Raw genomic sequence first — 54709 nt, 5'->3', positions numbered from 1 at the left:
GGCTCTACGGCCTCACCGTGCTGATCTGGACGCTCGGCGAGATGCTCAACTCGCCCTCCAACGCCACCCTGATCGCCGAGCTGTCGCCGGCCGCGCTGCGCGGTCGCTACCAGGGCGTGTTCTCGCTGTCCTGGCAGCTCGCCGGGGCGTCCGCGCCGATCCTCGGCGGCCTGCTGCGTGAGCAGGCCGGCAACACCGCGCTGTGGTTGGCCTGCGCCGGAATCGGCGCGGTGACGGCGGTCGCGCACCTGGTCTCCGGCCCGGCTCGGGAGCGGCGCGCCGTCCAGCTCCGCGCCGCCGGCGTCCCGGCCGCGCCGGTCACCCTGGCCCGCACCCCGGCGCCCGAGGCGGCCGAGGCCGCGGCCACCGCACCCGCCGAGCCGGCCCGGACCGGTTCCTGAGTACGCCGACCGGCTGGGTACGGTACCGGGGGCGGATCGGTAAAGAAACCTTCCTGGAGGACGGGTGCGCGGCCTGCGGCGCTGGTGGGACGACACGGCCGGCGGACTGCCCGGCACCTTCTGGTACCTCTGGGCCGGTCTGCTGATCAACCGGGCCGGTGCGTTCGCGCTGCTGTTCCTGTCGCTCTACCTGACCGCCGCCCGGGGCGCCTCACCGTCGCTGGCCGGGCTCGTCGTCGGCGCGTACGGGATCGGCGGCGCGGCCGGCACGCTGCTCGGCGGCGTACTGGCCGACCGGTGGGGCCGGCGGTCCACCCTGCTCGCCGCCCACCTCGCCGCCGCCGGGCTGATGGCGACGCTGGCGTTCAGCCAGCACCTCGCGGCGATCGCCGTCCTGGCCGCGCTGGTCGGGGTGGCGCACTCGATGCCCGGCCCGGCGTTCGTGGCGGCCATCGTGGACGTGGTGCCGGAGGCCCGCCGGTCCCGCGCGTTCAACCTCCAGTTCTGGGCGTTCAACCTGGGCATGGCGGTCGCCTCGCTGCTGGCCGGGGTGCTCGCCGAGGCGAGCTTCCTCGCGCTGTTCCTGGTCGACGCCGGGGCCACCCTGGCCGCGGCGCTGGTCATCGCGCTCAAGGTGCCGGAGACGCTCGGCCGCCGGCAGGTGACGCCGCGCGCGGTGCTGGGCCGGCGGCCCGGGCTGCACACCGCGCTGACCGACCGCACCTTCCTCGCCTTCGTCGGGCTGACCTTCCTGCTCGCCGTGCTGACCATGCAGACGTCCACGATCATGCCGCTGGCGATGCGCGCGGACGGCCTGCGTCCCACCGCGTACGGGCTGGTGGTGGCGCTCGGCGGGGCGCTGATCGTGGCCGGGCAACTCTTCGTGCCACGGCTGATCGAGCCGTACCGGCGCTCGACCGTGCTGGCCGTGTCCACCGGGCTGATGGCGCTGGGCTTCGGCACGCTGACCGTCGCCGACGGGTTGCCGCTCTACCTCGGCGCCTCGGTGGTCTGGACGGTCGGGCAGATGCTCGCCGCGCCGCCGAACGCGCAGATCAACGCGGATCTCGCCCCGCCCGAACTGCGGGCCCGCTACCAGTCGGTGTTCTACCTGACGTTCCCGGCGGCCTCGTTCGTGGCGCCGGCGCTGGGCGGGCTCAGCCTGGAGCACCTCGGCGAGCGGCACTGGCTGGTGGTCGGCGCGCTGGGCCTGTGCGCCGCGGCCGGGCACCTGCTCGCCGGCGGGCCACGGGAACGCCGGGTCGCCGCGTTGCGGGCCGCCGATCGGCAGCCGGTGGAGAGCCGGCGGTGAGAACGGCAGAGCGCCCACCTCGACCCCCGTCGAGATGGGCGCTCGTACCGTACGCCCGGCGGCGGCGGGCGACCCTCACCCCCGTAAGCGTCGCCCGCTCGCGCCGCCGGTTCCACGGGCGGCACCGTCCCCCAACGGTGTGCTCCACCCGATCCTCGCGTCTCGCTTGCGCGGATCTGATCGATCCGCCGCTCCCCCGAACGTAAACAAGCGTGACGCGGTGCAATAAAGTTAGTTCGCCCGGATTCCGGATTCAACCCAGATCGCTGTCTTACCCGTCACAGCCATCGTGTCGGGAATCCGGCTGTCCCTGCTGTGGTCTCCGCCGTGGCCAACGTCGGGTTCCCGTCGACCATTCCCGTAAACCTCAGCCGTCCTCGCGATTCGGGTTCTCGGTCCGGAAGAAGTTGCTCTGCCGGCCGTCGCGCAACTGCTCCTGGTAGATCAGGTTCAGCCGCCGCGAGTCGAACGTGCGGAACCAGTCGTCCCAGGTGACCTCCCGGATCCGGCTGCTCTCCCGGTAACCCGGCATGTTGAAGGTCAGCACCCCGGGCCGGTCCCCCCGCTCGGTGCCGGCGATGGTGGCCGGCTTCGCGCCCCGGGCCCGCGCCCAGCGCTGGATCACCTCGTGGTTACGGGTCACCAGGCTGCGGCCGGGACGCTCCGGCCGATCCGCGAGCGACGTGATGAGCTGGGACGATCCGATCGACCGGCTGGACGCCTTCCCCCGAGCCGGCGCGGCCTTCGCGCGGGTCGACGTGGCCTTCGCGCGAGCCGGGGCCGCCTTCGCGCGAGCCGGGGCCGCCTTCGCGCGAGCCGGAGCCGCCTTGGCGCGCGACGACGTGGCCGTGGCCCGGGTCGACGTGGCCTTCGCGCGAGCCGGTGCCGCCTTCGCCCGGGAGCCGGTGGCCGTGGCGCGAGCCGGGATCGCCCTGGCCCGCGACGACGCGGTCCTCGCCCGGGCGGGCGCCGCCTTGCGCGTACCCATCGCCGTGGCCCGGGCGCCGGTGGCGCGCGCGGCCGGCGCGGACTTGGCCGGCCTCCGCCGCGCCGCCGTGGTCTTCTTCGCGGCGGACCCGCGGCTGGCCGACGGCCGGCCGGCCGGGCCGGTGCTGCGCCGCGCGGCGCCACCGCGCCCCTCCGCGCGCATCGTGCGCGCGAGCGTCTTCACCAGCTCCGGCTTACGCAGCGCGGAGATCCCGGCGACGCCGCGCCGGCGCAGTTGGCCCCGGATGTCGTCGACCTTCATCCGGGAGATCTGGGACTCCGACACCGTTGGGGTGTTCGGGGTCTGGTTACCGGTTTGCCGCTTCGTCCGGGTCGCAGTCGTGCCGCGACCTGAGCTGTTGCGCTGAGCCATGGGACACGCTCCTCGACAGTCCGTCCTCGGCCCGCGGTGGGTCCCAGTGCTCCGCACCGCGCGGTGCGGCATACCCGTCAGGCGGGCTCCGAACCTCCGGCGGTCGAGCCGGCCGGCGCCGAAGGCTCGAAGAGGTGCGCGAACGCGGCCAGGTTGGCGGTCGACTCGCCCCGCTTCACCCGCCACTCCCACTCCCGGCGGATGGCGGTGCCGAAGCCGATCTCCAACATGCTGTCGAACGACTCGTCGGCGTAGGTCAGCACGGAGCCGAACAGGCGGTCCAACTCGTCGGCGTCGAGCCCGGCCAGGTTGACCCGGCCGGTCAGGTAGACGTCGCCGGTGGCGTCGATGGAGAACGAGACGCCGTACATCCGGGCGTTGCGTTGCAGCAGCCAGGCCCACAGCTCCTCGCGGCGCTCGTCGGGCTGGCGCATCACGAACGCCTCGATCCGCAACGCGTGCTCGCCGACGATCAGGTTGCAGATCGTCTTGAGCTTGTGCGTGCCCGGCAGGGTCACCGCGTACGACGCCTCGCCGGTGGACTCCCACTCCAGCTCGCGCTCCGCGCAGACGGCCTCGATCAGCGCGGCGACCTCACTCGTGCGGCTCATCGGACCCACTCTACGGTCGCCCGCCGACGACCGCCGGGCGGCGGCGCGTCACCAGGAGCAGGCGAGCGCCGGGTCGCCGAGCCGGCCGGCCAGCCGGGCCCGGTGCTCGGTGATCGCGTTCCCGTAGACCGCGAGCAGCCCAGAGACCGTACGGTGCCAGGAGAAGTCGCGGGCGTGCCGCTCGGCCCCGACGGCCAGCGCCGCCCGGCGCATCCGCTCCGGAAGCAGGCCGGCCAGCGCCCGCGCCCAGTCGACCGGGTCGTGCCCGTCGATGAGCACCCCGCTGATCCCGTCGCGTACGGCGGTCACCAGCCCGCCCACCGCGGCGGCGAGCACCGGCGTGCCGCAGGCCTGCGCCTCGAGCGCGACCAACCCGAACGACTCGTTGTGCGAGGGCACCGCGACCAGGTCGGCGGCGCGGTAGAGGGCGGGCAGGTCCTCCCCGGTCTGCGGCGGGAGGAACCGGACCCGGTCGGCCACGCCGAGCGAGCGGGCCAGCTCGATCAACGCGCTGGGCCGGTCCAGCCCGCTGCCGCTCGGACCGCCGCAGATCACCACGGTCAGCTCGTCGGCCAGCACCGGGTCCCGCTCCCGCAGCGCGGCGACCGCGCGGACCAGCACGTCCGGGGCCTTGAGCGGCTGGATGCGGCCGACGAACGCGACCACGTAGCCGTGCGCCGGCAGGCCGAGGCGGCGACGGGCGGCCCGGGCCGCGGACTCCCGGTCACCGGGGGCGGGACGGAACCGGTCCAGGTCCACGCCGGGCTCCACCACGGCCACCCGACCGGGGTCGGCGGCGTACCGGTCGAGCAGGTCCCGGGCCTCCACCCGGGTGTTGGCGACCAGCCGGTCGGCCTCGGCGACCACCTGCTCCTCGCCGATCACCCGGGCCTTCGGCTCCGGCCGGTCCCCGACGGCGAGCCGGGCGTTCTTGACCTTGGCCAGGGTGTGCGCGGTGTGCACCAGCGGCACCCCCCAGCGCTCCTTGGCCAGCCAGCCGACCTGCCCGGAGAGCCAGTAGTGCGAGTGGATCAGGTCGTAGTGGCCGGGCGGGCGGGCCGCCTCGGCGCGCAGCACGCCGGCGGTGAAGGCGCAGAGCTGACCGGGCAGCTCCTCCTTCGTCAGCCCCTCCAGCGGACCGGCGGTGACGTGCCGGACGGTGACCCCGGGCGCCATCTCGACCACCGGGGGCAGGTCGCCGGAGGTGGCCCGGGTGAAGATCTCCACCTCGACGTCGGCCTCGGCGAGCCGCCGGGCGACCTCCAGGATGTAGACGTTCATGCCGCCCGCGTCGCCCGTGCCGGGCTGGTGCAGCGGCGAGGTGTGCACCGACAGGGTGGCGATGCGGCGTGGCCGGGGCCACGGCAGGCTACCTCGCTGACGACCGACACCGGTGTGCACATCCGCCACGTCCGCTCCCTCTGTCACGGTTGATGCCGTCCCGCACGACCGGCGCCTCTCGGGTCAACCCGAACGCCGGATGTCATCTTCCCCATCGGGGTTCGGAAATGCCTGCGGCGGGTTCCCGGGCGTGACGGACCTCATCGCCGCGGGGTGCGGGGTGGCGGGAGACAATGGCGGGATGACCTCAGTCGCCATCGTCACCGGAGCGTCCAGCGGGATCGGCGCGGCCACCGCCCGCCGGCTGGCCGCCGAGGGGTTCCACGTGCTCGCCGCGGCCCGGCGTACCGACCGGTTGGCCGCGCTGGTCGCCGAGATCGAGGCGGCCGGCGGCGCCGCCACCGCGGTCGCCTGCGACGTGACCTCGGACGAGTCGGTCGCCGGCCTGGCCGCCACGGCGGACACCGCGCCCGGCCCGGTCACCCTGCTGGTCAACAACGCCGGCGGCGCCCGCGGCCTGGACCCGGTGGAGACCGCCGACGTCGGCGACTGGCAGTGGATGTACGACGTCAACGTGCTCGGCACGCTGCGGGTCACCAAGGCGCTGCTCCCCGCGCTGGAGCGCTCCGGCGCCGGCACCGTCGTGATCGTCAGCTCGACCGCCGGGCACGTGGTCTACGAGGGCGGCGGCGGCTACACGGCGGCCAAGCACGCGCAGACCGCGATCGCCGGCACGCTCCGGCTGGAGCTGTCCGGCCGGCCGATCCGGGTGATCGAGATCGACCCCGGCATGGTGAAGACCGAGGAGTTCGGGCTGGTCCGCTTCGACGGCGACGCGGACCGGGCCGCCGCCGTCTACGCCGGGGTCGCCGAACCGCTCGTCGCCGACGACGTGGCCGACTGCGTGGCCTGGTGCGCCACCCGCCCGCACCACGTCAACGTCGACCAGCTCGTGGTCCGCCCGCTGGCCCAGGCCGCCCAGCACAAGGTGCACCGGAACTAGCGTGAAGCGCGAGGAGTGAGCCGGTCTTGCGAGCCCGGCAGTCGCGAACCGGGAGGTTCTGATGGAACGCCCGCTCGGGGTCGTCACCCGGGGCACCACCAATCCCAACCGGCTCCGGCGGGTGGACAACTGGATCGTCGGGGCCTGCGGCGACGCGCTCCGCGCCGCCGCCGACCCGCTCGTGGTGGACCTGGGGTACGGCGCCACCCCGGTCACCCCGGTCGAGCTGCGGGCCCGCCTCGCGGCCGGGGTCCGCGCCGACGTCCGTGTGGTCGGGCTGGAGATCGATCCGGTACGCGTGGCCGCCGCCCGGCCCGCCGCCGACCCACCCGGGCTCACGTTCGCCCGGGGCGGCTTCGAACTGGCCGGGCTGCGTCCCGCCCTGGTCCGGGCGTTCAACGTGCTGCGCCAGTACGACGAGAGCGAGGTCGCCGACGCCTGGCGCACGATCACCGGCCGGCTCGCGCCCGGCGGGCTGCTGGTCGAAGGCACCTGCGACGAGCTGGGCCGACTGGGCGCCTGGGTGCTGCTGGACGCCACCGGCCCGCGCACGCTCACCCTGGCCGCGAAGCTGACCACCCTGGCGAGCCCGGCCACGCTCGCCGAACGGCTGCCGAAGGCGCTGATCCACCGCAACGTCCCCGGTGAACGCGTACACGACCTGCTCGACGCGCTGGAGCACGCCTGGCGCTCGGCCGCCGGCTACGCCCCGTTCGGGCCCCGCCAGCGCTGGGTGCGCGCGGTGGCGGCGCTGAGGGAGTCGGGCTGGCCCGTCCAGGACCGCCCGGCCGCCTGGCGGCACGGCTACCTGACCCTCCCTGGCCCGCCGTAGCCCCCACCTGACCCGTCTTTCCCGGCCCTACCCTCCCCGGTCCCGCCCGACCTCGCCCAGCCCTGGTCCCGGCCCGCCTCGCCCCCGCCTCACCCAGCCCTGGTCCCGGCCCGCCCCGACCCGCCCAGCCCTGGTCCCGGCCCGCCCCGCCTCGCCCTGGTCCCGGCCCGCCCCGCCTCGCCCTGGTCCCGGCCCGCCCCGCCCTGCCTTGCCCCGGCCCGCCTCGCCCCCGCCTCGCCTCGATCAGCCCTGCCCTGGTCCTGCCCCGCCTTCTCTCCGCCTCGCCCTGCCCCGTCCCGCTCCACCCGCCCCTCGCTCCTGCCCTGCCCTGACCTGCCCTGACCTGCCCTGCCCTGCTCCACCTCGCCGTGCCGTGCCTCGCCGTGCCTCCCGCCAAGTTCCTCGACTCCGCCATCACCGCCCGTGCCGCGCCGTGCCGCGCCTCGCCGTACCGCACCTCGCCGTGCCGCACCGCGCCGTGCCGTGCCGCACCTCGCCGTGCCGTGCCTCGCCTCGCCCCGCCTCGCCGATCATGGAGTTGTGGCGCCCAGGATGCGGCCTTTGGAAGTTTTGGGAGGTGCCATAACTCCATGATCGCTGCGGGTTGCGACGCCAGGGTCGAGATCTTGGTACCGGGCGGCCCCCATGAGGGCCTTTTCGTTCCAAGATCTCCATGCTTCCCACAATTCGGAAGGTCGATCTCAAATTTCGGCAAGCCCGGGTTGGTGGCTAGCTTTCAGAGCGCCGCGCGGGGGCGGGTCCCCGGCAACCTGTGGCGCGGGCAGGAGCCGTCGGCGCCGGGTGGAGGCGAAACACCCCGTTCGGCGTTTGAATGACGAGATCGTGCAGGATCGGCAGGCGGCCAGGCCGGCCGGCACGCAGCCAGGCCGGTCAACACGTGGCCAGGCCGGTCAGCACGTGGCCGGGCCGGTCAGCACGTGGCCGGGCCGGTCAGCACGTGGCCGGGCTCGGCCGACACGGACCAGAGCATGAGCGGCGCGAAGCGGAGCATGATCGGCGCACGGGCAGCACCAAGCGGAGCGACAAGCGCCCGACACCCTAGGCCGACCAGGAGAGGCGGCCGGGGCGGAACCGGTCAGATGGTGCAGTTGACCAGGACCGGCTCGGGGTGCAGGGGGACGCCGAACCGGGCGTGCACCCCATCGCGGATCTCCCGGGCCAGGGCCACCAGGGCGGCGGTGCTGGCCGTGCCGGACCGGTTGGTGAGCGCCAGCGTGTGCTTGGTCGAGATGGCCACGCCCTCCGGGCCGGCGTAGCCCTTGCCGAAGCCGGCCTTGTCGATCAGCCAGGCCGCGCTGACCTTCACCACGTCGCCCGCGCCCGGCCAGTGCGGCGGCTCGCCCAGGTCGGCGGCGCGCTCCCGGAGCAGCTCGTACGCCTCGCGGTCGAGCACCGGGTTGGTGAAGAAGGAGCCCACCGACCAGGTGTCCGGGTCGGCCGCGTCGAGCACCATGCCCTTGCCGGCGCGCAGCCGGCGCACGGTGGCCCGGGCGTCGGCCAGCGGCACCCGGTCGCCGACCTCGACGCCGAGCGCGCGGGCCAGTTCGGCGTAGCGGACCGGGCCGGAGAGCGGCGAGCGGGTGAGCCGGAAGTCGACCGAGAGCACCACCCAGCGGTCGCTGTACTTGAAGATGCTGCCCCGGTAGGCGAAACCGCAGTCCGCCGCCGGGATCCGGACCACCTCGCCGTGGGTGCGGTCGTACGCCTCGACGGCGACGATCGTCTCGGCCACCTCCTGGCCGTACGCGCCGACGTTCTGGATCGGCGTGGCACCGGCCGAGCCGGGGATGCCGGAGAGGCACTCCAGTCCCGCCCAGCCGCGCTCGACGGTGGCGGCGACGAGGTCGTCCCAGGGCTCGCCGGCGGCCACCCGTACGGTGACGGTGAGGTCGTCGGAGTCGACGACCTCGAAGCCCCGGGAGCGGACGAGCACGACGGTGCCCGGGAAGCCCTGGTCGCCGATCACCACGTTGCTGCCGCCGGCCAGCACCAGCACGGCCTGCTCGCGGGCCTCCGCCTCCCGCACGGTGCGGACGATCGCGGCGGCGTCCTCGGCGATCTCGAGCCGGCCGGCGGGGCCGCCGAGGCGTAGGGTGGTGTAGCGCGCCAGGGTGCCCGGATCGGTCGGTCCGGCGGCGGTCGTCGGTTCGGCGTAGACGTCTGACACGCCTTTCACCCTAGGCTGAGGGCCAGCCGCGGCACCCACTGGTGGCCCGGTCACCCCCGGGAGGATGGCGATGAGCAGACTGCACCACACGAAGGACTTCTGGATCGGCGCGCTGCGGACGGAAGGCCCTGCCTTCGCCGCGGCCGTCACGGAGGCGCCTCCCGAGACACCGGTGCTGTCCTGTCCCGGCTGGACGGTCACCGACCTCGCCCACCACCTGACCCGGACCTACGCCTGGGTGGGCACCGTGCTGACCGCCGGTGCCACCGCCCGGCCCGAGCGGCGCGACCCGGAGCCGCCGGCGGGGCTCACCCCGGCCCAGTGGTTCGCCCAGGAGTACGAGCGGCTCACCGTGCTGCTGGAGGGTCTGGACCCGGAGGCCCCGGCGTGGAACTTCGCCCCGCAGCCGAAGAAGGCCGGCTTCTGGCCGCGCCGGGTGGCGCACGAGACCGCGGTGCACCGCTGGGACGCCCAGCTCGCCATCGGCGCGGGTGACCCGATCGAGTCCAAGCTCGCGGCCGACGGGGTGGGCGAGGTGTTGGACACCTGGCTGCCGGCGGGGCGGCGGATCAACTCCGGCCCGTGGCACGGGGTGGTCCAGTTGACCGCGACCGACGCGGCCCAGGAGTGGTATCTGCGGTTGCGTGGCGAGGGGGTGGCGTTGCTGGACACCGCGACGATCCTCGACCACGACGACCACCGGGCCCGGGCGCAGGTGACCGGCACGGCCAGCGACCTGCTGCTGGCGTTGATGGGCCGGATCAGCTTCGACACGCTCGGCGTGGCCGGGGACCGGGGCCTGCTGGAGGGGCTGCGGGTGGGCTGACACAGCATCCGATATCGGCGGAGAGGGGCGGCGATCGCCCCTCTCCGCTTTTTTCGGACGCTCTGAGAGCGCTCTCTTGACAGCGTCCCGGACTACCCACCAGGCTGTCGAGAGAGCGCTCTCTTAGTACCGGAACCGCCTTCCACCACCCGTTACGACCCCGAGAGGTCAGGACAGCATGCTCACCTTCACGCGCCGTCGACTCGCGGCGGTGGCCCTGGTCGCCGCCACCGCACTGCTCGGCACCACCGGCTGCGGCGGCGGCGACGACGAGGCCGCCGCCGACGGGCCGGTCACGCTCACCGTCGACGTCTTCGGCCAGTTCGGCTACGCGGACCTCTACCAGGAGTACATGGCCAGCCACCCCAACGTGAAGATCGTCGAGCGGGGCACCGGCAGCAACCTCGACGAGTACTCGCCGAAGCTCACCCAGTGGCTCGCCGCCGGCAAGGGCGCAGGCGACGTCGTCGCCATCGAGGAGGGCCTGCTGGTCGAGTACAAGGCCAACCCGCAGAACTTCGTCAACCTGCTCGACCACGGCGCGGCCGACCTGAAGGGCAACTTCCTGGACTGGAAGTGGAACCAGGGGCTCACCGCCGACGGCAAGCAGCTCATCGGCCTCGGCACCGACGTCGGCGGCATGGCCATGTGCTACCGCAAGGACCTGTTCGCCAAGGCCGGCCTGCCCACCGACCGGGAGGCCGTGTCCAAGCTCTGGCCCACCTGGACCGACTACGTCAAGGTCGGCGAGCAGTTCACCGCCAAGAAGACCGGCGCCTCGTTCCTGGACGCCGCGACCAACACGTTCAACACCATCCTGCTCCAGACCGCCGGCAACACCAGCGGCTACAGCTACTACGACACCAACAACAACCTGGTCGTGGGCAGCAACCCGGCGGTACGGCAGGCGTACGACACCACGATGGACATCATCGACTCCGGCCTCTCCGGCAAGTACGGCTCCTGGTCGGAGGAGTGGGTCTCTGCGTTCAAGCAGTCGAAGTTCGCCACCATCGCCTGCCCGGCCTGGATGACCGGCGTGATCGAGGGCAACGCCGGCCCCGGCGCCAAGGGCAAGTGGGACATCGCCCAGATCCCCGGCAACGGCGGCAACTGGGGCGGCTCCTTCCTCGCCGTGCCGAAGCAGAGCAAGCACCAGGCCGAGGCGATCGAGCTGGCCAAGTTCCTGACCAGCGCCAAGGGCCAGATCGGCGCGTTCAAGCTCAAGGGCCCGCTGCCCTCGTCCCCGCAGGCGCTGGCCGACCCGGCGGTCGTCGACTCGAAGAACGCCTACTTCTCCGAGGCCCCGGTCGGCAAGATCTTCGCCGAGGGCGCCAAGAACCTGAAGCCGGTCTACATGGGCCCGAAGAACCAGGCCGTCCGCACCGAGGTGGAGAACGCCGTACGCACCGTGGAGCTGGGCAAGCGCTCCCCGCAGCAGGGCTGGACCGACGCGGTGTCCAACGCCGAGAAGGCCGCCGCCAAGTAACCCGAGCAGCGCGCGCGTGCGGGCGGGCCCGGCGACGGGTGCCGCCCGCACGGCGGAGAGGAGTTCTCAGGTCATGGCCGTCCAGCTCGACGCCCGCCCGCCGGTCGCACCGGCCCCCCGTCACACCCGCCCCACCCGGGGCGTCCGGCTCAGCCGGTTCGACACCAAGTACTCGCCCTACCTCTACATCGCCCCGTTCTTCCTGCTCTTCGGCGTCTTCGGGGCGTACCCGCTGGCGTACACGTTCTGGGTCTCGCTGCACGACTGGGACCTGCTCGGCGCGGAGCACCCGTTCATCGGTCTCGACAACTACAGCCAGCTTCTCGCCGACCCGGACTTCTGGCACTCGGTGGTCAACACGCTGGGCATCTTCGTCATCTCGACGGTTCCGCAGCTCCTGGCCGCGCTCTGGCTGGCCAACCTGCTCAACCGCCAGCTCCGCGCCCGCACCACCTGGCGGATGGCGGTGCTGGTCCCGAACGTCACCTCGACCGCCGCGGTGGCGATCGTGTTCGCGGTGCTGTTCGGCCGCGAGTTCGGCATGATCAACTGGCTGCTCGACCACGTCGGAATCAGCGCGATCGACTGGAAGGCGAACAGGTTCGCCGCCTGGGTCGCCATCTCCACCATGGTCGACTGGCGGTGGACCGGCTACAACGCGCTGATCTTCCTGGCCGCCATGCAGGCCATCCCCCGCGACCTCTACGAGTCGGCGTCGATCGACGGCGCCGGCCGGGCCCGGCAGTTCTGGTCCATCACCGTGCCGCTGCTCAAGCCGACCATCGTCTTCGCGGTCATCATCTCCACCATCGGCGGGCTTCAGCTCTTCACCGAGCCCCGGATGTTCAACTCCGGCACCAACGCGATCCGCGGCGGACCGCTGCGCGAGTCGCAGACCGTGACCATGTACATGTTCGAGAACGCGTTCGCGCCGCACTACAACTTCGGCTACGGCTCGGCCATCGCCTGGCTGCTCTTCGCGCTGATCGCGGTGGTCGCGGCGATCAACGTCCTGCTCCTGCGCCGGCTCGGCGGCGGCGCCCGCAAGGAGGTCTCCCGATGACCCGCCTCTGGTCGGCCAGCCGGCTCACCTACCTGGCGCTGATCCTCTCGGCCGCGCTGTCGATCTTCCCGATCTACTGGATGTTCGTGGTCGCCAGCCGCACCAGCGACGCGATGGGCCAGGTCCCGCCGCCGCTCACCCCCGGCGGCAACCTCGGCGCCAACATCGCCCGGCTGTTCGACAACACCGACGCCTACTTCCTCACCGGCCTGATCAACTCGACGATCGTGGCCGTCACGGTGACCGTGTCGGTGGTCTTCTTCTCCACCCTCGCCGGGTTCGCGTTCGCCAAGCTGCGCTTCGGGGGACGCAACGCGCTGCTGCTGGCGATCGTCGCCACCATGATGGTCCCCACCCAGCTCGGCGTCATCCCGCTCTACCTGCTGATGACCAAGCTCAACTGGAACGACCGGCTGCCCGCCGTGATCGTGCCGGCGCTGGTCACCGGCTTCGGCGTGTTCATGATGCGCCAGTACGCCGGCCAGGCGGTCAGCACCGAGCTGATCGAGGCGGCCCGGATGGACGGCTGCAACACCGCGCGGATCTACTGGAACGTGGTGCTGCCCGCGCTGCGCCCGGCCGCCGCCGTGCTCGGCCTGCTCACGTTCATGACCACCTGGAACGACTTCCTCTGGCCGTACGCGGTGCTCAACGACCCGGAGAACCCGACCGTGCAGCTCTCGCTGCGGGCCCTCTCCGACGGGTACTACCAGGACATGTCCCAGGTGTTCACCGGGACGGCCATCGCCACGCTGCCGCTGCTGCTGGTGTTCGTCGTGTTCGGCCGCCAGATCATCGGCGGGATCATGGAAGGTGCGGTGAAGGCATGAGCGAGCTGCGATTCCCCGAGGGCTTCGTCTGGGGGGCGGCCACCGCGGCGTACCAGATCGAGGGCGCCGCCCGCGAGGACGGTCGCGGGCCGTCGATCTGGGACACCTTCAGCCGTACGCCGGGGGCGGTGTTCCAGGGCCAGAGCGGCGACGTCGCCTGCGACCACTACCACCGGCTCACCGAGGACGTCGCGTTGATGGCCGACCTGGGGTTGCGGGCGTACCGGTTCTCGGTGGCCTGGCCCCGGATCCGGCCGGACGGCACCGGCCCGGTCGAGCCGCGCGGGCTGGACTTCTACGACCGGTTGACGGACGCGCTGCTGGAGCGGGGCATCGACCCGATCGTCACGCTCTACCACTGGGACCTGCCGCAGGCGCTGGAGGACCGGGGCGGCTGGACGGTCCGGGAGACCGCCGAGCACTTCGCCGACTACGCGATCGCGGTGCACGGCCGTCTCGGCGACCGGGTCGGCACTTGGACCACGCTGAACGAGCCGTGGTGCTCGGCGTACCTCGGCTACGGCAACGGGGTGCACGCGCCCGGCCGGCGCGACGCCGGGGACGCGTTCCGGGCCGTACACCATCTGCTGCTCGGGCACGGCCTGGCCGCGCGGGCGCTGCGCGCGGCCGGCGCGCGGACGCTCGGGATCACGCTCAACCTGGCCGACGTGCAGCCGGCGGACGCCGACAGCGCGGCGGACGCCGAGGCGGTCCGGCTGGTCGACGGCCTGCACAACCGGATCTTCCTCGACCCGCTCACCGGCGGCGGCTACCCGGCGGACGTGTTGGCGCACGTCGAGCGGATGGTGGCGACGGACTTCGTCCGCGACGGCGACGAGAAGATCATCGCCGCGCCGCTGGACCTGCTCGGCCTGAACTACTACTCGCCCACCTACGTGGCCGGGCGGGCGGGCGGAGAGGGCGGCAGCGCGTACCCGGGCACCGCCGGCGTGGTCGAGTTCATGCCGGCCACCGAACCGGTCACCGACATGGGCTGGTCGATCGAGCCGGCCGGGCTGACCCGGCTGCTGGAACGGGTGGCCGCCGACCACCCCGGCCTGCCGCTGATGATCACCGAGAACGGCGGCGCGTTCCCGGACGCCACCCGGGACTCCACCGGCCGGGTGGCCGACGCCGACCGGACCGCCTACCTCGACGGCCACCTGCGCGCCGCGCACGAGGCCATCGCCCGCGGGGTGGACCTGCGTGGTTATCTCGTATGGTCGTTGCTGGACAACTTCGAATGGGCCGAGGGATACCGGAAGCGGTTCGGGATCGTCCACGTCGACTACCTGACCCAGCGGCGCACACCCAAGCAGAGCGCCCGCTGGTACCAGGAGGTGATCGCCCGGAACGGGCTGTGACGAGGTGGTGGTTACGGGGATGACGACGGCACAGCGGCCGACCCTGGAGGCGGTGGCCCGGCGGGCCGGCGTCTCCCGGGCCACGGTCTCCCGGGTGGTCAACGGCTCGACCACGGTCGCCGAGTCGATCCAGCAGGCGGTCCGCCGGGCGGTCGAGGAACTCGGGTACGTCCCGAACCTCGCCGCCCGCAGCCTGGTCACCCAGCGCACCGACTCGGTCGCGCTGGTCATGCCGGAGGCGGCCACCCGGGTCTTCTCCGACGACCAGGTGTTCCCCGGCATCATCCGGGGCGCCGCCCAGGAACTGGAGGCGGCGGACAAGCAGCTCGTGCTGATGCTGGCCGGGTCGCCGGCCGGGCACGAGCGGGTCGAGCGGTACACCACCGGGCGGCACGTCGACGGCGTGCTCTTCGCCTCGCTGCACGGGGAGGACCCGCTGCCCGGCCGGCTGGCCCGGCTCGGCATCCCGGTGGTGTGCAGCGGCCGGCCGCTCGACGGCGCCGACGTACCGTACGTCGACGTCGACCACACCGGCGGCGTGACCGCGGCGGTGCAGCACCTGATCGCGTCCGGGCGGCGGCGCGTCGCCACCATCGCCGGGCCGCAGGACATGGTGGCCGGCATCGAACGGCTGATCGGCTACCGCACCGCGCTCACCGGCGCCGGGCTGCCGGAACTGGTCGCGTACGGCGACTTCACCCGGGAGTCCGGCACCGCCGCGATGCGCGAGCTGCTCGCCGCCGACCCGGAGCTGGACGCGGTGTTCGCGGCCTCCGACCTGATGGCGCACGCGGCCCTGCGGGCCCTGCGCGAGGCCGGGCGGCGGGTGCCCGAGGACGTCGCGGTGATCGGGTTCGACGACATCGAGACGGCCGCCTACACCGAGCCGCCGCTGACCACGGTGCGGCAGCCGATAGTGGAGCTGGGCCGGGCGATGACCCGCCAACTGCTGCGCATCGCCGCCGGCGAGCACGTCGAGCAGGCGCTGATGCTGCCCACCGAGCTCATCCTCCGCGACTCGGCGTAAGGCGGGGCCCCCGCTTAACGCATTCTGCATAGGCGGGGGCCCCGCTTAACCGCTCGCGCGGCCGGCAACGAAGTGGCTAGGGTCGCGCCGATGAGTGAAGCTGAGATCCGTCGCGCCCTACCCGACGACGCGGCCGCCGTGGTGGCGCTGCGCGCGGTGGTCTTTCCCTACCTGGTGCGCGGAGTCGAGTCGACCCGGCGGATGATCGCCGAGCCGCCGCCCGGCGAGGGCTGGGCCGCCTGGGTCGCCGAGGCCGACGGCGAGGTGGTCGGCTGGGTGTCGGCGTACCGGAACACGCAGACCTCGACGCCCGGGGTGGGCGAGATCTCCACCCTGCACGTCCATCCCGACCACCGGGGCCGGGGCGCCGGCACCGCGCTGCTCGACGTCGCGCTCGACCACCTGCGCACGCTCGGGTCGACGCGGGTGCTCACCCACGCCCGCACCGAGTCGCTGCCGTTCGCGCAGCGCCACGGCTTCACGCCCAGCCGCGAGCTGCGCTACTCCGCGCTCGACCTGGACCCGGCCCCGCCGATGCCGGAGCCGCCGCCCGGCGTACGGCTGCTGCCGATCGCCGGGCTCGACCCGCGCCGGGTCCACCGGGTGGACTCCGAGTCGGCCCGGGACGAGCCGGGCGACGTGCCGACCGACGCGCTCGACTACGACCTCTGGCTCCACGAGTGCTGGGAGAACCTGGGGCTGGACCGGGAGGCCAGCACGGTCGCCGAGGTGGACGGCGAACTGGTCTCGCTCAGCCTGGTGAAGCGGGACGGCGACCGGATGTGGTCGGACTTCACCGGCACGCTGTCCGCCCACCGGGGGCGAGGGCTGGGCCGGCTCACCAAGCAGGCCGCGCTGCACCTCGCCGCGGGGCGCGGGGTACGCACCGCGTACACCTCGAACGACGAGGCGAACGCGCCGATGCTGGCGATCAACGAGGCCCTCGGCTACCGGCCGGTGGACAGCCAGTGGTCGTGCCGGCGCACGCTCAGTTGAGCCGGCCGGCGGCGATCCGCACCGCGGTCGCGTACGTGTCGGCGCCGAACAGCACCAGCCGGGCCTCGACCACGTGCACCGGTGTGGCCGCGTGCAGCACGCGCAACGCCTGCGCCACCGCGTCCTCGACCGGCCAGCCGTAGATCCCGGCCGAGATCAGCGGGAATGCGACCCGGAGCGCGCCCAGCTCGTCGGCGACCCGGAGGCTGTTGGCGTAGCAGTCGCGCAGCGCCGCGGACCGGTCCTCGCGCGGCGAGAAGACCGGCCCGACGGTGTGCACCACCCAACGCGCCGGCAGGTCACCCGCCGTGGTGGCGACCGCCTGCCCGGTCGGCAGGCCCCGCCCGTAGCGGGAGGCGCGCAGCGCCCGGCACTCCGCCAGGATCGCCGGCCCGCCCCGGGCGTGGATCGCGCCGTCCACTCCCCCGCCGCCGAGCAGCGACGAGTTCGCCGCGTTGACGATCGCGTCGACCTGCTGGGCGGTGATGTCGCCCTCGATCAGCACGGTGTCCATCTCAACGCTCCTCGACGTGCTGGCCCAGCGACCGGCGGGCCAGCAGGGCGGCCCCGGCGACGGCGGCCGGCATGACCAGCACCGCGCCGAGCGGGATCAGGAAGCACAGGAAGACCGCCACCCCGAAGCCGAGCGCGGTCGGCCGGTCGGCCTTCAGCCGCGACCGCCGGTCCGGCAGCCGCATCCCGCGCCGCTGGAACGGCGCGCCGACCAGCTCCAGGGCCAGGAACCAGCCACCCACCAGGGCGCCGACCACCGGCACCACCGTCTGGCCCACCAGCGGGATGAAACCGGCCGCGAAGAGGGGTACGCCGACCAGCGCGGAGATCGCCACCAGGCGCAACGAGTCGGCAATGCTGCGCCGCATTGAGGCCCAGAACGGCACCTCCACCATGCCCGGGGTGCCGCCGAGCCGGTCCTCGACCCGCTCGGAGATGGCCTCGTAGAACGGGTCGCCGACGGCCAGCGTGACCGCGGTGAAGGTGAGCACCCCGACCAGCGCGGCCACCCCGACGACGGCCAGCCCGGCGGCGACCCGCAGCAGCCCGCGCGGGGTCGACGACCAGTCGTCGGCGAACGGGGTCAGCCAGGCGGCCAGGTCGTCCACGAAATAGATCAGGGTGGCGAAGAGTGCCAGGTAGAGCACGCCGGAGATGAGCGCCGGCACGACGCCGAGCAGCATCAGTTTCGGGCTGCGGACGTACATGCCGAAGCCGCGCAGCAGCAGCCCGGCGCCGCCGAGGAAGCGGGTGACCACGCCGGTCACGGGCGCGACGGTACGGGAGGCGTTCACGACGGCACAGCCTAGTGGGCCCGCGCACCCCGCCCGGATGTTAGGCGGGGGCCCTTCCTATACCGAATGCGTTAAGCGGGGGCCCCTCCTTACACAATGGGGGGGTGCGTGCGTCTCGGCTGATCTCGTTGGTGCTGCTGCTCCAGTCCCGGGAGACGATGACGGCGACCGAGCTGGCCCGCGAGCTGGAGGTCTCCGAACGCACCGTCTACCGGGACGTGCTGGCGCTCTCCGCCGCCGGCGTGCCGGTCTACGCCGACCGGGGCCGGGCCGGCGGCTACCGGCTGCTCGGCGGCTACCGGACCCGGCTGACCGGGCTGAGCCGCGACGAGGCCGAGGCGCTGTTCCTGGCCGGGTTGCCGGGCCCGGCCGGCGACATGGGACTGGCCGACGCGGTGGCCGCCGCCGAGCTGAAGGTGCTGGCCGCGCTGCCGCCGAGCCTGCGGGACGCGCCGGCGCGTACCGGCCAGCGGTTCCACCTGGACGTGCCGGGCTGGTTCCGGGAGTCCGCGCCCCCGCCCCGGCTGGCCGAGCTGGCCCGGGCGGTGTGGCGGGACCGGATGGTGGAGCTGCGCTACCGGCGCGGCGACCGGGAGGTGACCCGGACCGTCGCGCCGTACGGGCTGGTGCTGAAGAACGGGGTCTGGTATCTCGTCGGACGGGTCGGCGAGGCGTGGCGGACGTACCGGGTGGACCGGGTGGTCACCGTCGAGGACGGCGCGGCGGGCTTCGACCGGGATGAGCGCTTCGACCTCGGGGCGTACTGGCGGGAGCAGGGCGGTGCGTTCCTGCGGGAGCTGCTGCGGGAACGGGTCACCGTGCGGCTCGGCCCGACCGGCCTGCGGCTGCTCCGGTACGCGGTGGACGCGCCGTTCGTCTACTCCGAGGCGGTCGCCGCCGCCGGCCGGCCCGACGGGCAGGGCCGGCTGGTGCTCCGGCTGCCCGTCGAGTCGGTCGACGTGGCGTACGCCCAACTGCTGGCGCTCGGCCCCGAGGCGGAGGTGCTGGCCCCGCCGGAGCTGCGGGCGCGGCTGGCCGAGGCGGCCCGGCGCGCGGCGGCGCTGTACGCCGAGCCGCCGGAGGACGCCGAGCCGCCGGAGAACACCGGTCAGCGGTAGCCGCTGTCGTCGGCCGGCTTGCCCGGCGCCACCACCTCGTCGTGGTAGCGGGCCCAGTGCGGGCGGGTGCCGTCGAGGTCGGTGAAGCCGTACTCCTGGGCCAGCCCGCCGCTGTCCAGCGACTGCCCGTTCCAGCGGTGCCGGTCCGGGTCGGCGGCCAGCGCGGCCACCGCCCGCCCGACGAACGCCGGCGTCTCGGACATGACGAAGTGCGGGTCGGTCTTCGCGCCGTCGCGCCAGGTCGCCTCGGTGACGCCGAAGTGCTCCAGCATCGCCTCGGAGCGCAGCCAGCCGGGGGTGAGCGCGAGCGCGGTGCAGCCGTGCGGGGCCAGCTCGTGCGCCTGGGTGAAGCCGAGCCGGTTCACCGACACCTTGGCCAGGTCGTAGAAGACGGACAGGCGGTAGGTCGCGTCGTTGTACGCCTTCGTGCCGTCGCCGATCTCGACGACCAGCCCGCCCGGCCTGCGGATCAGCAGCGGCAACGCGAAGTGGCTGGTGATGATGTGGGTGTCGACGGCCAGCCGGAGCGTGCGGAAGCCGGCGTCGAGCGGCTGTTCCCAGACCGGCTTCTCCCAGGTGATCAGCGGGTCGGCGCCCCAGATGTCGTTGACCAGCACGTCGAGGCGGCCCTGCTCGGCGTCGATCCGTTCGACGAGCTTGCGTACCTGCTCGGGGTCGAGGTGGTCGACGGCGACCGCGACGCCGGTGCCGCCGGCGGCGGTGACCAGCTCGGCGGTCTCCTCGATGGTCTCCGGCCGGTCCATCTCGGAGCGGCGGTCCCGGGTGGTGCGGCCGGTGGCGTAGACGGTGGCCCCGGCGGCGCCGAGCTGGACGGCGATCTGCCGGCCGGCGCCGCGGGTCGCGCCCGCGACCAGCGCGACCTTTCCGGTCAGTGGTGGGTTCATGGGTTCACCGTGTCACCGATACCTGACAACCGAAGTCCGGTTTCCCGAGCGGGTCGGATCGGCGATCATGACGGCATGCACCTGCTGCTCTCCGGCGTCGTCGGCTCGGTCGCGTACGGGCTGGCCGGGCCCGGTTCGGACACCGACCGGCTCGGTGTCTTCGCCGCGCCGACCGTCGCGTTCCACGGCCTGCGCCCGCCCCGGGAGTCGGTGGTCACCACCGACCCGGACGTCACCCTGCACGAGGCGCGAAAATTCGCGCTGCTGGCGCTCAGCGGCAACCCGACCGCGACCGAGCTGATGTGGCTGCCGGACGACTGCTACGAGACGCGTACCGAGTTCGGCGAGCGGCTGATCGACATCCGGTCGGCGTTCCTCAGCGCGCCCCGGGTCCGCGACGCCTACCTCGGGTACGCCTCGCAGCAGTTCCGCAAGCTCGCCGCCGCGCCGCCCGACACCGGTGGCCGGCGGCGTTCGGCCAAGCACGCCCGGCACCTGGCCCGGCTGCTGCACCAGGGCCGGGTGCTGTACGCGACCGGGGTGCTGGAGATCCGGCTGGCCGACCCGGGCTGGTTCCGCGCGTTCGGTGAGCGGGTGGCCGCCGGCGCGCTGGCCGAGGCGGAGACGTTGGTGGCGGACGCCGAGGCGGAGTTCGCCCGGACCCGCTCCCCGCTGCCGGAGCGCCCGGACGAGGAGCCCGTGGAACGGTGGCTGCTCGACGTCCGGGCGGCGTACCTGCCGCGCTGACTCAGTCCGCGAGCCGGACCCGGACCCGGCGGTTGGCCCGCCCCTTGCTCTCCACCTTGACCACCTGGACCTTGCCGATCTGGGCGGTGGACGCGACGTGGGTGCCGCCGTCGGCCTGCACGTCCAACCCGACGATGTCGACGATCCGCACCTCCTGCTCGGTCGGCGGGATCAGGTTGGACTGGGTGCGGATGATGTCCGGCAGGGCCAGCGCGTCGGCGCGCGGCAGCACCCGGACGGCGACCGAGCGGTCGGTGGCCACCTCGGCGTTGACCAGCTCCTCGATGCGCGCCTTGAAGTCGGGCGGCACCTCGGGGAGGTTGAAGTCCATCCGGGCCTCGCCGGGTTCCATGTTGCCGCCGGTAACCAGCGCGCCGAAGTCCCGGAAGACCACGCCGCAGAGCACGTGCAGCCCGGAGTGGGTGCGCATCAGCATGGTCCGCCGGGCGTCCTCGACCGCGCCGGTGACCTCGGTGCCGACCGGCGGCAGCGGGTCGCCGTCGACCGGGATCAACCAGAGGTCGTCGGCCTTGCGGGTGCCCGCGATCCGGGTCTGCACGCCCTGCCAGAGCAGCACGCCGTGGTCCGGCGGCTGCCCGCCGCCGCCCGGGTAGAACGCGGACCGGTCCAGCACGATGCCCTGCTCGGGGTCGGCCGCCAGCACCCGGCACGTCCACTCACGCAGCGTGGGGTCGGCGAGGTCGAGGCGGTGCGTACGGCCGTGGTGTGTGACGCCCATGTCGGGCGACGTTACCCGTTCAGGAACGTCGAGATGCGCCCCCGCAGGTCGGCGCGTTCGGTCCAGAGGACGCCGGGTCGGTCGTACACGTGCAGGGTGGCCGCCGGAAGCGCGGCGGCCAGCCGCTCGGCGACGGCGACCGGATGCAGGTCGTCGTCGGCGCAGGCGATCACCAGGGCCGGCGCGGTGACCGCGGCGAGCGCGGCCACGTCGTCCAGCGCGGCCTGCTCGGGCAGGCCGGCCAGGCCGGGCGCGAGCCCGTCGCGCAGCAGTTGGTCGAGCCGTTGCCGCAGGTAGGCCCAGCCGGCCGGGGTGTTGCGGACCGACGGCGGCAGTTCCAGCGACACCGCCTCGGCGAGCGCGTGCGCGTCGCCGTCGGCCACCGCGTCGAGCAGGCCGGTGAGGCGGGCCCGGGCCACCTCGCCGCGCGGCGTGTCCAGCACGGCGGGCAGGAAGAAGACCAGTTTCTCGAAGCGTTCCGGGCTCTCGGCCAGCAGCCGGCACAGCGCGCCCGCGCCGAGGCTGGCGCCGAACGCCCGGGTGGCGCCGCCGAGGTCGGCGACCGCGCGCAGGTCACGGGCGAGGTCGAGGTAGGTCCACGGCCCGGCTGGGGAGTCGGACCGGCCGTGCCCGCGGAACTGGAAGAAGATGCGCCGCCCGGCGACGCCGCTGCCGAACGGCCGGGTGGTGGCGATGCCGTTGCCCAGCCCGTGCGCGAACACGGTGACCGGGTCGCCGACGCCGGTGACCAGGCGTTCCAGGCTCACCCCGTGCGGGGTGGCGACCAGCTCCGTCTCCGGCTCGGGCAGCGCCGGCCGCCCGGTCCGCGGCCCGCCGGGACCGGGCCCCCAGGTGCGGGGGCCGCCGTCCGGCGGCGGTGGCCAGCGGAAACCTCTCACCAGGACCCTCGACCGTCGTGCAGGTCCCGCAGGCCGGGCCGCACGTCGAGCAGGTAGATGAGGCCGGCGGCGATGCCGACCAGTCCGAACAGGCTGATCGGGCCGAAGCCGAGCAGGGTCAGCAGCATGCAGACCGCCAGGATGGCGACCCAGCCGCCCTTGGGCAGCGTGCCGATCGCGGCGAATCCGTCGCCGCGCTGGGTGATCGCGTGCACCAGGGCCACACCCTGGATGACCAGGGCGAAGACGAGCAGGATGAGCTGAATCACGGAGCGAACTTCGAACGCGAAGATCGGCGCGGCGTAGGCCATGTCGACAAGCTTATGCCGAGACCCCGGAAACGTCCGACAGGACGCTGTCCGGGGTCTCGGTGGAGCGTCGGGTCACTCGGCGGCCGGGCGGGTCCGCTTCGTGGTCTTCGGCAGCTTCGCCGACGGCGTGGCCGTCGTGCCGGCGGCGGCCTTGGTGGCGGTCGCCTTGGTGGCCCGGGTCCGCTTCACGGCGGCCGGCTTGGCGGCCACCGCCTCGGCCACCTCGGCCGGGCTGGGCACCTCGGTCTTCGGGGCCACCGTCTTCGGGGTGGTCTCCTCGGTCGCCTCGATGTCGGCGTTCACCGTGTCGGCGGCCTCCAGCACGCCGGCGCCGACGACCCGCTCACCACGGGCGACCAGCTCGGCGTACGTGGCCAGGGCGCGCTCCTGCGCGGCGTAGGCGCCGGCCACCACAGCGGCGGCGTTGCGGGTGGCGGCCTCGCGGAGCTTGTCCAGGTTGGCGGCCTGACGGAGCTGGTCGAGGTCGGTCGAGCGCAGGCCGGTGGCGGTCTCGGTGGCCTTCTGGCGCAGCTCGTAGCCGGTGCCGACGGCCTTGCCGCCGAGGTCGGTGACGACCCGGGTGCTGAGACCGCTGACCACGGTGGGCAGCTTGCGGAGCTGCTCCAGGGCCAGCTCGCCGGCGCCGGCGGCGGCGTAGAGGGGGGCGGGGATGCGGTTGGTCTTCGGCTGGGTCATGACTGCTCCTCTTCGGCCGCTCCGGCGGCCTTCCGGGCCGCCCGGCGGGCGGTCGTGCGTTCTGGGGCGGCGGTGGTCGGTGCGGGCGCGGTGCCCGCCTCGGTGACGGCGACCGACTCGAGGACCGCCTCGGTCGGGGTGCCGTCGGGCGTCACCGGGCCGGTCGCGGCCGGCGCGACGGTGGCCGGGGCCTCGGGTGCGGCGACGGGCTCGGTGGGCTCCGCCGGCGTCGCGGCGGCACCGGTGGCCTCGGCGAGGCGCGCGTTCTCGCGGCGGAACGTCTCGTAGATCTGGGTGAGCGACTGCTTCTGGGCCATGGTCAGCTCGGCGTCGACCGCGATGGCCGCGAGCACGCCCTGGCCCTCCTTGTCGTCGAGGAGCCCGGCCCGCAGGTACATGGCCGGGGTGGAGACCCGGAGCGCGCTGGCGAGCTGCTGGAGCACCTCGGCGCTCGGCTTGCGCAACCCGCGCTCGATCTGGCTCAGGTAGGGATTGCTGACGCCCGCCTGCTCGGCGAGCTGACGCAGCGAGATCTTCGCGTTGCGCCGCAGGTCGCGAATGAACCCGCCGACATCGGGAAGGTCCTTGCTGGTGGCCATGGTTCCACCGTAACGCGGCCTGCTAGCTGCTGCAAGCAAAGTGCTAGCCAGAGTTAGCGAGGTCACCCGAAGCCGGTTGCGGGCCGGATTTCCGGTCCGTACCGTGCCATTCGTGACCAAGATCGAGATCAACGGCGCCCGGCTGGAGTACGACGAGGCCGGCGACGGCAGCGTCGTGGTGCTGCTGCACGCCGGCATCGCGGACCGGCGGATGTGGCGCGCGCAGGTGCCGGCGCTCGCGCAGCGGCACCGGGTGATCGTCCCGGACCTGCGCGGCTACGGCGAGTCGGAGCTGCCGACCACCCCGTTCGCCCACCACGACGACGTGGTCGGGCTGCTGGACGCGCTCGGCGTGGAGCGGGCCGCGCTGGTCGGCTGCTCGTTCGGCGGCCGGGTCGCGGTGGACACCGCGCTGGCCCACCCGGAACGGGTGAGCGCGCTGGCGCTGTTCGGCGCCCCGGTCTCCGGCCACGAGTGGACCGAGGAGACCGAGCAGCTCTGGGAGAATCTGGTCGGCGACGTCGACCCGGAGGACTTCGCGGCCACCGCCGCCGGCGAGGTGCGGTTCTGGGTGGTCGGCCCGAACCGGCAGCCGGCGGACGTCGACCCGGAGCTGATCCGGTTCGCCGAGGAGATGGACCGCCGCGCGCTCGCCGCCGAGCAGGCGCTCAGCGCGATCGAGGTGGGCGAACTGGACCCGCCGGCCGTCGACCGGCTGTCCGAGCTGCGGATGCCGGTGCTCGCCGCCGCCGGTGCCGACGACCTCCCCGACATCCGTCGCCTCGCCGACCGCATCGCCGCCGAGGCCCCGGCGGGCGTACGCCTCCCCGACATCGCCGACGCCGCCCACCTGGTCCCGCTGGAGCGCCCCGACCCGGTGAACGCCGCCCTGCTCGACTTCCTCCCCTGACCTCCGCCTCGGGCGGTCACCAGAGGGGGCGGAGGGCGCCCACCGGGAGGCCACCGCCCAGGAGGGGGAGTTCGGCGTACTCGGTGAGGATCGGGGCGCGCACGTCGAGACGGGACAGGGCCGAGGTCAGGACCGGCATCCGCGCGCGGGCCGCGCCGTCGTCGATCTTCAGGGCGACCGCGCCGACGCCCGGGACCGCCGCCGCCATCACCCCCTCCGCGCCGATCTTGGCCAGGAGCCCGGGTACGCCGCGCATCAGCCGGGTGTCGTCGGCCTGGGTGCCGCCGACCATCTCCGGGTACGCCCGCATCGCGTCCGCCACGGTCCGCTCGGCGGTGCCCGGCTCGGCGGTGACCAGCCGCAGGAAGGCACGCGCCAGGCCGGTCAGCGACACGGCGTGCACCGGCGCGCCGCAGCCGTCCACCCCGATCGCCGCCGCCCGCTCCCCGGTGAACTCCTCCACGGTGGCGGTCAGCCGCTGCTGGAGCGGGTGCTCCGGCCGCCAGTAGCCGTCCAGCGACCAGCCGGCGGCCAGGCAGGTGCGCAGCATCCCGGCGTGCTTGCCCGAGCAGTTCATCAGCACCCGCGACGGTCCCCCGCCGGCCCGCAGCACCGCCTCCCGGGCGGCCTCGCCGAACGGCAGGTCCGCCGGGCAGTGCAACGCGTCCTCGCCCAGCCCGGCGTCCCGCAGCAACGCGTGCACCCGCTCGACGTGGAACTCCTCGCCCGCGTGGCTCGCGGCGACCAGCGCCACGTCGGCCGGGTCGGTCAGCGGCAACCCGGCCCGGAGCATGCCGATCGCCTGCATCGGCTTGTTCGACGAGCGGGGGAAGATCGGCGAGGCGACGTCACCCGCCCCGGCGACCGGCGAGCCGGCGGCGTCGAGCACCACCACGGAACCACGGTGGACGCCCTCCACGAACCCGGACCGGACCACCTCGGCGAGCGGCACGCCGCCCTCGTACGTCTTTCCCACGAGATGGACGGTACCGACGGGACGCGACCGGCCCGCAGCGGGGTGACCTGCGACGTCGGCCTCGGCCGTACAGGGGCGGGCGCTGGTGTGCCGCTTACACGCCGAGCAGCGTGCGGGCCTCGGCGGTGGTCAGCGGCGGGCGCTGGGCGAGCTGGGCGAAGCCGACCGCCCGCGCGACGAGCTGCATGTTGGACTCCACCGGGCGACCTTTGGCGTAGGTGACCGTGTCCTCCATGCCGACCCGCAGGTGACCACCGGTGGAGAGCGAGGCCAGCATCACCGGGATGGTGCTGCGCCCGATGCCGGTGGCCGAGAACGTGGTGCCCTCCGGCAGGTCGCGCAGCATCTGCTGAGCGGCGACCAGGGTGGCGGTGGTGCCCGGCATGCCGCCCGGCACGCCCATCACGAAGTCGACGTGGACGTGCCCGCCGTGCGGCAGGCCGTGCTTGCCGAGCAGCCGCTGCAACGCGGTGAGGTGGCCCAGCTCGAAGATCTCGTACTCGGGTACGACGCCCCGCTCCTGCATCCGGGTGTGCAGGTCGACGATGAACTCCCAGCGGTTGAGGAACACGTCGTCACCGAAGTTGACCGTGCCCATGGTGCAGGAGGCCATGTCCGGCGCGGCGTCGAGCACCGCGAGCCGGTGCGCCTCCGGGTCGGTCACCGCGCCGCCGGAGGAGAGCTGCACGATCAGGTCGGTGCTCTCCCGCAGCGCCGTCACGGTCTCCCGCAGCCGCCCCTGGTCGAGCGTGGGCCGCGCCTCGTCGTCGCGGATGTGGACGTGGATCACGGCCGCGCCGAGCGCCTCGCACTCCTTGGCGGTCAGCAGCAACTCGTCGAGCGTCACCGGCAGCGCCGGCACCTCCGCCTTGGCCGACTCCGCGCCGGTGGGGGCAACCGTGATCAACGTCCCTGTCGTCATGCCCCGGATCCTAGACCGCCCGCTGGCGCCGCCTCGAAAGGTGTTAAGCGGGGGCCCTTCCTCTACCAAAGGCGTTAAGAAGGGGCCCTTCCTTAACTGTCGATGGCGGCGGCGCTGTCGCCCACCATCAGGCGGGCGTCGTCGGGGACGTTGCGCTTCAGCACGGCGAGCGCGATCTGACCCAGCTCGTAGTGGTGCACCGCGGTGCCGACGAACCCGACCGTCCGGCCGTCCAGCGTCACCGGCGTACCGGCGGCCGGCGGCTGGTCGCTGGCGATGCCGTCCAGGTGCAGCAGCGCGAGCCGGCGCGGCGGCCGGCCCAGGTTGTGCACCCGGGCCACCGTCTCCTGCCCCCGGTAACACCCCTTGTCCAGGTGCACGGCCGGGGCGATCAGGTCCACCTCGGCGGGAATGGTCCGGTGGTCGGTGTCCACCCCGGCCCGGGCCCGGCGGGCGGCCACCCGCATCGCCTCGTACGCCCACAGCCCGGCCACCGGCACGCCCGCGTCGCGCAGCCGCTCCACCACCTCGGCCATGGTCGGGCGGGGCACCAGCAGGTCGACGCCGAGCGCCACCCGTCGGGCCCAGCCGCCGGACGGCAGCGGCGCGACGTCGTACACCACGGAGGGCCGCGCGGGCAGCTCGCCGGAGCGGAACTTCGGGCCCGGCACCCCGACCAGGTCGGGTGCGGCAAGCTCGGCGACGCCGAGCGTGGCGAGCGCGCCGGCGGCCTCCGGCCCGACCAGCGACAGCAGCGCGTGCCCGGCGGTGGCGTCGCGCGTGTCGACCTTGCTGAAGAAGCGCATCTTCTCCAGGTATGACAGAAGGCCGGCGGTCATCCCCGGCTCGGTGTCCAGCCAGGTGGTCTCGCCGTCCTCGGCGACCAGCGCGTGCTGCTCCACGTGCCCGTTCGGCGAGAGCACCAGCAGCTCGGTGCCCTGCCACGGGGCCAGGCCGGCCAGGTGCTGGCTGGTCAGCGTGTGCAGCCAGCCGATCCGCTCCTCGCCGGGCACCGCGACCACGCCCCGGTGCGACCGGTCGACCAGGCCCACACCGGTGGCCAGGACGCGCTGTTCGCGCATCGGGTCGCCGTAGTGCGCGGCCACCGGGGCGACCCCGGCCGCCCGGTGGGCCGGCTCGGGCTGGTCCCGGGTCTGCTCGTCGATGGCGTCGGTGGTCACCGCGCCGGCGATGTCGATCATGTGGGTTCCCCGTTCTGTGCGCACCGGCCGCAGACCCCGAAGAGCGCCACGTGCCCGATGTCGACCTGGAAGCCACGCTGCTCGGCGAGCTGGTCGGCGAGCGGCCGGAGCATCTCCGGAGAGATCTCGTCGATCGCCCCGCACTCCCGGCACACCAGGTGCACGTGCTGGTGCTCGCCGGCCGCGTGGTAGGTCGGCGAGCCGTGCGACAGGTGGGTGTGGGTGACCAGGCCGAGCCGTTCCAGCAGCTCCAGCGTGCGGTAGATGGTGGTGATGTTGACCCCGGCCGCGACCTCACGGACCGCCGTGTGCACCTGCTCCGGGGTGGCGTGCCCCAGCTCCAGGACGGCCCGCAGGACGAGCTGCCGCTGCGCCGTCAGCCGCAGCCCGCGCGAGCGGAGCAGTTCCGCGAGGGAGGATTCGGACACCCTCCGATCATAGTTCGGCCGCCGCGCCGCTCCGAATCAGCCGGCCACCCGGACCAGGCGGGCGGAGAGGTGCGGGCTGAGCGGGTGACCCATGGCGGCCATCTCCTGCGCGTAGAGCAGGGCGCCCTCGACGATGCCGAACAGGCGGGCGCCGGCCGTGACCTCCTTGGCCGTGGCGGTGCGGACGACCGCGTCGGTGGAGAACTCGATCTGGGTGCCCTTGCGCTTGCCGATGTGCAGCTCCATCACGCCGGTCGGCACGCTCATCAGCGCCTCGATCTCGTCGGTGACCCGCTCGCCGTCCAGCACCGGACGCCACCAGCCCACCTCGCGGCCGGCCGGGCGGACCGGGCGGCTCTGCTCGTCGAGGATCCAGGCCCGCGACTCGTAGAGCAGGAACGGGCGGCCGTCGTGGCTGATCCGGATCTCCTGCGCGAAGTCGAAGTCCTCGATCGTGGGGAAGCCGCCCCGGCCCCGGCCGCGCCACACCCCGACGTACGGCAGCAGCCCGTCCAGGCTGGGGTGCAGCTTCGGGCCGACGCGCAGGTCGTGGCTCTCCTCGTACGGGTACTCCTCGACCGGGGGCGCGTTCAGCCACGGCGGCTGGAGCGGATTCTCACTCACGGGTTCACCACTTACCTCTTGCGATTCGCACGGCGACATAGACCAGGCCACCGGCGAGCGCGCCCAGGCCGGCGACCAGCAGGCTGACGAACCCGATCTCGGTAACCATCCGGGCCATCCTATGCTGGCGGCATGACGCGCACTCTCGTCGTCAAGGCCACCGCCGGGGCGGACGCCCCGGAACGCTGCGCCCAGGCGTTCACCGTCGCCGCTACCGCGGCCGCCGCCGGGGTGGACGTGTCGCTCTGGCTGACCGGGGAGTCCACCTGGTTCGCGCTGCCCGGCCGGGCGGAGTCGTTCGAGCTGCCGCACTCGGCGCCGCTGGGCGAGCTGCTGCACGTGATCCTGACCACCGGCCGGGTGACCGCCTGCACCCAGTGCGCGGCCCGGCGGGACATCGGCCCGGACGACGTGATTCCGGGCGTCCGGATCGCCGGGGCGGCGGTCTTCGTCGAGGAGGCGATGGCCGAGGGCGCCCAGGCCCTGGTCTACTGACCCCGCCAAGCGGGATGTCCATTCTGACCGGTGCGCCGTTCCTGACCCGATATGCCGGGTCTGCGCCTACCATTCGGATGTGAGTGAGGCGATCGAACGGTTCTTCGCATCCCTGCCGGCCCGCGCTCCCGCCCTGTTGCGCAGCCCGATCAGCGGCACCCTCCAGATCGACCTGACCGACGGCAACCACACCGAACACTGGTACGTGGCGTTGGCGCCCGGGTCGGCCCGGGTGAGCCGGCAGGAGGAGCGTCCGGCGGACGCCGTGCTGACCATCGGCACCCCGCTCTTCGAAGGGCTGGTCACCGGCCGCGAGGCCGCGCTGTCGGCGGTGCTGCGCAACGAGGCCACCTTCGGCGGGCACGTGGTGCTGTTCCTGGCGCTGCGCCGCTTCCTGCCCGACCCGCCCGGAGCCCGGGACCCGAGGGAGACCGCCCGCGAACACGTCCGGCGGTCGGCGTGAAGGAACGGGTCAGCATCCTCGACGGCAACACCTTCCTGGTCAGCGACCGGCGCGGCAACATCGAGCCGTCGTACGACTTCCCCACCGGGCTGTTCTCCTTCGACACCCGGTTCCTCTCCACCTGGATCCTCTCCCTCGGCGGGCAACTGCTGCACGCGCTCTCCATCGACGACGCGCTCTCCTACAAGACCCGGTTCTTCATGGTCCCCGGCGAACCGACGCACTACCTGGACGCGGACGTCTCGGTGATCCGCAGCCGCTCGATCGGCGGCAGCTTCGACGAGGAACTGACCCTGCTCAACCACGCCGAGCAGGAGAAGGAGTTCCACCTCCGGCTCGACATCGGCTCCGACTTCGCCGACCTCTTCGAGATCAAGCACCGGCGGGAGAAGAAGGGCAGCACCACGCCCACGGTGGAGGAGAACGGCCTCCGGCTCACCTACCGCCGGCAGGGCTTCCACCGGGAGGCGCGGATCAGCAGCACCGCCCCGGCCGAGGTCGACGAGAACGGGATGACGTTCCGGATCCGTATCCCGGCGCACGGCGAATGGACCACCCGGCTGCACGTCGCCACCGTGATCTACGGGGCGCGCGGCGAGGACATCCGGGCCACCCTGCCGCTGGGCGGGCACCGCTCGGTGGCGGCCATCGAGGCGGAGCAGAACGCGCTGGTCGAGCACGCGCCCAAGCTGGGCTGCGACTGCGAGCCGCTCGCCGGGGCGTACCGGCGCAGCCTCACCGACCTGGCCGCCCTCCGGTACGAGTCGATCACGCTCGGCGTACGCCTGGTCGCCGCCGGCCTGCCCTGGTTCATGACGCTGTTCGGCCGGGACAGCATCTTCACCTCGCTGCAGATCCTGCCGTTCCTGCCCGAGATGATCCAGCCGACCATCCTCATGCTGGCCGGGTTGCAGGGCGGACGGATCGACGACTTCCGGGACGAGGAACCCGGCAAGATCCTGCACGAGCTGCGGTACGGCGAGACCGCCGGCTTCGAGGAACAGCCGCACTCGCCGTACTACGGCGCGGCCGACACCACCGCGCTCTTCGTGATCCTGCTCGACGAGTACGAGCGGTGGACCGGGGACTCGACGCTGGTCCGCCAACTCGAACAGGAGACCCGGGCGGCGCTGGCCTGGCTCGACACCTACGGCGACCTGCTCGGCACCGGCTACGTCTGGTACATGACCCGCAACCCGGAGACCGGGCTGCCGAACCAGTGCTGGAAGGACTCCCCGGACGCCATCTCCTACCGCGACGGCCGGCTGCCGCCGTTCCCCCGGGCCACCTGCGAACTACAGGGGTACGCGTACGACGCCAAGCGGCGCGGCGCCCGGATGGCCCGCGAGCTGTGGGGCGACCCGGCGTACGCGGACAAGCTGGAACGCGAGGCGGCGGCGCTGAAGGAGCGGTTCAACCGCGACTTCTGGATCCCGGAACGGGAGTACTACGCGCTGGCCCTGGACCCGCAGGGGCGGCACGTGGACGCGCTCACCTCCAACATCGGCCACCTGCTGTGGAGCGGCATCGTCGACGAGTCCCGCGCGCCGGCCGTCGCCGCGCACCTGCTCGGGCCGCGCCTCTTCTCCGGCTGGGGCGTCCGGACCCTCGCCGACGACCAGGGCCGCTACAACCCGATCGGCTACCACGTCGGCACGGTCTGGCCGTTCGACAACTCGATCATCGCGTGGGGCCTGTGGCGGTACGGCTTCCGGGAGGAGGCCGGCCAGATCTGCGACGCGATGCTCAGCGCCTCCCGCTACTTCGACGGGCGGCTTCCGGAGGCGTTCGCCGGCTACGAACGCGGCCTCACCGACTACCCGGTGCAGTATCCGACCGCGTGCAGCCCGCAGGCCTGGTCCGCCGGCACGCCACTGCTGCTGCTGCGGGTGATGCTGGGGCTGGAGCCGCAGGGCGAGCACCTGATCATCGACCCGGCGGTGCCGCCCGGGATGGGCCGGGTGGAGCTGCTCGACATCCCGGGCCGGTGGGGCCGGGTGGACGCGCTGGGCCGCAGCCGCACCCCCGACGACGAGAACCGCCGGGCCTGAGACCTGCGCCGGATCAGGACCGGCAGCCGGTGGTCACCGCGACCCGGACCCGCTCGCCGGCCCGCTCCGCCAGCACCGCCGGGTCACCCTCCCGGGCGTACCGGTCGACGGAGTCCACCACCGGCGCGGCGCCCGCGCCGAACGCCGGGCCCAGCCGCTCGTCGGCCGGCGCGGCGGCCTCGCCCCGGGCGGTCCGGGCGGTCCCCCCGCCGGGGCAGGGCGCGGTCAGCACCTGCACCGCCCCGGTCGCGCCGCCCCAGCGGTCCAACACGCGCGCCAGCGCGGCGGACTCCGCCGCGGCGTCGGCGGCCGGCGGCCGGTAGCCCGCACCGAGCGGACGGCAGCCGGTGGCGGCGGTCAGCAACACCCGCCCGGGCCCGCCGGGCCGGCCCTCGACCGCCACGAAATCGCCGGCGTCCGCGCGCAGCAGCGGCTCGCCGTCGTACGTCGAGACGCCCGCCCGCCACCGGGCCGGCAGCCGGTCGGCCACCTGGCGCAGCACGGCGCGGGCGTCGTCACCGGCGATCGCCACCTCGATGCCACGTTCCAGGTCCGCACCCCGTTCCAGCGGGGTCACCCGGCAGTCCCGCGCCAACCGGTCGGGCAGCAGCGCCGGCACCCCGGCCGCCCCGATCGCGGCGCTCAGCTCACCGATCGCGCGGTCCACCACCGGGCCGGCCCGGTCCAGCGAGCGCTGCTCCTTGACGGTGGGCGGATCGTGGCGCACCGACCACCAGGTCAACCCGGCGAGTAGCACGGCCCACACCACCGTGACGACCACCAGCCAACGCTGCCGGTGCCGGCCGGTCGCCTGCTGGTCGGGACGGGACGGCGGGGCGTACCCCGGCTGGACGGCACTCACCGCGTCATGGTGTCACGCTCCGGCGACCCGCCCGGCACGACCCGGCACGCGGGCCGCCGTGTCGAGCGGGCGGACCATCCGGGCGGCTGCACGTCCGGAAACGGCTCGGGCCGGCCACCCCTGGGCGGGGCGACCGGCCCGAGCCGATGCGCGTTGTTAAGCGGGGCCCCCTCCTATGCAGAAGGCGTTAACCGGGGGCCCTTCCTTACGCCTTCACGGTGACGGTGACCTCGTTGATGCCACGGGCGGCGGTCACCGCGGTGTCGCCGTTGCCGTGCCGGGAGAGCGCCCGCAGCGTCCACGAGCCCGGCGCGGCGAAGAACCGGAACTGGCCGGTCGGGGACGTCACCACCTCGGCGGTGAACTCACCGGTCGAGTCGAGCAGCCGGACGTACGCGCCGGGCACGGCCTCGCCGGACTCGGCGAGCACCTGGCCGGTGATGACGGTTTCCTTCTCCAGGTCCAGGCTGGCCGGGAGCGGGGCGGACTGGTCCGGCGCGGCGCAGCCGGCAGCGGTCGAAGCGGTCGGAGCGGTCATGGTCACGCCTCCCCGGGCTCGTCGCCGAGGGCCACCGGCACACCGACCAGCGAGCCGTACTCGGTCCAGGATCCGTCGTAGTTCTTCACGTTCCGGTGCCCGAGCAGCTCCTGGAGCACGAACCAGGTGTGCGACGAGCGCTCGCCGATCCGGCAGTAGGCGATGGTTTCCTTGCCGTCGTCCAGCCCGGCGGCGGCGTAGATCTTGCGCAGCTCGTCGTCGGACTTGAACGTGCCGTCCTCGTTGGCCGCCTTGGACCACGGCACGCTGATCGCGGTCGGCACGTGCCCGGCCCGCTGCGCCTGCTCCTGCGGGAGGTGGGCCGGGGCGAGCAGCCGGCCCGCGTACTCGTCGGGGCTGCGCACGTCGACCAGGTTCCTGGTGCCGATGGCGTCGACCACCTCGTCGCGGAACGCGCGGATCGAGGTGTCCGGCGCCTGCGCGACGTACTGCGTCGCCGGGCGGGTCACCGCGTCCTTGACCAGCGGACGGGCGTCCAGCTCCCACTTCTTGCGGCCACCGTCGAGCAGCTTCACGTCGCGGTGGCCGTAGAGCTTGAAGTACCAGTACGCGTACGCGGCGAACCAGTTGTTGTTGCCGCCGTAGAGGACGACGGTGTCGTCGTTGGCGATGCCCCGCTCGGAGAGCAGCGCGGCGAACTGCTGCTGGTTGACGAAGTCCCGGCGGACCTGGTCCTGGAGGTCGGTCTTCCAGTCGAGCTTGATCGCGCCGGCCAGGTGGCCGGTGTCGTAGGCCGAGGTGTCCTCGTCGACCTCGACGAAGACGACGCCCGGGGCGTCGAGGTTCTTCTCGGCCCACTCGGCCGAGACGAGTGCGGTGTCGCGACTCATCAGATCACTCCCTGGTGAGGATGGGTGGTGAGCCTGCGCGCGGAGATCGAAGTCGGTGGCTGTCGCACCACGCGCGGGACCCAGAGCTAGGAACGGATCACGGGTACGTGCGACGGCGCCGCTGCCGGGCGTTGAGGGGGGTTACGGACCCTTGGTGCCGTGGCCGCTCAGGCGGCCGGAGACAGCCCCGCCGTCAGATGACGGGGCGACACAGGCAGGTGGCCACGCGGCACAGGTCGACCGCGCGCCGTTTGGTGAGGAGGGTCCCCATGGGGTGGGACACTACCAGCCGGACCGGCATGTGGGCACCGGCCCGACCAGCATGCGAGATGCGAGATCAGCCGGCGGAGTTGATCGGGACGTCCTTGGCGTCCGCGGTGACCACCAGGCCCTCCGGCTTCGGCTCCACCGTGCGCAGGTTGAGCTGGAACGGCAGCTCCGGCAGCGGCACGTCGATCGAGATGCTCTTGGCGTAGTTGGCCAGCAGCGTGCGCGCCAGCGCCACGTTGGGCAGGCCCTCGGCGGTGAGGTCGTTGAACCGCAGCGCCACCTTGCCGCCGGCCACCGTCAGGTCGGCGGTGCCGTTGACGGTGAGCTTGACGCCGAGGATGTCCACCGGCGCGGTCACCGCCAGCTTGCCGTTGCGCTCGCCGAGCTTCAGGCCGGGCCGCTCGATCAGCTTCGCCAGGCTGTCGTAGGTGACGGTGCCCCGCCCGTCGACGGTCTGGGCCACCACGTCGCCCCGGCCGGAGCGGAGCGTGTCCAGCGACGCGGTCACGTTGCGGGCGTCCACGTCCAGCCTGGGCACGTCGACCGCGCCGCCCTGCACGTTGCCCTTCACGTCGGTGAGCTGGATCGAGATGCGCTCGTACCGGCCGGCCAGCACCTGGTTGAGGAACGGGAAACCGCCCACCTCGACCTTGGGCGCGGCGGACTGCGCGTCCTGCTTGGCCAACTCCTGCCGCACCTGGTCGGCGATGGCCCGCTCGGCGACGCCGGCGGCCACCCGGTCGGCGACGACCAGCAGCCCGCCGAGCACCAGCAGCAGGACGACGAAACCGATCAGCACCTTCCGACCCCGGCGACGGGGCCGGCCCTCCGCCGGGTACGCCTCTGCCACGCCGCCTCCAGTCCTCGCCACCGTCACCGCGTCTCGCGGCGCCACCGTACTTACCCGGGGCGAGACTTCGCCAACCGGGCGTTCAGAGGAAGAGCACGCACATCGCGTACGCGGCGGGCGCGGCGAGCGCGAAGCCGCCGAGCGGCCCCTGCATGTGCCGGGCCACCCACATGGTCGGCGCCTCACCGGCCATCAGCCGGCCCGCCTCGGCGTACCCGACGGCGAGGTCGGCCAGCACGGCGGTGGCCGCGGTGACCACGCCGACCAGCGCGGCGCTGGTCGGGGTGAAGCCGACCAGGTAGCTGCCGAGCACGGCGCTGGTCAGCGTGCCGAGCATGGCGCCCACTACCACGCCGGCCGCGCCGCGGGGCACCTGCGGGGCGAGCCGGGGCCACGGCGCCACCGCGTCGGTCAGCCGCGCCACCAGCAGGGCCACCCCGGCGGCGGTGAGGCAGACCGTGATCGCCTGGGTGCCCTTGGGGATCCGGCTGAGCACGATCAGCGAGGCGAACGCGACCACCCCCACCACGATGAGCAGGGTCCCGCCCAGCGAGTCGGTCACCCGGACCCGGTCCACCCGGCGGACGAGCTGCCCGAGCACGCCGAGCACGAGCCCGGCGACCGCGGCGTATCCGAGCGGGGCGAGGCCGGCGACGTCCGACTGCACGGCGGCGACGTCCGCGAGCGCCGCGGCGCCGGCGCTGACCAGCGCGACCACGAGCAGTGCGGGCGGGCGCATGGCCATCGTCCAGGCGAGCACGTAGAGCATCTGGACGCCGAAGATGATGACGGCGAACGGCAGCCGGTGCCCCGGGCCGGCGGTCTGCGCCCCGAGCACCAGGCCGGTGCCGAGCAGCGCGGCGAAACCGGCCACGGTCAGCGCCAGCGGCCGGCGGAACTCCACCGGCGGGGTCTCCTCCTCGGGCGACTCGTCGGCGTCGTCGTCGGAGCGCCGCCCGGGGCCGCCCTTGCGGAGCCGGCGGGGGCCCTTGCGCTCACGCCGCTCCGCCGGCTCCTCCTCGGCCGGCCCGGTGCGGGGGCGGGCGGGTAGCCACGGGCGGGGCCGGACGGCCCGGTGGACGGGTCGTCGGCCCACGGTTCACGACCGGAGTCGCGCGAGGTGGAGGGAAACACGCCCCGATCGTGCCAGACCCGGGCGGCTCGGCGGAGGTCACGGTTTCGGCAACGTTAAAACCTGCGCCGCGTTCGAGGGCAGAAAGGGCAAACGGGAAAAGGCGCGAAGGTGACGGCCGGACCATCCGTTACGCTCAACCCGTTACCCCGCCCGTCAGCGACGCCGGGACCCACGCAAGTTCACAGCGCCGCCCTCACCGGGTGTGCCGCTGGTCGCGCGCGGCCGAAGGGCCGCCGGGACGGAGGTGATCGTGGAGCTCCTGCTGCTCGTGACCGCACGGGCGGGTGAGCCGTCGGCGGTGCTGCCGGCACTCGACCTGCTGCCACACTCGGTGCGCACCGCGCCTCGCGACGTGCGCACCCTGGTTTCCGGCCCGACCCCGGACGCCGTCCTGGTGGACGCCCGCTCCGAGTTGAGCGAGGCGCGGGCCACCTGCCGGATGCTGCACGCCACCGGGCTCGGCGTGCCGCTGGTCGCGGTGGTGACCGAGGCCGGCCTGATCGCGCTGAACGCCGACTGGGGCGTGGACGACGTCATCCTCGCCGCGGCCGGTCCGGCCGAGGTGGAGGCCCGCCTGCGCCTGGCGGTCGGCCGGCTGAGCAACTCCGTGGCCGGCGCCGGCGGCTCGATCCGGGCCGGTGAGCTGAACATCGACCCGGACACCTACGCCGCGAAGCTCAAGGGCCGGCCGCTCGACCTGACCTACAAGGAGTTCGAGCTGTTGAAGTTCCTCGCCCAGCACCCGGGCCGGGTCTTCACCCGGGACCAGTTGCTGCGCGAGGTCTGGGGCTACGACTACTTCGGCGGCACCCGCACGGTGGACGTGCACGTCCGGCGGCTGCGCGCCAAGCTCGGCTCGGAGTACGAGTCGATGATCGGCACGGTCCGCCAGGTCGGCTACAAGTTCGTCGTGCCGCCGTCGCGCTCGCTGCCGGAGTCGGAGCCCGCCCCGCTGCCGGTCTGACCCCACCCCCACTCGGGGGCACTTTTCCTATATGCCCCATTTGCCACTCTCGCCGCCCATATCCTGACTGCCGGATTCGTCAGGGCTGAGGGGGGCCAACGGTGCGCATGCTGACCACGGGGGCGGCGAACGGCCGGTACCACTGATGTCCGGCTCGACGCTGAAGGCGGTGACGGTCGTGACCGCGGTGCTCGCCGGGCTGCTGGCCTCCGCGTACGCGCTGGGCCACAGCCTGGTGCCCGAACGCCAACCGTCCACCGCCGGCGCGACCACCTCGGCCTACGGCCCGCGCTACGGCGACCAGCCGCCGAGCGACGAGCCCGGCACGCCGAGCGCGGACGCGGCCCCGGACGCCGCGCCGTACCCGGCCGACGGCGACGGCCCGTACGGCGCGCACGTGAGCACCGGGTCCGCCCGGGTCGCGCTGACCTTCGACGACGGCCCCGACCCCCGGTGGACGCCGCAGGTGCTCGCCCTGCTGAGCCAGTACGGCGTGAAGGCCACGTTCTGCGTCGTCGGCGAGAACGCCGAGAGCTACCCGGACCTGGTGCGATCCATCGCGGCCGAGGGGCACACCCTGTGCAACCACTCCTGGAAGCACGACGTCAACCTCGGCAAGCGCACCCCGGACACGATCCGGGCCGACCTGACACGCACCAACGACGCGATCCTGGCCGCCGCGCCGACCGCCCGGATCGCCTACTACCGGCAGCCGGGCGGCGCCTGGACACCTCAGGTGATGTCCACCTGCACGGCGCTGGGCCTCACCCCGCTGCACTGGAGCGTCGACCCGTCGGACTGGAAGACGCCGGGCGCCACCGCCATCGAGACGACCGTCCGTACCCAGACCGGGCCGGGCGCGATCGTGCTGATGCACGACGCGGGCGGGGACCGCTCCGGCACGGTCGCCGCGTTGCAGCGGCTGCTGCCCGAACTGCTGGCCCGCTTCGAGCTGGAGCCGCTGCCCACCGGCGCCGCGTGACGAGCGCCACCGCCCACCGCGCCGCTCCGCCGCGAACCACGGCCCACCGGCCACTACCGTGACGGGCATGAGCAGCACCGAGCCGACGAGTGGCGGACCCGACGCATCCGTTCCCGGCGACCGGGTGACACCCGCCGACCGGCTGGCCGCGCCCGAGGTGGCGGAGGTGCTGGCGCTGGCCCGGACGGCCGGCGACGCCGACGGCGCCGACCCGCTGGACGAGCACGTGCTGCTGCGGCTGCGCGACCCCGAGGCCCCGGCCGTGCACCTCACCGCCCGCGGCGCCGACGGCACCCTGACCGGATACGCGCACCTGGACACCACCGCGCCGACCGAGGGCGTCGGCGTGGAGCTGGTGGTGCACCCGGCGTACCGGCGGCGGGGCACCGGCCGGGCGCTGGCCCGGGGCGTACTGGCGGCCACGCCGGGACCGCTGCGCGCCTGGGCGCACGGCGACCACCCGTCCGCCGCCGCGCTCGCGGTCGACCTCGGCTTCACCCGGGCCCGGGTGCTCTGGCAGCTCCGCCGGCCGCTGACCGGGGCGGTGCCCGCGCCGGCCCTGCCGGAGGGTGTGGAGCTGCGCGCGTTCCGCCCGGGGGAGGACGACGAGGCCTGGCTGGCGGTCAACAACGCGGCGTTCGCCCAGCACCCCGAGCAGGGCCGGTGGACGCTCGACGACCTGCGCGTACGGTTCGCCGAGCCGTGGTTCGACCCGGCCGGCTTCCTGCTCGCGACGGACTCCGCCACCGGCCGGCTGCTCGGCTTCCACTGGACCAAGGTGCACGAGCGGCAGGGGTCGGCCCGGATCGGCGAGGTCTACGTGCTCGGCGTCGACCCGTCCGCGCACCGCGGCGGGCTCGGCCGGGCGCTCACCGCCGCCGGCCTGGCCCACCTGCGCGACCGGCGCGGGCTGGACCGGGTGATGCTCTACGTCGACGAGAGCAACACCGGCGCGGTCGCGCTCTACGAGCGGCTCGGCTTCGCCCGCTGGTCCGCGCACGTCAACTACCAGCGCGGCTGAGCGGCGGCGCGGAGAAAACGCCCTCGGGGGCGCGGACGGGTCGCCAGTTCACGAAATGGACAGGCCCTCCTCAGCCCACGGCCATCCCGCCGGCCGGACGTGTTCATCCCCCGTTCACTTCCGACCGGCGAACCGTCCACCTGGCCCTCCTAACTTTCACGTCAAGCCGGTCAGCGCCGGCCCCCGGCAACCCCGGGCGACCTGACCAAAGACGTGAAGGGAAACCCCTGAAGTGAAGCTCCAGCGGCACGGCGCCATCGCCTGTCTCGCTCTTACCGCGGTTCTCGGTCTCAGCGCCTGCGGCTCGGACAACAACGAGCCGGCCGGCGGGTCCGCCTCCGGTTCCGCCGCCGCCGTCGACTGCGGCAAGGGCACGCTGAACGCGCAGGGCTCCTCCGCGCAGAAGAACGCCATGGCCGAGTGGATCAAGGCCTACCAGCAGAAGTGCGCGGGCACCACGATCAACTACGAGCCGAGCGGCTCCGGCGCCGGCATCCAGGCGTTCATCGCCGGCACCGCCGACTTCGCCGGCTCCGACTCCGCGCTCAAGCCGGAGGAGCAGCCGCAGGCCGACGCCAAGTGCGCCGGCGGCCAGGCCCTCAACCTGCCGATGGTGATCGGCCCGGTCGCGGTCGTCTACAACGTCGGCGGCGCGGACAACCTCCAGTTCAGCCCGGCCACCCTGGCGAAGATCTTCGCCGGCAAGGTGACCAAGTGGGACGACGCGGCGATCAAGGCCGACAACCCGGACGCCAAGCTGCCGTCGGCCGCGATCCAGGCGGTGCACCGCTCCGACGAGTCGGGCACCACCGACAACTTCACCAAGTACCTCTCCAAGACCGCCGAGGCGGACTGGACCTTCGGCAACGCCAAGGCGTGGAAGGCTCCGGGCGGCGTCGGCGCGGCCAAGTCCGACGGCGTGGCCAGCAAGGTGAAGAGCACCGAGGGCACCATCAGCTACGTCGAGCTGTCGTACGCCGAGAACTCGGGCCTGAAGATGGCCAAGATCAAGAACGGCGCAGGCGAGTTCGTCGAGCTGACCGGCGACTCGGCCGGCAAGACCATCGCCGGGGCCAAGTTCGAGGGCCAGGGCAACGACCTCAAGATGTCGATCGACTACAACACCAAGGAGGCCGGGGCCTACCCGATCGTCCTGGCGACCTACGAGATCGTCTGCAGCAAGGGCCTCGCCGCCGACAAGCTGCCGCTGGTCAAGGGCCTGCTCGGCCACGCCGCCAGCACGGAGGGCCAGCAGGAGCTGGCCGAGCTGGGCTACGCCCCGCTGCCGGACGCCGTCCGCACCAAGGTCGAGGCCGCCGTCAAGAGCCTCGCCTGACGCCCTGAACGACACCTCCTCAACGCGAAGCGAGCGAGCAGATGGGTGACACCCCTCACCGCTCGGCGCACGCCGGCACCGGCGGGACCCCCGTGGCCACGAGCCACGAGCGGCCCGCCGGTGCCTCGGCGCGTGTGGCCGAGCGCTCCGGAAACCCTGGCCGCCCCGGCGGCGACCTCGGCGGGGGCGGCGGCCTTCCGCGCGCCCGCGCCTTCGGCGCGGAACGGGCGTTCCACGGCCTGACCCTGGCCGCCGGCAGCACCGTGCTGGTCATCATCGCGGCCATCGCGATCTTCCTGATCGCCAAGGCCGTACCGGCGCTGCGGGCCAACACCGAGTCGTTCTGGACCTTCGAGGGCTGGTTCCCGAACGACAACCCGCCGAAGTTCGGCATCGGCGCGCTCGCCTTCGGCACGGTCCTGAGTTCGCTGCTGGCGCTCCTGATGGCGGTGCCCGTCGCGCTGGGCATCGCCCTCTACCTGTCGCACTACGCCCCGCGGCGGCTCGGCAACAGCCTGGGCTTCCTGATCGACCTGCTGGCCGCCGTGCCGAGCGTGGTCTTCGGCCTCTGGGGCCGCGACTACTTCGCCGGCCCGGTCGCCGACCTCTCCGCCTGGCTGCACACGTACTTCGGCTGGATCCCGATCTTCGGCGACGGCCCGTACGGCAGCTCGATCCTGCTCGGCTCCGTGGTGCTGGCGATCATGGTGCTGCCGATCGTCACCTCGCTCTCCCGCGAGGTGTTCCGGCAGACCCCGACCGCCAACGAGGAGGCCGCGCTCGCGCTCGGCGCCACCCGCTGGGAGATGATCCGCACCGCGGTCCTGCCGTACGGCCGGCCGGGCGTCATCGCCGCGGTGATGCTGGGCCTGGGCCGGGCGCTCGGCGAGACCATCGCGCTCGCGCTGACCCTCGGCTCGACGTACGCCATCTCGTTCAACATCCTTCAGAGCGGCGGCAACTCGATCGCCGCCAACATCGCCAACCGGTTCGCCGAGGCGAACGACACCGGCCGGGGCGCGCTGATCGCCTCCGGTCTGGTCCTCTTCGCGATCACGCTGATCGTCAACATCACCGCTCGGGCGATCATCTACCGGCGGCGCGAGTTCACGGAGTCGGCTGCCTGATGACCACCACTCTTCCCACCCGTCGCCCGCGCCCGCCGGCCCAGCCGGCCACGCTGCGGGCCCGGCGGCTCCCCGCGTACGCCGCACCGGCCGTCGCCGTCGCGGCGCTGCTGCTCGCCACCGGCCTGGTCTACGGCGCCGGCATCGGCGGTCCGGTCCTGGTCGTGGTGCTCGGCGTGCTGCTCTACCTGGTCGGCCTCTTCGCCGCGGCGAACGCGGTGGAGGGCCGCCGGTCGGCCCGCAACCGGATCTGGAGCGCGCTGATCCACTCCGCCTTCGTGCTGGCCGTGCTGCCGCTCGCGTCGGTGGTCTGGACGCTGGTGAGCAAGGGCTCCGAGCGGCTGGACGCCAACTTCTTCGGCACCTCGATGAACAACATCGGGGCGCGGGACGCCAACGGCGGCGCCTACCACGCGATCATCGGCACGCTGGAGCAGGTCGGCATCGCCGCGCTGATCACCGTGCCGCTCGGCGTGCTCTGCGCGATCTACATCGTCGAGTACGGCCGCGGCCGGTTCGCGTTCGCCATCCGCTTCTTCGTGGACGTGATGACCGGCATCCCGTCGATCGTCACCGGCCTGTTCGTGCTGGCCTTCTGGGTGCTGATCGTCTCGCCCTGGTTCAACGACGGCCGGCCGAGCTTCTCCGGCTTCGCCGCCGCGCTGGCGTTGAGCGTGCTCATGCTGCCCACCGTGGTCCGCTCCACCGAGGAGATGCTCCGGCTGGTGCCGGCGCCACTGCGCGAGGGCGCGTACGCGCTCGGCGTACCGAAGTGGAAGACCATCCTGCGGGTGGTGCTGCCGACCGCGCTGCCCGGCATCGTCACCGGCATCATGCTCGCGGTCGCGCGGGCCGCCGGCGAGACCGCGCCGGTGCTGCTCGTCGCCGGTGGCGGCGCGGCGATCAACTTCAACCCGTTCGAGAACAACCAGTCGTCACTGGCCCTCTTCGTCTACCAGCAGGCCGGCGAGGCGTCGAAGTACTCCCCGGCGCGGGCGTGGACCGCGGCGCTGACCCTGGTCGCCCTGGTCCTCGTGCTGACCGTGGCGGCGAAGCTGCTGGCCCGTCGAAACCGGCTCGGCCGATGAACCCCGGAGGTACCGCCACCATGGCCAAGCGTGTCGAAGCCGCAAACGTGACCGCCTACTACGGCGGGTTCAAGGCGATCGAGAACATCAACCTGACCGTCGAGCCGAAGACCGTGACCGCCCTGATCGGGCCGTCCGGCTGCGGCAAGTCGACGTTCCTGCGGTCGATCAACCGGATGCACGAGGTGCTGCCCGGCGCCCGGGTCGAGGGCAACCTGACCATCGACGGGCAGGACATCTACGACCGCGACGTGGACGTCACCGCGGTCCGCCGGATGATCGGCATGGTGTTCCAGCGGCCGAACCCGTTCCCCACCATGAGCATCTTCGAGAACGTGGTGGCCGGGCTGCGGCTCAACGGGGTGCGGCGCAAGTCGATCCTGGAGGAGGCGGCCGAGAAGGCGCTCCGCTCGGCGAACCTGTGGGACGAGGTGAAGGACCGCCTCGGCAAGCCCGGCGCCGGCCTCTCCGGCGGTCAGCAGCAGCGGCTGTGCATCGCCCGCACCATCGCGGTCGAGCCGCAGGTGGTGCTGATGGACGAGCCGTGCTCGGCCCTGGACCCGATCTCCACGCTGGCCATCGAGGACCTGATGTTCCAGCTCAAGGACAAGTTCACCATCATCATCGTCACGCACAACATGCAGCAGGCCGCGCGGGTGTCCGACCGGACCGCGTTCTTCTCGATCGAGAAGACCGGCGACCCGGGCCGGCTGATCGAGTACGACAACACCCAAAAGATCTTCAGCAACCCCACCCGGAAGAAGACCGAGGACTACATCACCGGCCGCTTCGGCTGAGGTGTAAGGCGGGGCCCCCGGTTAACGCATCCTGTAGAGGAAGGGGCCCCGCTTAACATCTGCGCTCAGCGCAGCACGAACCGCGGCTCGGCGCCGTCCAGGTCCTCGATGTGCGGCAGGATCGGCGTACCCGGGTCTCGCTCCGCCGCCGCGCGGGCCACGCCCGCGAGGTCACCGGCGGCGGCGACCTCGGCGAGCGTGACCATGGTCGGCGGCAGCATGGTCAACTCCCCGGCCTCCGCCCGGGCCAGCGCGTCCGCCGGCCGCAGCCACAGCGTGTGGTCGGCCTCGCCGGAGACGTCGCGGGTCCGCTGCCCCTCGGGCAGCAGGGCGACGAAGAAGTACGTGTCGAAGCGGCGCGGCTCGAACTCCGGCGTGATCCACCGGGTCCACGGCAGCAGCAGGTCCGACCGGAGCGTAAGCCCGCGCCCAGCCAGCAGGTCCGCGAAGCCGGTACGCCGACCCACCAGGTCCTGCCGGGCCGCCTCCCAGTCGTCGCCGCTCACGTCGCCGACCACGGTGTCCGCGTCCGGGCCGGCCAGCAGCACGCCCGCCTCCTCGAACACTTCGCGGGCGGCGGCGCAGACCACCGCCTGCGCGTCCGCCGGGTCGAGCCGGAACCGCGCACCCCACGCCGCCGGCTCCGGCCCGGCCCAGCCGAGGTGGGTCTCCGAGTCGGACCGGTCCACGCCGCCGCCGGGGAAGGCGTACATGCCGCCGAACGTCATCGCCGCCACCCGCCGGATCAGGTAGACCTCGAAGTCGTCGCCGGCCGGCCGGAGCAGCAGCACGGTGGCGGCGACCCGGGGCGCCGCGGGCGCGCTGCCCTCGGCGTGGAACCGGCGGGCGTGCTCCACCAGGGCGGGAGGTGCGGCGAAGCCGTCGATCGTCATGGGCCCGAGCCTAGTTCCGGTGGGGCGAGCCGACCGGACCGGATCCCGCCGCCCAACCGGACCCGGTCGGCGGCCGTCCCCGCGGCCGCCAGCGGCGCCCGCGTCGACTCCGGCACGTCCTGCCAGTTCGCCCCGCACCGCACCGCCCCGCCCGACTTGGCCCGCCCCGATCCGCCCTGCCCTCTCCGCCCGACCCGACCCGGCTCGCCCCGATCCGCCCCGCCCTGCCCGGCCCCGCCCCGATCCGCCCTGCTCGGCGGAACGCCCGGCGACAACCCCAGACCGTCACCCTGCGTGGCGGCAATCCTCCCGGTCAGGTCTCTCCCCCGCCGCCTTTGCTCTGCAGCCCTTCGCGCAGCGGCAACCGACGGTGACCGCTGCGCGAAGGGCTGCAGAGCAAAGGCAACCACGCGGACTTGGGCTGCGAGCCGGTGGCCGACCTTTATGTCCGGTAAGCGAGCGATGAGTGCGGGAGTTGGCCTGGAGACCGCCCGAGCCCATAACGCTGTGCAACCTTCACGCTCCGCTATCGTCGCGCGGGGCCGCGGGGAGCCGAGTACCACCGGAGGCGCGCGAACCGTCTGGGCGGCGGGACCGGCCCTTCGGCCACCCGTGGTGTCGTGAAGCGCGCCGGGGCACCGGCCGGGGACTGACGTCCGTCCCGACCGGTGGATCATCCTGCCGGCTTGGATACCGGGCGGGATAGCGTGCCGGCATGACGCGTTGGGGAATCCTGGCCACCGGACACATCGCCGCCTGCTTCGCCGCCGACCTGCGGTTGGCGCCGGGCGCCGAGCTGGTGGCGGTGGGGTCGCGCACCCGGGAGAGCGCCGAGGAGTTCGCGCGGCGGCACGACGTGCCGCGGGCGTACGCCTCCTGGGCCGAACTGGCGGCGGACCCGGACCTGGACGCGATCTACGTGGCGACGCCGCACGCCGCGCACCACGAGGCGGCGCTCGCCTGCCTGGCCGGCGGCAAGGCCGTGCTGGTGGAGAAGCCCTGCACGCTGGACCTGCCCACCACGGTCGAACTGGTGGAGACCGCGCGCGCCCGTGGGCTCTTCTTCATGGAGGCCATGTGGATGCGGACGAACCCGCTGATCCTGCGGGTACTGGAGCTGATCTCCGACGGCGCGATCGGGGAGGTCACCCACGTTCGGGCGGACTTCGGGGCGGCCGGGCCGTTCCCGCCCGAGCACCGGATGCGCAACCGTGCGTTGGGCGGCGGCGCGCTGCTCGACCTCGGCGTCTACCCGCTGAGCCTGGCCCACCTGGTGCTCGGCGCGCCGCAGCACGTGCAGGCGTGGGCCAGGCTGAGCCCGGAGGCGGTGGACGAGAACACCGGCATCGTGCTCGGCTGGGACTCCGGCGCGGTGGCGACGCTGAGCTGCGGCATGGTGGGCGCCACCGCGATCACCGCGTCGATCACCGGCACCACCGGCCGGATCGACCTGCCCGAGCCGTTCTTCCGGCCCGGGTCCGCGGTGCTGCACCGGGCCGGCGGCGAACCGGAGACCATCCCGGCGGACATGACCGGCGGCGGTTACCAGTACGAGGCGATCGAGGTGCAGCGCTGCCTGGCGGCCGGGCTGACCGAGAGCCCGCTGGTGCCGCACGCCGCCACGCTGGAGATCATGACGCTGATCGACGACATCAAGGCCCGGATCGGCGTCTCCTACGCGTGAGGGGTCTCCCGCCGAGGCGGAAGACCCCTCGCGCGGCGGCCTAGAACAGCGGGCGGACCAGGAGGTACGCGAGGCAGGCGATCGCGGCGGCGGCCGGGAACGTGATGATCCAGGCGATCACGATGTTGCCGGCCACGTTCCAACGGACCGCGGAGAGCCGTTTGGTCGCGCCCACCCCCATGATCGCCGAAGTGATCGTGTGGGTGGTGGAGATCGGCGCCTTGAGCACCAGGGCGTTGAAGTAGAGCACCGCGCTGGCCACGGTCTCGGCGGCGAAGCCCTCCGCCGGGCCGAGGTCGATGATCTTCCGGCCCAGCGTCCGGATGATCCGCCAGCCGCCCGCGTACGTGCCGAGCGCCAGCATCGTCGCGGAGGTCCAGAACACCCAGCCCGGGATGTGCGTCTTGCTCTCCTGGAAGCCGCCCGTGTAGAGCGCCAGCACGATGATGCCCATGGTCTTGGCGGCGTCCTGCATGCCGTGGCCGACCGACATGGCGGCGGCGGACACGGTCTGCGCCCAGCGGAAGCCGCGGCTCAGCTTGCCCGGCTGGCCCTTGCGGAACAGCCACATGATCGCCAGCATCACCAGGAAGCCGAGCACCAGGCCGACCACCGGGGAGAGCACCATCGGGAGGAGGACCTTCTCCACGATGTTGCCCCACTGGACGATGCCGTCGGCGGCGAACAGCGTGGCGCCGACCAGGCCGCCGAACAGGGCGTGCGAGGAGGACGAGGGCAGGCCGAAGTACCAGGTGATGAGGTTCCAGGCGATCGCGCCGAGCACCCCGGCGAAGACCACGCCGAGGCTTTCCACCCCGGTCGGGAGCGTGACCAGTCCGTCGCCGACGGTCTTGGCGACCCCGGCGCCGAAGTGCGCGCCGACGAAGTTGCCGACGGCGGCCAGGCCGAGGGCGATCCGGGGTGTCAACGCCCGGGTCGAGATGCTGGTGGCGATCGCGTTGGCCGCGTCATGGAAGCCGTTCGTGTAGTCGAACGCCATGGCGACCGCGATCACCGCCAGCACGGCGATGAGTTCGGGGCTCACAGGATCAGGACTCCTTGACCGCGATGGTCTCGACGGTGTTGGCCACGTGCTCGAAGGCGTCGCAGGCGGCCTCCAGCTCGTCGGCCACCTCCTTCATCTTCAGCACGGTGAGCGCGTCGTACTCACCGGAGAAGAGGCGGACGAGCAGCATCCGGTAGGCCTGGTCGCCGTCGTTCTCCAGCCGGTTGCACTCGATCCAGTAGTCCTCGAGATCCTTCATCGACTTCAGCCGGGGCATGGCCTCGGCGGTGAGCTTGGCCTGCTGGTCGAGCACGTTGACCAGCTCGTGCAGCTCGCGCGGGAGCGACGGGAGCTTGGTGAGGCCGTACAGGTAGAGCAGGTTGCCGACCGCCTCCAGGTGGTCCATCACGTCGTCGAGCAGCGAGCCCAGCCGGTAGATGTCCTCCCGGTCGAACGGCGTGATGAAGGTGGAGTTGATCTTCTTGTAGAGATCGTGGGTGATCTGGTCGCTGTCGTGCTCGACCTCGGTCAGCCGCTCGCTGATCGACTGCACGTCCGCGCCGGGCAGACCCAGCTCGTTGAGCAGGTCGGTCCCCTTCACCAGGTTCTGCGCGGCCCTGGTGAAGAGCTCGTAGAAGGCGCCCTCGGTGGGACGGAAGGAAAACTTCACAGCACGGACCTCGTCGTGTCGGTGGAAGGGTGGCCGTCGCCCCGGAGGGCACCTGCTCTGGGCATGCTAGGGACCCGGCCGAACCGGGCATCGACCGGCCCACCCCTGGTCAGAGCCGATTCACCGCTCGTTCACCTTCCGTTCACCTGACTACTCTGAGCCCTGGTCACGTAACCGGGCACGCTCCCGTTCTACGTCGAAATCGGCAGCCGGATACCCCAGATCCAAACTGTCGAACGTCTCCCGCAGCAGGTGGGCCACCGCCCAGTCGCGGAACCACTTGCGGTCCGCCGGCACCACGAACCAGGGCGCGGCGTCCGTGCCGCACCGCCGAAGTGCCTCGGCGTACGCGTCCTGGTATTCGTCCCATCGGGCCCGGGTGTCCAGATCGCTCGGGTTGTACTTCCAGTGCTTCGTCGGGTCGGTGAGCCGTTCCATCAGCCGCTCGCCCTGCTCGGCGTGGGAGATGTGCAGCATGACCTTCACCACGGTGACCGCCTGCTCGGCCAGCTCCCGCTCGAAATCGTTGATGATCTCGTAGCGGGCCCGCCAGGTGGCCTCGTCCACCAACTCCTCCACCCGGGCGATGAGCACGTCCTCGTAGTGCGAGCGGTTGAACACGCCCACGTAGCCGGGGGGCGGCAGCGCCCGCCGTACCCGCCACAGGAAGTCGTGCCGCAACTCCTGCTTCGTCGGCGGGCCGAACGAGCGGATGTGCAGCCCGAGCGGGTTCATCGCGCCGGCCACCCGCTTGACCGTGCCGTCCTTCCCACCACAGTCCATGGCCTGGAGCACCAGCAGCACCCGGCGCGGCCGGTTTCCGGCCAGGGCCGCGCCGGCCTGGGTGGGCGCGCTGGTGGCGCCGCCCGGGCCGGCGGCGACCTGCGCGGCGGCGTACAGCATCTCCTGCTGCCGGCCCAGCTCGGCCCCGATCAGCTCGACCTGGCTCCGGGCCCACTCCTTGCGCGCCGACCCGCGCCCGGCCGCCCTCGGCAGCCCCGGCGTCGAGCGCGGGTCGATCGCCGCCAGGTCCACCGGCCCCGGTCCCACCCGCAACAACTCCCGCATCGACCCGTCCTCGGGCCTCACCACGCCGCTCATCCCCCGATCCTCACCCCGCAGCCCCGATCATGGGTACCGCGCGTCCGTTACGCCCGCTTCCCACCCCCACGCCCCGTCGATCTTGGAGTTGTGGCACCTCGCAAAAGCCTCGCAAGCCACATCATGGGCGCCACAACTCCAAGATCGGCGAGGAGGGCGGGGGCGGCGGGGGCGAGGGCTCGGGCGGGGGCGGGAGAATGAACGGGTGGACGAGCTGGCGGGGGAGTTCGAGGCGGAGCGCGGGCACCTCCTGGCGGTGGCGCAGCGGATGCTGGGCAGCCGGAGCGAGGCCGAGGACGCCGTGCAGGAGACCTGGCTGCGTTACTCGGGCGCGCTGGCCGACCCGGCCGACCGCGCCCGCATCCGGGACCTGCGCGGCTGGTTGACCACCACCTGTTCGCGGCTCTGCCTGGACGTGCTCCGCTCGGCGCGGGTGCGCCGCGAGGCGTACCCCGGTCAGTGGTTGCCGGAGCCGGTGGTGACCGGCCTGCCGGCGGCGGACGGGTTCGCCCCCGACCCGGCCGAGCGGGCGGTGCGGGCCGACCAGCTCGGCACCGCACTGCTGGTGGTGCTGGAGCGGCTGACGCCGGAGCAGCGGGTGGCGTTCGTGCTGCACGACGTGTTCGCGGTGCCGTTCGGCGACGTCGCCGAGGTGCTCGGCACGACGCCGGAGGCGGCCCGGCAGCTCGCGTCCCGGGCCCGCCGGGCGGCGCACGGGCCGGACACGCCCCGGCACAGCGCCGACCTCGCCGAGCAACGGCGGGTGCTCACCGCGTTCGTGGCTGCGGTGGAGTCCGGCGAGCTGGAGCAGCTCGTCCGGGTGCTCGCGCCGGACGCGGTGTCGATCGGCGACGCCGGCGGTCACTTCCCGGCGGCCCGCCGGCCGGTGGTCGGCGCCGAGTCGGCCGCCCGCCTGCTCCTCGGCCTGTTCGACCAGGCCCGGCGGCGGGGCGGCCTGCGGGTGCGGCCGGTGCTGGTGGACGGGACGCTGGGCTGGCACGCGGAGCTGGCCTGGCCGGACGGGCGGACGATGCGGATGGTCACCTCGTTCGCCGTGCACGAGGGGCGGGTCACCGGCGTGTTCAACCAGCTCAACCCGGAGAAGGTGGGCGAGCTGCCGCCGCTGGGCCCGGACGCCGCCTGGCCGCCGCGCTGGTGAGCGCGGCTCAGACCACCAGGGCCAACCACTTCCGGTACGAGGTGGCGAACGGCTCGCTGCCGTCGCCGAGCGCGCCGAGCAGCCAGCGGGCCGCCGCCTCGGCCTCGGCGACGAGGTCGTCCGGGTAGTTCCACCGGGCCCGGTGGTCGGCGAACTCGTCCTCGTCGCGCAGCTCGACGAGGCCGGTCTCGCGCCGGCGGACCACGTCCAGGTCGAGGTCGACCAGGTGCACCGTCTCGCCGTCCTCCCAGCGGGCCGGGGTGGCGATGTCGCAGTAGACCTCGCTGGTGCGCGGCGGCGGGTTGAACATGCCGGTCCACCAGCCGTGCCGGGGCACCAGCAGGACGAACGGGATCTGCTCGACCGAGGGCCGGCCGTGGTAGACCGACTCGGTGCCGGCCGGCACGCCGAGCCAGACGCCGAGGTCGTCCTCGGCGAGCCGGCGGGCCGGGTAGTCGCGGTGGGCGCTGCCGTCGTACTTGCGGTAGATCACGCGGACCACGTCGCTCGGCATGCCTGGCACCCTAACCGATTCCGGCCACGCCACGCGATCGGCAGGTAACCGGACGCGACCCGCCGGCCGCCACGCCGCCGGAGCGGCCGGACCGGCGTCGGTGCCGGCGGGTACGGTCGCACGGTGAGCCCGTCCCGCACCGCCACCGGCACCGCCGTCCCGAAGAAGCGCCGGAGCGGCCGCCCGAGCGGCGGGGAGCTGCTGGCGGCCGCGGTGGGCGCCGTCCCCGGCGGCGCGACCCGGCCCGGCCAGCAGCAGATGGCCGAGGCGATCGAGCGAAGCATCGGCTCCGGCGAGCACCTGCTGGTGCAGGCCGGCACCGGCACCGGCAAGTCGCTGGCCTACCTGGCTCCGGCGTTGACCGTGGACGGCCCGGTGGTGATCTCCACCGCCACCCTGGCGTTGCAGTCCCAGCTCGTCGACCACGACCTGCCCCGGCTGGCCGACGCGGTCGAGCCGGTGCTCGGCCGCCGCCCCACGTTCGCCGTGCTGAAGGGCCGCCACCACTACCTGTGCCTGGCCCGGCTGGACAACTCCGTCGAGGACGAGCCGGACGACGCCCTCTTCGACGCGCCCTCCTCCGGCGGGGGCACGAAGTGGCTCGGCGAGGCGGGCCGGCTGGGCAAGCAGGTGCAGCGGCTGCGCGACTGGGCGGAGGAGACCGCCACCGGTGACCGCGACGAGCTGGACCCGGGCGTCGACGACCAGGTCTGGCGGACCGTCTCCATGCCGGCCCGGGAGTGCGTCGGCGCGTCCCGCTGCCCGTTCGGGCAGGAGTGCTTCGCGGAGGCGTCCCGCGCCCGCGCCCGCGAGGCCGACCTGGTGGTCACCAACCACAGCCTGCTCGCCGTGGACATGCTCGCCGGCCGGCACATCGTGCCGCCGCACCGGCTGCTGGTCGTGGACGAGGCGCACGAGCTGGCCGACCGGGTCTCCTCGGCGGCCCAGGCCGAGCTGGTGCCGGAGCTGATCGACAGGTCCACCCGGCGGGCCCGGCCGCTGCTCCGCCCCGACCTGGCCGACCGGCTCACCGAGGCCGGCGACGCGCTGGCCGTGGGGTTGGCCGAGGCGCCGGCCGGCCGGCTCACCGCCGGGCTGCCGCCCGCGCTGCGCGAGGCGTGCACGCTGCTCGACTCGGCGACCCGGGCCGCGCTGGAGACGATCGGCGACGTGAAGGCGGACGACCCCGATCCGGTCCGCAAGCAGCAGGCCAAGGCCGTGCTGGACGAGCTGTCCACCACCGCCCAGCGGCTGCTGGAGGAGGGCGACCACGACGTCGCCTGGGTGGAGAAGCCGGAGAACGGCAGCCGCCGGGCGCTGGTGGTGGCGCCGCTGTCGGTGGCCGGCACGCTCGCCACCCACCTCTACGACGAGCGCACCGTGGTCGCCACCTCGGCCACGCTGGCGCTGGGCGGGCGCTTCGACACGGTGGCCCGGGCGCTCGGGCTGGACGCGCCGCCGCCCGCCCCGCCGTCGCCGGCCGCCGCCGCGGCGGCCACCGCTGCCGCCGCCGGCCGGGGCACCGGCCCGGCGCCGGTGGCGAGCACCGAGGGCAGCCGGGCGGCGGTCGGCACGGTGCCGGCCACCGAGGGGCCGGGCTGGCGGTCGCTCGACGTCGGCTCCCCGTTCGACTACGCCCGGCAGGGCATCCTCTACGTCGCCGCGCACCTGCCCCGCCCCAGCGTCTCCGGGCTGCCCACGGCGGCCGGCGAGGAGCTGCTGGCGCTGGTCGGCGCGCTCGGTGGGCGTACCCTCGGGCTCTTCTCGTCGCGGCGGGCCGCGCAGCAGGCGGCGGAGCTGCTCCGCGCGCGCACCGACCTGCCGGTGCTGCTCCAGGGCGAGGAGGCGTTGCCGCTGCTGGTCCGCCGCTTCCGGCAGGAGCGGGAGAGCTGCCTGTTCGGGGTGATGTCGCTCTGGCAGGGCGTCGACGTGCCGGGCGACGCCTGCCAGCTCGTGGTGATCGACCGGCTGCCGTTCCCCCGGCCCGACGAGCCGCTGGCCGCGGCCCGGGCCGCCGCGGTCGACGCCGGCGGCGGGTCCGGTTTCGCGGCGGTGAGCGTGCCGATCGCGGCGGTCCGGCTGGCTCAGGGCGTCGGCCGGCTGATCCGGGCCACCGGTGACCGTGGGGTGGTGGCGGTGCTCGACTCGCGGCTGGAGACGGCCCGCGGCTACGGCCCGTTCCTGCGGCGCTCGCTGCCCCCGTTCTGGTACACCACCCGGCCCGAGGTGGCCCGGGGCGCGCTGGAGCGGCTGGCCAAGAGCTGACGCCCGCGCCTCCCCGGGCGGGGTGACGCGGGCGTCGGTGGAGCGGATGCGGGTCAGGGCGCCTGGGAGGCGACCACCACCGCGTCCGGCGGGGTGTCCGGCACGGTACGCGCGGCGAGCCGCCGGACCGCGGTGTTGAGCACGGCGATCAGCGGCACCGCGACCAGCGCACCGGCGATGCCGGCGAGCACCACGCCGGCGGCGATGCCGATGATCACGGCGAGCGGGTGGATGGCCACCGCCCGGCCCATGATCAGCGGCTGGAGCACGTGCCCCTCGACCTGCTGCACGCCGATCACCGCGCCGAGGATGATCAGGGCGGTCACCGGGCCGCTGTCGACCAGCGCCACCAGCACCGCCACCACGCCGGAGAGCGTGGCGCCGACGATCGGGATGAACGCGCCCAGGAAGACCAGCGCGGCCAGCGGGAACGCGAACGGGATGTCGAAGATGACCAGGAAGATGCCGATGCCCACCGCGTCGATGAAGGCGACCAGCACGGTGGCCCGGACGTAGGCGCCGAGCGTCGCCCAGGAGGCGCGGCCGGCGTCGTCGACCTTCCAGCGTGCGGCGACCGGCAGCAGCCGGACCAGGAACCGCCAGATGTTGTTGCCGTCGCGGAGGAAGAAGAACGTCGCGAAGAGCACCAGGACGGTGCCGGTGAGCACCTCGGCCAGCGTGGCGGCGGTGCTGAGCGCGCCGCTGGTGAACCGCTCGGTGTTGCCGTTGATCCAGTTCTGCGCCTCGTCGATGTAGCGGTTGAGCTGACTGTCGGACAGGTGCAGCGGGCCGGTCTTGAGCCAGTCCTGGATCTGCCGCACGCCCTGGGAGGACTTCTCGCTCAGCTCCGGCACGCCCTGGATGAACTCGTTGACCACGAGGGTGAGCGTGCCGATCACCGCGGCGAGGCCGCCGACCAGCACCACGCCGGTCGCCAGTGAACGGGGGAAGTGCGCCTTGAGCAGCCAGCCCACCGCCGGGGCGAGCAGCGCCGAGAGCAGCATCGCGACGGTCAGCGGGATGATCACGATGCTGATCGTGCCGACGATCTTGAGCAGGGCCCAGGTGACGATCCCGATCACGATCAGCCGCCAGCACCACGCGGCGGCGATGCGCAGCGCGTGCGGCACCTCGGTGTCGTCCCGGCTCACCGTCGAGGAGTGCATCGCGGCCGGCGGCTGGGCGCCGACCACGGTCGCCGCCGGCGACGCCGCCGGGCCCGGCGCGGCGGGCGAGGCCACCCCCGTCTCCCCCGGCGTCGCGTCCGCGTCGGCCCGGCCGGAGCGGGCCGACTCACGGCCCGACTCGTACGCGCGGCGGAGCCGTCCGCGCATCCGCTCGAAGCGGCTCAAGCGCACCTCCCGCAAAGCTGGTCCACCCACGTCACAGGGGGGACAGAATACGTCCGACCGCCCCACCGTAGGGCGGTCCCGCCACACATTGCCCCGTCGCCGCACCCGGCAACCACGACGGAACCGGGCGTGCGGCACGCGGTAGCGTCTTCGCGTGACCGCCGACCAGAGTCTCGACACCGGGCTGCCCATCCGCCTGCTGCACGACC

At 73.5% G+C, this 54709-nt stretch carries 55 protein-coding genes and 4 pseudogenes (2 of these 59 running past the window's edge); 29 read left to right on the top strand and 30 right to left on the bottom strand.

The window, feature by feature from the left end; translation table 11 throughout:
- Positions 1 to 401 carry the final stretch of an MDR family MFS transporter gene (locus H1D33_RS26745; RefSeq protein WP_181570548.1) on the top strand. It extends 925 nt beyond the left edge of the window, so only the last 401 of its 1326 coding nucleotides appear in the window; its start codon lies beyond the left edge, outside the window; the stop codon is at positions 399 to 401.
- 64 nt (positions 402 to 465) lie between these two features.
- Positions 466 to 1713 carry an MFS transporter gene (locus tag H1D33_RS26740; RefSeq protein WP_181570549.1) on the top strand — a complete coding sequence of 416 codons (1248 nt, stop codon included), beginning with the start codon at positions 466 to 468 and terminating at the stop codon, positions 1711 to 1713.
- Between the two features lie 367 nt (positions 1714 to 2080).
- Here the strand turns inward: H1D33_RS26740 and H1D33_RS26735 are convergent, their stop codons facing one another.
- The 3 genes from H1D33_RS26735 to mshA form a co-directional block, all read right to left on the bottom strand.
- Positions 2081 to 2701 (bottom strand): hypothetical protein, encoded by a 621-nt coding sequence (locus H1D33_RS26735; RefSeq protein ID WP_414685556.1) that lies wholly within the window; start codon positions 2699 to 2701, stop codon positions 2081 to 2083.
- 449 nt (positions 2702 to 3150) lie between these two features.
- Positions 3151 to 3684, bottom strand: coding sequence for a type III secretion system chaperone family protein (locus H1D33_RS26730; protein ID WP_181570551.1), 534 nt, complete (start codon positions 3682 to 3684; stop codon positions 3151 to 3153).
- A gap of 48 nt (positions 3685 to 3732) precedes the next feature.
- A complete protein-coding gene (gene mshA, locus H1D33_RS26725) occupies positions 3733 to 5094 on the bottom strand; it encodes a D-inositol-3-phosphate glycosyltransferase (RefSeq protein WP_181570552.1) in 1362 nt (453 codons plus the stop codon).
- A gap of 172 nt (positions 5095 to 5266) precedes the next feature.
- Here mshA and H1D33_RS26720 point away from each other — a divergent pair, with 172 nt between their 5' ends.
- Together H1D33_RS26720 and H1D33_RS26715 are read left to right on the top strand one after the other, a co-directional pair.
- A complete protein-coding gene (locus H1D33_RS26720) occupies positions 5267 to 6028 on the top strand; it encodes an SDR family NAD(P)-dependent oxidoreductase (RefSeq protein WP_181570553.1) in 762 nt (253 codons plus the stop codon).
- 61 nt (positions 6029 to 6089) lie between these two features.
- Positions 6090 to 6871, top strand: a pseudogene (locus H1D33_RS26715) (class I SAM-dependent methyltransferase).
- Between the two features lie 1085 nt (positions 6872 to 7956).
- On the opposite strand, the gene H1D33_RS26710 reads toward H1D33_RS26715, so the two are convergent.
- On the bottom strand, positions 7957 to 9048 hold the full coding sequence (locus H1D33_RS26710; RefSeq protein ID WP_181570555.1) for a UDP-N-acetylmuramate dehydrogenase: 1092 nt from the start codon (positions 9046 to 9048) through the stop codon (positions 7957 to 7959).
- A gap of 70 nt (positions 9049 to 9118) precedes the next feature.
- Between H1D33_RS26710 and H1D33_RS26705 the strand changes: the two genes are divergently transcribed.
- The 7 genes from H1D33_RS26705 (at position 9119) to H1D33_RS26675 (ending at position 16643) form a co-directional block, all read left to right on the top strand.
- Positions 9119 to 9874, top strand: a complete 756-nt coding sequence (locus tag H1D33_RS26705; RefSeq protein ID WP_181570556.1) for a maleylpyruvate isomerase family mycothiol-dependent enzyme — start codon at positions 9119 to 9121, stop codon at positions 9872 to 9874.
- Positions 9875 to 10052: 178 nt separating this feature from the next.
- Entirely contained in the window at positions 10053 to 11363 is a 1311-nt protein-coding gene (locus H1D33_RS26700) for an ABC transporter substrate-binding protein (RefSeq protein ID WP_181570557.1), read from the top strand.
- Positions 11364 to 11436: 73 nt separating this feature from the next.
- Positions 11437 to 12426: a carbohydrate ABC transporter permease gene (locus H1D33_RS26695; protein WP_181570558.1), complete on the top strand. Its 990-nt coding sequence runs from the start codon at positions 11437 to 11439 to the stop codon at positions 12424 to 12426.
- Entirely contained in the window at positions 12423 to 13256 is an 834-nt protein-coding gene (locus H1D33_RS26690; protein ID WP_181570559.1) for a carbohydrate ABC transporter permease, read from the top strand. Before H1D33_RS26695 ends, H1D33_RS26690 begins: the two co-directional genes overlap by 4 nt.
- Positions 13253 to 14620 (top strand): GH1 family beta-glucosidase, encoded by a 1368-nt coding sequence (locus H1D33_RS26685; protein ID WP_181570560.1) that lies wholly within the window; start codon positions 13253 to 13255, stop codon positions 14618 to 14620. The genes H1D33_RS26690 and H1D33_RS26685 overlap by 4 nt, the downstream gene beginning before the upstream one ends.
- Before the next feature lie 19 nt (positions 14621 to 14639).
- Positions 14640 to 15647 carry a LacI family DNA-binding transcriptional regulator gene (locus H1D33_RS26680; protein ID WP_181570561.1) on the top strand — a complete coding sequence of 336 codons (1008 nt, stop codon included), beginning with the start codon at positions 14640 to 14642 and terminating at the stop codon, positions 15645 to 15647.
- A 90-nt stretch (positions 15648 to 15737) separates the two neighbouring features.
- Complete coding sequence (locus H1D33_RS26675) at positions 15738 to 16643, top strand: GNAT family N-acetyltransferase (RefSeq protein ID WP_181570562.1); 906 nt, start codon at positions 15738 to 15740, stop codon at positions 16641 to 16643.
- On the opposite strand, the gene H1D33_RS26670 is transcribed toward H1D33_RS26675, so the two are convergent.
- Positions 16636 to 17157 (bottom strand): O-acetyl-ADP-ribose deacetylase, encoded by a 522-nt coding sequence (locus H1D33_RS26670; RefSeq protein ID WP_181570563.1) that lies wholly within the window; start codon positions 17155 to 17157, stop codon positions 16636 to 16638. The genes H1D33_RS26675 and H1D33_RS26670 overlap by 8 nt on opposite strands.
- A gap of 1 nt (position 17158) precedes the next feature.
- The gene (locus tag H1D33_RS26665; protein WP_181570564.1) at positions 17159 to 17950 is read right to left on the bottom strand and encodes an EI24 domain-containing protein; all 792 of its coding nucleotides are present in this window, start codon (positions 17948 to 17950) and stop codon (positions 17159 to 17161) included.
- 104 nt (positions 17951 to 18054) lie between these two features.
- Here H1D33_RS26665 and H1D33_RS26660 point away from each other — a divergent pair, with 104 nt between their 5' ends.
- On the top strand, positions 18055 to 19068 hold the full coding sequence (locus H1D33_RS26660) for a helix-turn-helix transcriptional regulator (RefSeq protein ID WP_181570565.1): 1014 nt from the start codon (positions 18055 to 18057) through the stop codon (positions 19066 to 19068).
- On the opposite strand, the gene H1D33_RS26655 is transcribed toward H1D33_RS26660, so the two are convergent.
- Positions 19059 to 19973 (bottom strand): SDR family oxidoreductase, encoded by a 915-nt coding sequence (locus tag H1D33_RS26655; RefSeq protein ID WP_181570566.1) that lies wholly within the window; start codon positions 19971 to 19973, stop codon positions 19059 to 19061. The two genes, H1D33_RS26660 and H1D33_RS26655, sit on opposite strands and share 10 nt — an antisense overlap.
- A gap of 75 nt (positions 19974 to 20048) precedes the next feature.
- Here H1D33_RS26655 and H1D33_RS26650 point away from each other — a divergent pair, with 75 nt between their 5' ends.
- Positions 20049 to 20720 carry a nucleotidyltransferase domain-containing protein gene (locus H1D33_RS26650; protein ID WP_181570567.1) on the top strand — a complete coding sequence of 224 codons (672 nt, stop codon included), beginning with the start codon at positions 20049 to 20051 and terminating at the stop codon, positions 20718 to 20720.
- Between the two features lies 1 nt (position 20721).
- Here the strand turns inward: H1D33_RS26650 and H1D33_RS26645 are convergent, their stop codons facing one another.
- From H1D33_RS26645 to H1D33_RS26625, 5 genes are all read right to left on the bottom strand, one after another.
- On the bottom strand, positions 20722 to 21459 hold the full coding sequence (locus H1D33_RS26645; protein WP_181570568.1) for an alanyl-tRNA editing protein: 738 nt from the start codon (positions 21457 to 21459) through the stop codon (positions 20722 to 20724).
- 11 nt (positions 21460 to 21470) lie between these two features.
- A complete protein-coding gene (locus H1D33_RS26640; RefSeq protein WP_181570569.1) occupies positions 21471 to 22358 on the bottom strand; it encodes an alpha/beta fold hydrolase in 888 nt (295 codons plus the stop codon).
- Positions 22355 to 22669: a DUF2516 family protein gene (locus H1D33_RS26635; RefSeq protein WP_181570570.1), complete on the bottom strand. Its 315-nt coding sequence runs from the start codon at positions 22667 to 22669 to the stop codon at positions 22355 to 22357. Before H1D33_RS26635 ends, H1D33_RS26640 begins: the two co-directional genes overlap by 4 nt.
- Before the next feature lie 72 nt (positions 22670 to 22741).
- The gene (locus H1D33_RS26630) at positions 22742 to 23365 is read right to left on the bottom strand and encodes a hypothetical protein (RefSeq protein ID WP_181570571.1); all 624 of its coding nucleotides are present in this window, start codon (positions 23363 to 23365) and stop codon (positions 22742 to 22744) included.
- Positions 23362 to 23964 (bottom strand): helix-turn-helix domain-containing protein, encoded by a 603-nt coding sequence (locus H1D33_RS26625; RefSeq protein WP_181570572.1) that lies wholly within the window; start codon positions 23962 to 23964, stop codon positions 23362 to 23364. The genes H1D33_RS26630 and H1D33_RS26625 overlap by 4 nt, the downstream gene beginning before the upstream one ends.
- A gap of 112 nt (positions 23965 to 24076) precedes the next feature.
- On the opposite strand from H1D33_RS26625, the gene H1D33_RS26620 reads away from it, so the two are divergent.
- Positions 24077 to 24874 (top strand): alpha/beta fold hydrolase, encoded by a 798-nt coding sequence (locus H1D33_RS26620; protein WP_181570573.1) that lies wholly within the window; start codon positions 24077 to 24079, stop codon positions 24872 to 24874.
- Between the two features lie 16 nt (positions 24875 to 24890).
- On the opposite strand, the gene H1D33_RS26615 is transcribed toward H1D33_RS26620, so the two are convergent.
- The 6 genes from H1D33_RS26615 to mtfM all read right to left on the bottom strand — a co-directional run bounded on the left by H1D33_RS26615 (position 24891) and on the right by mtfM (position 29135).
- Entirely contained in the window at positions 24891 to 25850 is a 960-nt protein-coding gene (locus tag H1D33_RS26615; RefSeq protein WP_181570574.1) for an asparaginase, read from the bottom strand.
- A 94-nt stretch (positions 25851 to 25944) separates the two neighbouring features.
- Complete coding sequence (locus tag H1D33_RS26610; RefSeq protein WP_181570575.1) at positions 25945 to 26772, bottom strand: beta-keto acid cleavage family enzyme; 828 nt, start codon at positions 26770 to 26772, stop codon at positions 25945 to 25947.
- Between the two features lie 92 nt (positions 26773 to 26864).
- Complete coding sequence (gene ygfZ, locus H1D33_RS26605) at positions 26865 to 27974, bottom strand: CAF17-like 4Fe-4S cluster assembly/insertion protein YgfZ (RefSeq protein ID WP_181570576.1); 1110 nt, start codon at positions 27972 to 27974, stop codon at positions 26865 to 26867.
- Positions 27971 to 28402 carry a Fur family transcriptional regulator gene (locus H1D33_RS26600; RefSeq protein ID WP_181570577.1) on the bottom strand — a complete coding sequence of 144 codons (432 nt, stop codon included), beginning with the start codon at positions 28400 to 28402 and terminating at the stop codon, positions 27971 to 27973. Before H1D33_RS26600 ends, ygfZ begins: the two co-directional genes overlap by 4 nt.
- A gap of 36 nt (positions 28403 to 28438) precedes the next feature.
- A complete protein-coding gene (locus H1D33_RS26595) occupies positions 28439 to 29065 on the bottom strand; it encodes a heme-binding beta-barrel domain-containing protein (RefSeq protein ID WP_181570578.1) in 627 nt (208 codons plus the stop codon).
- Complete coding sequence (gene mtfM / locus H1D33_RS26590; protein WP_013288813.1) at positions 29031 to 29135, bottom strand: small membrane protein MtfM; 105 nt, start codon at positions 29133 to 29135, stop codon at positions 29031 to 29033. The genes H1D33_RS26595 and mtfM overlap by 35 nt, the downstream gene beginning before the upstream one ends.
- A gap of 23 nt (positions 29136 to 29158) precedes the next feature.
- Here mtfM and H1D33_RS26585 point away from each other — a divergent pair, with 23 nt between their 5' ends.
- The 3 genes from H1D33_RS26585 (at position 29159) to H1D33_RS26575 (ending at position 32035) form a co-directional block, all read left to right on the top strand.
- The gene (locus tag H1D33_RS26585; protein WP_181570579.1) at positions 29159 to 29521 is read left to right on the top strand and encodes a DsrE family protein; all 363 of its coding nucleotides are present in this window, start codon (positions 29159 to 29161) and stop codon (positions 29519 to 29521) included.
- Positions 29522 to 29600: 79 nt separating this feature from the next.
- Entirely contained in the window at positions 29601 to 29984 is a 384-nt protein-coding gene (locus H1D33_RS26580) for an SCP2 sterol-binding domain-containing protein (protein WP_181570580.1), read from the top strand.
- Complete coding sequence (locus H1D33_RS26575) at positions 29981 to 32035, top strand: amylo-alpha-1,6-glucosidase (protein ID WP_181570581.1); 2055 nt, start codon at positions 29981 to 29983, stop codon at positions 32033 to 32035. The genes H1D33_RS26580 and H1D33_RS26575 overlap by 4 nt, the downstream gene beginning before the upstream one ends.
- Positions 32036 to 32048: 13 nt before the next feature.
- Here H1D33_RS26575 and H1D33_RS26570 read toward each other — a convergent pair whose 3' ends face one another.
- The 6 genes and pseudogenes from H1D33_RS26570 to H1D33_RS26550 form a co-directional block, all read right to left on the bottom strand.
- The gene (locus H1D33_RS26570; protein WP_181570582.1) at positions 32049 to 32897 is read right to left on the bottom strand and encodes a hypothetical protein; all 849 of its coding nucleotides are present in this window, start codon (positions 32895 to 32897) and stop codon (positions 32049 to 32051) included.
- Between the two features lie 205 nt (positions 32898 to 33102).
- Positions 33103 to 33435 carry a DUF1416 domain-containing protein gene (locus tag H1D33_RS26565; protein WP_181570583.1) on the bottom strand — a complete coding sequence of 111 codons (333 nt, stop codon included), beginning with the start codon at positions 33433 to 33435 and terminating at the stop codon, positions 33103 to 33105.
- A gap of 2 nt (positions 33436 to 33437) precedes the next feature.
- Positions 33438 to 34286, bottom strand: a complete 849-nt coding sequence (locus H1D33_RS26560; protein WP_181570584.1) for a sulfurtransferase — start codon at positions 34284 to 34286, stop codon at positions 33438 to 33440.
- A 193-nt stretch (positions 34287 to 34479) separates the two neighbouring features.
- The gene (locus tag H1D33_RS30225) at positions 34480 to 34557 is read right to left on the bottom strand and encodes an Ms5788A family Cys-rich leader peptide (RefSeq protein WP_311202345.1); all 78 of its coding nucleotides are present in this window, start codon (positions 34555 to 34557) and stop codon (positions 34480 to 34482) included.
- Positions 34558 to 34623: 66 nt separating this feature from the next.
- Positions 34624 to 35406 (bottom strand): LmeA family phospholipid-binding protein, encoded by a 783-nt coding sequence (locus H1D33_RS26555; protein WP_181570585.1) that lies wholly within the window; start codon positions 35404 to 35406, stop codon positions 34624 to 34626.
- 82 nt (positions 35407 to 35488) lie between these two features.
- Positions 35489 to 36540, bottom strand: a pseudogene (locus H1D33_RS26550) (hypothetical protein).
- A 245-nt stretch (positions 36541 to 36785) separates the two neighbouring features.
- Between H1D33_RS26550 and H1D33_RS26545 the strand changes: the two are divergent.
- The 7 genes from H1D33_RS26545 to pstB all read left to right on the top strand — a co-directional run bounded on the left by H1D33_RS26545 (position 36786) and on the right by pstB (position 43856).
- Positions 36786 to 37505 carry a winged helix-turn-helix transcriptional regulator gene (locus H1D33_RS26545; protein ID WP_181570587.1) on the top strand — a complete coding sequence of 240 codons (720 nt, stop codon included), beginning with the start codon at positions 36786 to 36788 and terminating at the stop codon, positions 37503 to 37505.
- A 145-nt stretch (positions 37506 to 37650) separates the two neighbouring features.
- Complete coding sequence (locus H1D33_RS26540) at positions 37651 to 38487, top strand: polysaccharide deacetylase family protein (protein WP_181570588.1); 837 nt, start codon at positions 37651 to 37653, stop codon at positions 38485 to 38487.
- A gap of 67 nt (positions 38488 to 38554) precedes the next feature.
- Positions 38555 to 39508, top strand: a complete 954-nt coding sequence (mshD, locus tag H1D33_RS26535; RefSeq protein ID WP_181570589.1) for a mycothiol synthase — start codon at positions 38555 to 38557, stop codon at positions 39506 to 39508.
- Positions 39509 to 39740: 232 nt separating this feature from the next.
- Entirely contained in the window at positions 39741 to 40844 is a 1104-nt protein-coding gene (gene pstS, locus H1D33_RS26530) for a phosphate ABC transporter substrate-binding protein PstS (RefSeq protein ID WP_181570590.1), read from the top strand.
- Between the two features lie 41 nt (positions 40845 to 40885).
- The gene (gene pstC / locus H1D33_RS26525) at positions 40886 to 41971 is read left to right on the top strand and encodes a phosphate ABC transporter permease subunit PstC (RefSeq protein ID WP_181570591.1); all 1086 of its coding nucleotides are present in this window, start codon (positions 40886 to 40888) and stop codon (positions 41969 to 41971) included.
- Positions 41971 to 43059 carry a phosphate ABC transporter permease PstA gene (gene pstA / locus H1D33_RS26520; protein ID WP_181570592.1) on the top strand — a complete coding sequence of 363 codons (1089 nt, stop codon included), beginning with the start codon at positions 41971 to 41973 and terminating at the stop codon, positions 43057 to 43059. The genes pstC and pstA overlap by 1 nt, the downstream gene beginning before the upstream one ends.
- A 20-nt stretch (positions 43060 to 43079) precedes the next feature.
- Entirely contained in the window at positions 43080 to 43856 is a 777-nt protein-coding gene (gene pstB, locus H1D33_RS26515; RefSeq protein WP_181570593.1) for a phosphate ABC transporter ATP-binding protein PstB, read from the top strand.
- Positions 43857 to 43921: 65 nt separating this feature from the next.
- Here the strand turns inward: pstB and H1D33_RS26510 are convergent, their stop codons facing one another.
- Positions 43922 to 44749: an NUDIX hydrolase gene (locus H1D33_RS26510; RefSeq protein ID WP_181570594.1), complete on the bottom strand. Its 828-nt coding sequence runs from the start codon at positions 44747 to 44749 to the stop codon at positions 43922 to 43924.
- A 715-nt stretch (positions 44750 to 45464) separates the two neighbouring features.
- Between H1D33_RS26510 and H1D33_RS26505 the strand changes: the two genes are divergently transcribed.
- Entirely contained in the window at positions 45465 to 46433 is a 969-nt protein-coding gene (locus H1D33_RS26505; RefSeq protein ID WP_181570595.1) for a Gfo/Idh/MocA family protein, read from the top strand.
- Positions 46434 to 46473: 40 nt separating this feature from the next.
- Here H1D33_RS26505 and H1D33_RS26500 read toward each other — a convergent pair whose 3' ends face one another.
- The 3 genes from H1D33_RS26500 to H1D33_RS26490 all read right to left on the bottom strand — a co-directional run bounded on the left by H1D33_RS26500 (position 46474) and on the right by H1D33_RS26490 (position 49210).
- The gene (locus H1D33_RS26500) at positions 46474 to 47478 is read right to left on the bottom strand and encodes an inorganic phosphate transporter (protein WP_181570596.1); all 1005 of its coding nucleotides are present in this window, start codon (positions 47476 to 47478) and stop codon (positions 46474 to 46476) included.
- A 4-nt stretch (positions 47479 to 47482) separates the two neighbouring features.
- Positions 47483 to 48109 carry a DUF47 domain-containing protein gene (locus H1D33_RS26495; protein ID WP_089157475.1) on the bottom strand — a complete coding sequence of 209 codons (627 nt, stop codon included), beginning with the start codon at positions 48107 to 48109 and terminating at the stop codon, positions 47483 to 47485.
- 150 nt (positions 48110 to 48259) lie between these two features.
- A complete protein-coding gene (locus H1D33_RS26490) occupies positions 48260 to 49210 on the bottom strand; it encodes a PPK2 family polyphosphate kinase (RefSeq protein ID WP_181570597.1) in 951 nt (316 codons plus the stop codon).
- Positions 49211 to 49415: 205 nt separating this feature from the next.
- Here H1D33_RS26490 and sigJ point away from each other — a divergent pair, with 205 nt between their 5' ends.
- Positions 49416 to 50369, top strand: a complete 954-nt coding sequence (gene sigJ, locus H1D33_RS26485) for an RNA polymerase sigma factor SigJ (protein WP_307755261.1) — start codon at positions 49416 to 49418, stop codon at positions 50367 to 50369.
- Between the two features lie 7 nt (positions 50370 to 50376).
- On the opposite strand, the gene H1D33_RS26480 is transcribed toward sigJ, so the two are convergent.
- On the bottom strand, positions 50377 to 50883 hold the full coding sequence (locus H1D33_RS26480) for a DUF402 domain-containing protein (protein ID WP_181570598.1): 507 nt from the start codon (positions 50881 to 50883) through the stop codon (positions 50377 to 50379).
- Between the two features lie 123 nt (positions 50884 to 51006).
- Here H1D33_RS26480 and H1D33_RS30360 point away from each other — a divergent pair.
- Both H1D33_RS30360 and H1D33_RS30355 read left to right on the top strand, forming a co-directional pair.
- Positions 51007 to 52350: pseudogene (locus tag H1D33_RS30360) on the top strand (ATP-dependent DNA helicase); the annotation flags it as partial.
- A gap of 111 nt (positions 52351 to 52461) precedes the next feature.
- Positions 52462 to 53148, top strand: a pseudogene (locus H1D33_RS30355) (ATP-dependent DNA helicase); the annotation flags it as partial.
- Positions 53149 to 53201: 53 nt separating this feature from the next.
- Here the strand turns inward: H1D33_RS30355 and H1D33_RS26470 are convergent.
- Positions 53202 to 54500 (bottom strand): AI-2E family transporter, encoded by a 1299-nt coding sequence (locus H1D33_RS26470; RefSeq protein ID WP_246411846.1) that lies wholly within the window; start codon positions 54498 to 54500, stop codon positions 53202 to 53204.
- A gap of 154 nt (positions 54501 to 54654) precedes the next feature.
- Here H1D33_RS26470 and H1D33_RS26465 point away from each other — a divergent pair, with 154 nt between their 5' ends.
- Positions 54655 to 54709: the 5' end (the start) of a GroES family chaperonin gene (locus tag H1D33_RS26465; protein WP_181570601.1), read on the top strand. 293 nt of this gene lie beyond the right edge of the window; 55 of the gene's 348 nt are visible here — the first part of the coding sequence; its start codon is at positions 54655 to 54657; the stop codon falls past the right edge of the window.

The sequence above is a fragment of the Micromonospora ferruginea genome, from assembly GCF_013694245.2.
GTDB classification, from domain to species: Bacteria; Actinomycetota; Actinomycetes; order Mycobacteriales; family Micromonosporaceae; genus Micromonospora; species Micromonospora robiginosa.
The sequence above is the reverse complement of the archived record's forward strand: the minus strand, read 5'-3'. Positions and strand labels throughout refer to the sequence as shown.

What these genes read in the sequence shown, in the direction of transcription:
- H1D33_RS26735 (WP_414685556.1), bottom strand. Translation starts at nt 2,701, where the DNA reads ATGGGTACGCGCAAGGCGGCGCCCGCCCGGGCGAGGACCGCGTCGTCG.
- H1D33_RS26730 (WP_181570551.1), bottom strand. Translation starts at nt 3,684, where the DNA reads ATGAGCCGCACGAGTGAGGTCGCCGCGCTGATCGAGGCCGTCTGCGCG.
- H1D33_RS26720 (WP_181570553.1), top strand. Translation starts at nt 5,267, where the DNA reads ATGACCTCAGTCGCCATCGTCACCGGAGCGTCCAGCGGGATCGGCGCG.
- H1D33_RS26705 (WP_181570556.1), top strand. Translation starts at nt 9,119, where the DNA reads ATGAGCAGACTGCACCACACGAAGGACTTCTGGATCGGCGCGCTGCGG.
- H1D33_RS26700 (WP_181570557.1), top strand. Translation starts at nt 10,053, where the DNA reads ATGCTCACCTTCACGCGCCGTCGACTCGCGGCGGTGGCCCTGGTCGCC.
- H1D33_RS26695 (WP_181570558.1), top strand. Translation starts at nt 11,437, where the DNA reads ATGGCCGTCCAGCTCGACGCCCGCCCGCCGGTCGCACCGGCCCCCCGT.
- H1D33_RS26690 (WP_181570559.1), top strand. Translation starts at nt 12,423, where the DNA reads ATGACCCGCCTCTGGTCGGCCAGCCGGCTCACCTACCTGGCGCTGATC.
- H1D33_RS26685 (WP_181570560.1), top strand. Translation starts at nt 13,253, where the DNA reads ATGAGCGAGCTGCGATTCCCCGAGGGCTTCGTCTGGGGGGCGGCCACC.
- H1D33_RS26680 (WP_181570561.1), top strand. Translation starts at nt 14,640, where the DNA reads ATGACGACGGCACAGCGGCCGACCCTGGAGGCGGTGGCCCGGCGGGCC.
- H1D33_RS26675 (WP_181570562.1), top strand. Translation starts at nt 15,738, where the DNA reads ATGAGTGAAGCTGAGATCCGTCGCGCCCTACCCGACGACGCGGCCGCC.
- H1D33_RS26670 (WP_181570563.1), bottom strand. Translation starts at nt 17,157, where the DNA reads ATGGACACCGTGCTGATCGAGGGCGACATCACCGCCCAGCAGGTCGAC.
- H1D33_RS26655 (WP_181570566.1), bottom strand. Translation starts at nt 19,973, where the DNA reads ATGAACCCACCACTGACCGGAAAGGTCGCGCTGGTCGCGGGCGCGACC.
- H1D33_RS26650 (WP_181570567.1), top strand. Translation starts at nt 20,049, where the DNA reads ATGCACCTGCTGCTCTCCGGCGTCGTCGGCTCGGTCGCGTACGGGCTG.
- H1D33_RS26645 (WP_181570568.1), bottom strand. Translation starts at nt 21,459, where the DNA reads ATGGGCGTCACACACCACGGCCGTACGCACCGCCTCGACCTCGCCGAC.
- H1D33_RS26635 (WP_181570570.1), bottom strand. Translation starts at nt 22,669, where the DNA reads ATGGCCTACGCCGCGCCGATCTTCGCGTTCGAAGTTCGCTCCGTGATT.
- H1D33_RS26630 (WP_181570571.1), bottom strand. Translation starts at nt 23,365, where the DNA reads ATGACCCAGCCGAAGACCAACCGCATCCCCGCCCCCCTCTACGCCGCC.
- H1D33_RS26625 (WP_181570572.1), bottom strand. Translation starts at nt 23,964, where the DNA reads ATGGCCACCAGCAAGGACCTTCCCGATGTCGGCGGGTTCATTCGCGAC.
- H1D33_RS26610 (WP_181570575.1), bottom strand. Translation starts at nt 26,772, where the DNA reads ATGACGACAGGGACGTTGATCACGGTTGCCCCCACCGGCGCGGAGTCG.
- ygfZ (WP_181570576.1), bottom strand. Translation starts at nt 27,974, where the DNA reads ATGATCGACATCGCCGGCGCGGTGACCACCGACGCCATCGACGAGCAG.
- H1D33_RS26595 (WP_181570578.1), bottom strand. Translation starts at nt 29,065, where the DNA reads ATGTCGCCGTGCGAATCGCAAGAGGTAAGTGGTGAACCCGTGAGTGAG.
- mtfM (WP_013288813.1), bottom strand. Translation starts at nt 29,135, where the DNA reads ATGGTTACCGAGATCGGGTTCGTCAGCCTGCTGGTCGCCGGCCTGGGC.
- H1D33_RS26585 (WP_181570579.1), top strand. Translation starts at nt 29,159, where the DNA reads ATGACGCGCACTCTCGTCGTCAAGGCCACCGCCGGGGCGGACGCCCCG.
- H1D33_RS26565 (WP_181570583.1), bottom strand. Translation starts at nt 33,435, where the DNA reads ATGACCGCTCCGACCGCTTCGACCGCTGCCGGCTGCGCCGCGCCGGAC.
- H1D33_RS26560 (WP_181570584.1), bottom strand. Translation starts at nt 34,286, where the DNA reads ATGAGTCGCGACACCGCACTCGTCTCGGCCGAGTGGGCCGAGAAGAAC.
- H1D33_RS30225 (WP_311202345.1), bottom strand. Translation starts at nt 34,557, where the DNA reads ATGGGGACCCTCCTCACCAAACGGCGCGCGGTCGACCTGTGCCGCGTG.
- H1D33_RS26540 (WP_181570588.1), top strand. Translation starts at nt 37,651, where the DNA reads ATGTCCGGCTCGACGCTGAAGGCGGTGACGGTCGTGACCGCGGTGCTC.
- mshD (WP_181570589.1), top strand. Translation starts at nt 38,555, where the DNA reads ATGAGCAGCACCGAGCCGACGAGTGGCGGACCCGACGCATCCGTTCCC.
- pstC (WP_181570591.1), top strand. Translation starts at nt 40,886, where the DNA reads ATGGGTGACACCCCTCACCGCTCGGCGCACGCCGGCACCGGCGGGACC.
- pstA (WP_181570592.1), top strand. Translation starts at nt 41,971, where the DNA reads ATGACCACCACTCTTCCCACCCGTCGCCCGCGCCCGCCGGCCCAGCCG.
- pstB (WP_181570593.1), top strand. Translation starts at nt 43,080, where the DNA reads ATGGCCAAGCGTGTCGAAGCCGCAAACGTGACCGCCTACTACGGCGGG.
- H1D33_RS26510 (WP_181570594.1), bottom strand. Translation starts at nt 44,749, where the DNA reads ATGACGATCGACGGCTTCGCCGCACCTCCCGCCCTGGTGGAGCACGCC.
- H1D33_RS26505 (WP_181570595.1), top strand. Translation starts at nt 45,465, where the DNA reads ATGACGCGTTGGGGAATCCTGGCCACCGGACACATCGCCGCCTGCTTC.
- H1D33_RS26490 (WP_181570597.1), bottom strand. Translation starts at nt 49,210, where the DNA reads ATGAGCGGCGTGGTGAGGCCCGAGGACGGGTCGATGCGGGAGTTGTTG.
- H1D33_RS26480 (WP_181570598.1), bottom strand. Translation starts at nt 50,883, where the DNA reads ATGCCGAGCGACGTGGTCCGCGTGATCTACCGCAAGTACGACGGCAGC.